General features: G+C 44.8%; 58 protein-coding genes (1 of these 58 running past the window's edge). 55 read left to right on the top strand and 3 right to left on the bottom strand.

Translation table 11 applies throughout. The annotated features are described in order from the left end of the window. The 27 genes from C170_RS09980 to bglB all read left to right on the top strand — a co-directional run. Window positions 1–965: the 3' portion of an ABC transporter permease gene (locus C170_RS09980; RefSeq protein WP_081745908.1), read on the top strand. 79 nt of this gene lie to the left of the window's left edge; only the last 965 of its 1,044 coding nucleotides appear in the window; its start codon lies off the left edge, out of view; it ends in the stop codon at window positions 963–965. Continuing rightward, a complete protein-coding gene (gene yjfF / locus C170_RS09975) occupies window positions 955–1,929 on the top strand; it encodes a galactofuranose ABC transporter, permease protein YjfF (protein ID WP_017689006.1) in 975 nt (324 codons plus the stop codon). The genes C170_RS09980 and yjfF overlap by 11 nt, the downstream gene beginning before the upstream one ends. A 108-nt stretch (window positions 1,930–2,037) precedes the next feature. Beyond that, window positions 2,038–3,090, top strand: coding sequence for an ABC transporter substrate-binding protein (locus tag C170_RS09970; RefSeq protein ID WP_036609093.1), 1,053 nt, complete (start codon window positions 2,038–2,040; stop codon window positions 3,088–3,090). Between the two features lie 220 nt (window positions 3,091–3,310). Then, a complete protein-coding gene (locus tag C170_RS09965) occupies window positions 3,311–4,375 on the top strand; it encodes a polysaccharide deacetylase family protein (protein WP_036609091.1) in 1,065 nt (354 codons plus the stop codon). 190 nt (window positions 4,376–4,565) lie between these two features. Further along, window positions 4,566–5,096 carry an AAA family ATPase gene (locus C170_RS09960; protein ID WP_036609089.1) on the top strand — a complete coding sequence of 177 codons (531 nt, stop codon included), beginning with the start codon at window positions 4,566–4,568 and terminating at the stop codon, window positions 5,094–5,096. Between the two features lie 229 nt (window positions 5,097–5,325). Next, window positions 5,326–5,811, top strand: a complete 486-nt coding sequence (locus tag C170_RS09955) for a GNAT family N-acetyltransferase (protein ID WP_235200751.1) — start codon at window positions 5,326–5,328, stop codon at window positions 5,809–5,811. Window positions 5,812–5,823: 12 nt separating this feature from the next. Further along, window positions 5,824–6,354, top strand: a complete 531-nt coding sequence (locus C170_RS09950) for an AAA family ATPase (protein ID WP_036609085.1) — start codon at window positions 5,824–5,826, stop codon at window positions 6,352–6,354. A 48-nt stretch (window positions 6,355–6,402) separates the two neighbouring features. After that, the gene (locus C170_RS09945; RefSeq protein WP_036609083.1) at window positions 6,403–6,870 is read left to right on the top strand and encodes a DUF2691 family protein; all 468 of its coding nucleotides are present in this window, start codon (window positions 6,403–6,405) and stop codon (window positions 6,868–6,870) included. A gap of 482 nt (window positions 6,871–7,352) precedes the next feature. Then, entirely contained in the window at window positions 7,353–7,850 is a 498-nt protein-coding gene (locus tag C170_RS09940) for a GNAT family N-acetyltransferase (protein WP_036609081.1), read from the top strand. A 2-nt stretch (window positions 7,851–7,852) separates the two neighbouring features. Then, window positions 7,853–8,395 carry a GNAT family N-acetyltransferase gene (locus C170_RS09935; protein WP_036609079.1) on the top strand — a complete coding sequence of 181 codons (543 nt, stop codon included), beginning with the start codon at window positions 7,853–7,855 and terminating at the stop codon, window positions 8,393–8,395. Further along, a complete protein-coding gene (locus C170_RS09930; RefSeq protein WP_036609077.1) occupies window positions 8,392–8,961 on the top strand; it encodes a hypothetical protein in 570 nt (189 codons plus the stop codon). Before C170_RS09935 ends, C170_RS09930 begins: the two co-directional genes overlap by 4 nt. Then, on the top strand, window positions 8,958–9,416 hold the full coding sequence (locus C170_RS09925) for a GNAT family N-acetyltransferase (protein ID WP_036609075.1): 459 nt from the start codon (window positions 8,958–8,960) through the stop codon (window positions 9,414–9,416). The genes C170_RS09930 and C170_RS09925 overlap by 4 nt, the downstream gene beginning before the upstream one ends. Before the next feature lie 155 nt (window positions 9,417–9,571). Beyond that, window positions 9,572–10,039 (top strand): NUDIX domain-containing protein, encoded by a 468-nt coding sequence (locus C170_RS09920; protein ID WP_081745907.1) that lies wholly within the window; start codon window positions 9,572–9,574, stop codon window positions 10,037–10,039. Window positions 10,040–10,212: 173 nt separating this feature from the next. Continuing rightward, window positions 10,213–10,746, top strand: coding sequence for a GNAT family N-acetyltransferase (locus C170_RS09915; RefSeq protein ID WP_036609403.1), 534 nt, complete (start codon window positions 10,213–10,215; stop codon window positions 10,744–10,746). A 262-nt stretch (window positions 10,747–11,008) separates the two neighbouring features. After that, window positions 11,009–11,377 (top strand): hypothetical protein, encoded by a 369-nt coding sequence (locus tag C170_RS31310; protein WP_235200746.1) that lies wholly within the window; start codon window positions 11,009–11,011, stop codon window positions 11,375–11,377. Between the two features lie 51 nt (window positions 11,378–11,428). Then, a complete protein-coding gene (locus C170_RS09905; RefSeq protein ID WP_036609073.1) occupies window positions 11,429–12,457 on the top strand; it encodes an alpha/beta fold hydrolase in 1,029 nt (342 codons plus the stop codon). A 26-nt stretch (window positions 12,458–12,483) separates the two neighbouring features. Continuing rightward, the gene (locus tag C170_RS09900) at window positions 12,484–12,900 is read left to right on the top strand and encodes a hypothetical protein (RefSeq protein WP_051447111.1); all 417 of its coding nucleotides are present in this window, start codon (window positions 12,484–12,486) and stop codon (window positions 12,898–12,900) included. A 208-nt stretch (window positions 12,901–13,108) separates the two neighbouring features. Next, window positions 13,109–14,296, top strand: a complete 1,188-nt coding sequence (locus tag C170_RS09895; RefSeq protein ID WP_036609069.1) for a glycoside hydrolase family 5 protein — start codon at window positions 13,109–13,111, stop codon at window positions 14,294–14,296. Between the two features lie 204 nt (window positions 14,297–14,500). Further along, the gene (locus tag C170_RS09890; protein WP_036609067.1) at window positions 14,501–15,040 is read left to right on the top strand and encodes a GNAT family N-acetyltransferase; all 540 of its coding nucleotides are present in this window, start codon (window positions 14,501–14,503) and stop codon (window positions 15,038–15,040) included. 166 nt (window positions 15,041–15,206) lie between these two features. Further along, a complete protein-coding gene (locus tag C170_RS09885) occupies window positions 15,207–15,482 on the top strand; it encodes a hypothetical protein (RefSeq protein ID WP_036609065.1) in 276 nt (91 codons plus the stop codon). A gap of 17 nt (window positions 15,483–15,499) precedes the next feature. Next, entirely contained in the window at window positions 15,500–16,294 is a 795-nt protein-coding gene (locus tag C170_RS09880; protein ID WP_155985046.1) for a phosphotransferase, read from the top strand. Window positions 16,295–16,529: 235 nt separating this feature from the next. Next, window positions 16,530–17,411, top strand: coding sequence for an AraC family transcriptional regulator (locus tag C170_RS09875; RefSeq protein WP_036609061.1), 882 nt, complete (start codon window positions 16,530–16,532; stop codon window positions 17,409–17,411). A 22-nt stretch (window positions 17,412–17,433) separates the two neighbouring features. Beyond that, window positions 17,434–18,705, top strand: coding sequence for an ABC transporter substrate-binding protein (locus C170_RS09870; protein ID WP_036609059.1), 1,272 nt, complete (start codon window positions 17,434–17,436; stop codon window positions 18,703–18,705). A 91-nt stretch (window positions 18,706–18,796) separates the two neighbouring features. Continuing rightward, window positions 18,797–19,702: a carbohydrate ABC transporter permease gene (locus tag C170_RS09865; RefSeq protein WP_036609058.1), complete on the top strand. Its 906-nt coding sequence runs from the start codon at window positions 18,797–18,799 to the stop codon at window positions 19,700–19,702. Beyond that, window positions 19,702–20,526 (top strand): carbohydrate ABC transporter permease, encoded by an 825-nt coding sequence (locus tag C170_RS09860; RefSeq protein WP_036609056.1) that lies wholly within the window; start codon window positions 19,702–19,704, stop codon window positions 20,524–20,526. Before C170_RS09865 ends, C170_RS09860 begins: the two co-directional genes overlap by 1 nt. Window positions 20,527–20,531: 5 nt before the next feature. Beyond that, a complete protein-coding gene (locus C170_RS09855; RefSeq protein ID WP_036609054.1) occupies window positions 20,532–23,087 on the top strand; it encodes a hypothetical protein in 2,556 nt (851 codons plus the stop codon). A 35-nt stretch (window positions 23,088–23,122) separates the two neighbouring features. Continuing rightward, on the top strand, window positions 23,123–24,193 hold the full coding sequence (gene bglB, locus C170_RS09850) for a beta-galactosidase BglB (protein WP_036609052.1): 1,071 nt from the start codon (window positions 23,123–23,125) through the stop codon (window positions 24,191–24,193). Between the two features lie 59 nt (window positions 24,194–24,252). On the opposite strand, the gene C170_RS09845 is transcribed toward bglB, so the two are convergent. Beyond that, window positions 24,253–26,535, bottom strand: coding sequence for an FAD-dependent oxidoreductase (locus C170_RS09845; RefSeq protein ID WP_327196634.1), 2,283 nt, complete (start codon window positions 26,533–26,535; stop codon window positions 24,253–24,255). Window positions 26,536–26,648: 113 nt separating this feature from the next. Here C170_RS09845 and C170_RS09840 point away from each other — a divergent pair, with 113 nt between their 5' ends. The 14 genes from C170_RS09840 to C170_RS09775 all read left to right on the top strand — a co-directional run bounded on the left by C170_RS09840 (window position 26,649) and on the right by C170_RS09775 (window position 42,726). Further along, entirely contained in the window at window positions 26,649–27,416 is a 768-nt protein-coding gene (locus C170_RS09840; protein WP_036609049.1) for a helix-turn-helix domain-containing protein, read from the top strand. Between the two features lie 362 nt (window positions 27,417–27,778). Further along, window positions 27,779–30,112: an endo-1,4-beta-xylanase gene (locus tag C170_RS09835; RefSeq protein ID WP_051447110.1), complete on the top strand. Its 2,334-nt coding sequence runs from the start codon at window positions 27,779–27,781 to the stop codon at window positions 30,110–30,112. Window positions 30,113–30,310: 198 nt separating this feature from the next. Continuing rightward, window positions 30,311–32,131, top strand: a complete 1,821-nt coding sequence (locus C170_RS09830) for a cache domain-containing sensor histidine kinase (RefSeq protein ID WP_036609047.1) — start codon at window positions 30,311–30,313, stop codon at window positions 32,129–32,131. Between the two features lie 23 nt (window positions 32,132–32,154). Next, window positions 32,155–33,006 (top strand): response regulator transcription factor, encoded by an 852-nt coding sequence (locus C170_RS09825; protein ID WP_036609045.1) that lies wholly within the window; start codon window positions 32,155–32,157, stop codon window positions 33,004–33,006. 168 nt (window positions 33,007–33,174) lie between these two features. Then, window positions 33,175–34,491 carry an ABC transporter substrate-binding protein gene (locus tag C170_RS09820; RefSeq protein WP_036609043.1) on the top strand — a complete coding sequence of 439 codons (1,317 nt, stop codon included), beginning with the start codon at window positions 33,175–33,177 and terminating at the stop codon, window positions 34,489–34,491. Window positions 34,492–34,699: 208 nt separating this feature from the next. Further along, complete coding sequence (locus tag C170_RS09815; RefSeq protein ID WP_036609041.1) at window positions 34,700–35,581, top strand: carbohydrate ABC transporter permease; 882 nt, start codon at window positions 34,700–34,702, stop codon at window positions 35,579–35,581. A gap of 17 nt (window positions 35,582–35,598) precedes the next feature. Beyond that, complete coding sequence (locus tag C170_RS09810) at window positions 35,599–36,495, top strand: carbohydrate ABC transporter permease (RefSeq protein WP_235200745.1); 897 nt, start codon at window positions 35,599–35,601, stop codon at window positions 36,493–36,495. A 173-nt stretch (window positions 36,496–36,668) separates the two neighbouring features. Then, window positions 36,669–37,145, top strand: coding sequence for a hypothetical protein (locus tag C170_RS09805; protein WP_036609039.1), 477 nt, complete (start codon window positions 36,669–36,671; stop codon window positions 37,143–37,145). A gap of 140 nt (window positions 37,146–37,285) precedes the next feature. Continuing rightward, window positions 37,286–37,834 (top strand): glutathione peroxidase, encoded by a 549-nt coding sequence (locus C170_RS09800; protein WP_036609037.1) that lies wholly within the window; start codon window positions 37,286–37,288, stop codon window positions 37,832–37,834. An 80-nt stretch (window positions 37,835–37,914) separates the two neighbouring features. Continuing rightward, window positions 37,915–38,763, top strand: coding sequence for an AraC family transcriptional regulator (locus C170_RS09795; RefSeq protein WP_235200750.1), 849 nt, complete (start codon window positions 37,915–37,917; stop codon window positions 38,761–38,763). A 136-nt stretch (window positions 38,764–38,899) separates the two neighbouring features. Beyond that, window positions 38,900–39,154, top strand: a complete 255-nt coding sequence (locus tag C170_RS09790) for a hypothetical protein (RefSeq protein WP_036609033.1) — start codon at window positions 38,900–38,902, stop codon at window positions 39,152–39,154. Window positions 39,155–39,301: 147 nt separating this feature from the next. Beyond that, entirely contained in the window at window positions 39,302–39,901 is a 600-nt protein-coding gene (locus C170_RS09785; protein ID WP_036609031.1) for a nitroreductase family protein, read from the top strand. A gap of 94 nt (window positions 39,902–39,995) precedes the next feature. Beyond that, entirely contained in the window at window positions 39,996–41,627 is a 1,632-nt protein-coding gene (locus C170_RS09780; RefSeq protein ID WP_235200744.1) for an S-layer homology domain-containing protein, read from the top strand. 181 nt (window positions 41,628–41,808) lie between these two features. Continuing rightward, a complete protein-coding gene (locus tag C170_RS09775; RefSeq protein ID WP_036609028.1) occupies window positions 41,809–42,726 on the top strand; it encodes an NAD(P)/FAD-dependent oxidoreductase in 918 nt (305 codons plus the stop codon). 114 nt (window positions 42,727–42,840) lie between these two features. On the opposite strand, the gene C170_RS09770 is transcribed toward C170_RS09775, so the two are convergent. Then, the gene (locus tag C170_RS09770) at window positions 42,841–43,056 is read right to left on the bottom strand and encodes a hypothetical protein (protein ID WP_036609026.1); all 216 of its coding nucleotides are present in this window, start codon (window positions 43,054–43,056) and stop codon (window positions 42,841–42,843) included. 245 nt (window positions 43,057–43,301) lie between these two features. On the opposite strand from C170_RS09770, the gene C170_RS09765 reads away from it, so the two are divergent. The 5 genes from C170_RS09765 to C170_RS09745 all read left to right on the top strand — a co-directional run bounded on the left by C170_RS09765 (window position 43,302) and on the right by C170_RS09745 (window position 46,621). Beyond that, window positions 43,302–43,655 (top strand): DUF3243 domain-containing protein, encoded by a 354-nt coding sequence (locus tag C170_RS09765; protein ID WP_036609024.1) that lies wholly within the window; start codon window positions 43,302–43,304, stop codon window positions 43,653–43,655. Window positions 43,656–43,901: 246 nt separating this feature from the next. After that, complete coding sequence (locus C170_RS09760) at window positions 43,902–44,468, top strand: hypothetical protein (protein ID WP_036609022.1); 567 nt, start codon at window positions 43,902–43,904, stop codon at window positions 44,466–44,468. 156 nt (window positions 44,469–44,624) lie between these two features. Then, complete coding sequence (cyoE, locus tag C170_RS09755) at window positions 44,625–45,482, top strand: heme o synthase (RefSeq protein ID WP_036609021.1); 858 nt, start codon at window positions 44,625–44,627, stop codon at window positions 45,480–45,482. Between the two features lie 426 nt (window positions 45,483–45,908). Beyond that, window positions 45,909–46,391 (top strand): tetratricopeptide repeat protein, encoded by a 483-nt coding sequence (locus C170_RS09750; RefSeq protein WP_036609020.1) that lies wholly within the window; start codon window positions 45,909–45,911, stop codon window positions 46,389–46,391. Window positions 46,392–46,423: 32 nt separating this feature from the next. Continuing rightward, window positions 46,424–46,621, top strand: a complete 198-nt coding sequence (locus C170_RS09745) for a hypothetical protein (RefSeq protein ID WP_017688956.1) — start codon at window positions 46,424–46,426, stop codon at window positions 46,619–46,621. 42 nt (window positions 46,622–46,663) lie between these two features. On the opposite strand, the gene C170_RS09740 is transcribed toward C170_RS09745, so the two are convergent. After that, window positions 46,664–47,539, bottom strand: a complete 876-nt coding sequence (locus C170_RS09740) for a LysR family transcriptional regulator (RefSeq protein ID WP_036609397.1) — start codon at window positions 47,537–47,539, stop codon at window positions 46,664–46,666. 165 nt (window positions 47,540–47,704) lie between these two features. Between C170_RS09740 and C170_RS09735 the strand changes: the two genes are divergently transcribed. The 9 genes from C170_RS09735 (at window position 47,705) to msrB (ending at window position 57,634) form a co-directional block, all read left to right on the top strand. Next, the gene (locus C170_RS09735; RefSeq protein ID WP_036609019.1) at window positions 47,705–48,652 is read left to right on the top strand and encodes a DMT family transporter; all 948 of its coding nucleotides are present in this window, start codon (window positions 47,705–47,707) and stop codon (window positions 48,650–48,652) included. Window positions 48,653–48,840: 188 nt separating this feature from the next. Continuing rightward, complete coding sequence (locus tag C170_RS09730; protein WP_036609018.1) at window positions 48,841–49,872, top strand: LacI family DNA-binding transcriptional regulator; 1,032 nt, start codon at window positions 48,841–48,843, stop codon at window positions 49,870–49,872. 247 nt (window positions 49,873–50,119) lie between these two features. Next, window positions 50,120–52,669 (top strand): beta-mannosidase, encoded by a 2,550-nt coding sequence (locus tag C170_RS09725; protein ID WP_036609017.1) that lies wholly within the window; start codon window positions 50,120–50,122, stop codon window positions 52,667–52,669. A 165-nt stretch (window positions 52,670–52,834) separates the two neighbouring features. Next, the gene (locus C170_RS09720; protein ID WP_036609016.1) at window positions 52,835–53,350 is read left to right on the top strand and encodes a hypothetical protein; all 516 of its coding nucleotides are present in this window, start codon (window positions 52,835–52,837) and stop codon (window positions 53,348–53,350) included. Window positions 53,351–53,427: 77 nt separating this feature from the next. Beyond that, a complete protein-coding gene (locus tag C170_RS09715; RefSeq protein WP_081745906.1) occupies window positions 53,428–54,132 on the top strand; it encodes a response regulator transcription factor in 705 nt (234 codons plus the stop codon). Next, entirely contained in the window at window positions 54,129–55,169 is a 1,041-nt protein-coding gene (locus C170_RS09710; protein ID WP_017688949.1) for a sensor histidine kinase, read from the top strand. The genes C170_RS09715 and C170_RS09710 overlap by 4 nt, the downstream gene beginning before the upstream one ends. A gap of 34 nt (window positions 55,170–55,203) precedes the next feature. Continuing rightward, the gene (locus tag C170_RS09705) at window positions 55,204–55,929 is read left to right on the top strand and encodes a cytochrome c biogenesis CcdA family protein (RefSeq protein WP_442789456.1); all 726 of its coding nucleotides are present in this window, start codon (window positions 55,204–55,206) and stop codon (window positions 55,927–55,929) included. Between the two features lie 18 nt (window positions 55,930–55,947). Continuing rightward, on the top strand, window positions 55,948–56,529 hold the full coding sequence (locus C170_RS09700; RefSeq protein ID WP_036609013.1) for a redoxin family protein: 582 nt from the start codon (window positions 55,948–55,950) through the stop codon (window positions 56,527–56,529). Window positions 56,530–56,545: 16 nt separating this feature from the next. Next, window positions 56,546–57,634: a peptide-methionine (R)-S-oxide reductase MsrB gene (gene msrB, locus C170_RS09695; protein ID WP_081745905.1), complete on the top strand. Its 1,089-nt coding sequence runs from the start codon at window positions 56,546–56,548 to the stop codon at window positions 57,632–57,634. Window positions 57,635–57,671: the final 37 nt, after the last annotated feature.

Raw genomic sequence — 57,671 nt, 5'->3', positions numbered from 1 at the left:
ACTCTCCGGATTTCTTCTCCCTCGTCATGCGTGAAGGGAATCTGTATGGCAGCTTGATTGATATTCTCAATTTTGGAGCGCCCTTAATTCTGGTATCGATCGGTATGACACTTGTGATTGCGACCGGAGGTATCGATTTGTCCGTGGGCTCCATTGTAGCGATCTCCGGTGCCGTGGCTTGTATGAGCATCAGCAGAGGAGTGGATCAGAATTCGCTCGGGCTTATGTTGGGCGCACTTGGATTATCTATAGGTCTCTCACTGATCTTGGGCATATGGAATGGGGCGCTGGTTTCGGTTGCCCGAATCCAACCCATTATTGCAACGCTTATTCTGATGGTAGCTGGACGTGGGATTGCGCAATTGATTACGAGTGGACAGATTATTACTGTATCCAACGCAAACTATGCCTATATCGGGGCAGGTTCGCTTGCAGCATTGCCTTTTTCCATCTTCATCGTATTAACTGTACTGCTTGTTGCCTCACTGTTGACGAGAAAAACGGCACTGGGACTGTTTATTGAATCGGTTGGAAGTAACGCAAACGCGAGCCAACTGGCAGGTATTCGTTCAAAAACGGTTATTCTCACGGTATATGTCTTCTGTGGTCTGTGTGCCGGCATTGCCGGGCTTATTCTCAGCTCGAATGTATCCAGTGCGGATGGCAATAACGCAGGTCTGTGGTATGAACTTGATGCCATTCTTGCTGTAGTCATCGGGGGTACTTCGCTCAATGGTGGTCGTTTCTATCTAATGGGTACCGTCGTTGGAGCACTCATTATCCAAACCTTAACAACGACGATCTATATGATTGGAGTCCCGCCAGAAGTTACGTTGGTTGTCAAAGCCTTTGTAGTACTGGCCGTATGTTTGATTCAATCCGATTCATTCCGCAATTCCATGGTGATCCGTTGGAAAAAACGGAAGTTTCCAGCCGAACAGGGGGTTAACCGCCATGTTTCTTAATCGTAAGTATCTCCCGGTCTTTGTCACCTTCGGTTTGCTGGCCGTGATGTTTGCCATAGGCTCTTTCCGGTATACGGGGTTCTTTTCCACACAGGTACTGCTTAATCTTCTCATTGATAACGCATTTCTGATTATCACGGCAATTGGCATGACTTTTGTGATTGTATCGGGAGGAATCGACCTGTCGGTAGGATCTGTCATTGCGCTGACGACCATCATTAGCGCAAGTCTGGTCGAGAAGCAAGGATGGTCGCCTGCGATCGTTATACCTATGGTGCTTGTCATGGGTGCGTTGTTTGGCACAGTCATGGGGGCGATCATCCACTATTTTAAAATTCAGCCTTTCATCGTGACACTGGCAGGCATGTTTTTGGCGCGGGGGCTGTGTTATGTCATCAGTCTCGACACCATTACCATTACGAATCCATTTTACACACAGGTTGCGCAGGCGAAGATTTCCCTGCCAGGGGGCAGCTTTGTCTCCATTAATGTGATTATTGCTCTGGTCATTGTACTACTCGCGATCTACCTGGCACATTACACCCGGTTTGGGCGCAACGTTTACGCCATCGGCGGAAGCGAGCAATCCGCGTTGCTCATGGGACTGCCGGTTGCACGTACCAAAATCCTGGTGTACACGTTCAGCGGTTTGTGTTCCGCGCTTGCCGGTGTTGTCTTTACCTTCTATATGTTATCCGGTTATGGATTACACGCCATGGGTCTTGAACTCGATACCATTGCCGCTGTTGTAATAGGAGGCACCTTGTTAACAGGTGGTGTAGGATATGTGGCGGGAACCTTTATTGGTGTATTGATCCAGGGGGCTATCCAAACTATAATTAGCTTCGAAGGTACGCTCAGCTCATGGTGGACCAAGATTGTGATTGGCCTGATGCTGTTTGTTTTTATTTTGTTCCAACGACTTCTTAGCGGGCGGCGAGTATCCTCGAAATCACTGCATTAAGTTGATCGAATTAAATGATATTGAACACGGATACCGAAACAATGATATAACAATATGCGCTCTGCATTGGTGAATGTTGAGCGTAACATGGAGATGGGGGATGCGTGAGTGAGAAGACATGTGAACTGGTTGTGTTTGTTCATTCTACTGCTGCTTGTCGGCTGCACAACCCCTGAGTCTGAATCTGTTCCTCCTCCCATCTCGTCTAACAACTTAGAAACTCTTCCCTCCGTTGAGGAATGGATGGAATCAGCGGTAGCAAGGGATACCTCTACGAAACCGATTGTCTTAGGTTTTTCACAACTGGGCAGAGAGAGTGCCTGGCGTCTGGCAAACTCCACGTCTATTCGCAATGCTGCGGCTGAATCGGGAATCTCCCTTGTAATAAAAAATGCAGAACAGTCTCAGACGAAACAGTTCGAGGCTGTTCGGTCGTTCATCAGGCAAAAGGTGGATGTCATTGCCATTGCACCGGTCGTGGAATCGGGCTGGGATGGTATTCTTCAGGAGGCCAGGGATGCAGGTATACCCGTGATTATCGTAGACCGGTCAGTTGATGTCAAAGACACTTCACTTTTTGTGACAACGATTGGATCGGACTTTTATGAGGAAGGTGTGAAGGCTGGGAAGTACATTCAGGATCGGATGCGAAATCATCCGGGTTTGATACGGATTGCCGAACTGCAAGGCACGAGTGGTTCTACACCCTCTATCCAGCGTGGCGAGGGATTTAGAAGCATTTTCGAAACCAGAGCAGATATCATCTTCTCACAAAGTGCTCCTGCCGATTTTACGGAGGACAATGGGAAACAAGTGATGAAAGAATTCCTTCAGGTCCCGGAAGACGAACGGCCGCAGGTTCTTTTTGCCCATAATGATGAAATGGCTTTTGGCGCTATACAAGCGATAGAAGAAGTTGGGCTGAAGCCGGGAGAGGACATTATCATTGTCTCGGTGGACGGCTCCCGCAAAGCAATTGAAATTCTGGCGAGTGGGAAAATCAACGCTGTGGTGGAATGTAACCCGCTGCTTGGTCCTCAGCTTATGCAGGCTACAAAAGAAATTATTGCAGGGCGTACACTCTCAAAGCGCATGGTGCCCCCGGAGGATATTTTTACACAGGAGAGTGCTGGACGGGAGATGTACAACAGGAGATTCTAGAATATGTGGATAAATAGAACATTTTGGATAAAATTCAATTTACTTTAAATAAACTTATCGTTTATACTGAACTCACCTTGAACTAAAAGCTCTTCTCTATGAGAAAGGACGTAGCGGATTACATACTTTTGAAAGCGCTTTTTTCGAGGGGTGAGAGTTCGATAAAGAGAGGGAGTGTAGAAGGTAGTATGCTGTGAATATATTATGAGGAGGTAATTTTATGTTCAAAGTTAAGCTGGCAAAGGCGGTAATATCTCTCGCACTTTTCGGTACCTTGTTTTCTATTCCGGGGGTGCCTGATGCTCGTGCTGCAGATGCAAGTTGTCCGAATGGTTATGTAGGTCTGACGTTTGATGACGGCCCATCTGGAAATACAACAAACATGCTTAACGCGTTGAAGCAGGCTGGCTTACGGGCAACGATGTTCAATGTTGGACAAAATGCACAAAATAATAAATCTCTGGTTTCTGCACAAGTAGCAGCTGGTATGTGGATTGGCAATCATTCCTATACACATCCAAACATGACTACATTGAACAGTTCTCAGATGTCGTCAGAGATTACTCGGACACAACAGACGATCCAGTCTATTACCGGAAGTTCACCTAAACTGTTCAGACCTCCTTACGGTGCGACAAATGCGACCTTGAAATCCGTTGTGAGCCAAAACGGCCTGAAGGAAGTACTGTGGAACGTAGATTCCCAAGACTGGAATGGCGCCAGCGCAGCCCAGATCGTAGCAGCTGTGAATACGATGAAAAGTGGTGACGTCATACTAATGCATGATCAGTACCAGACGACACTTCAGGCCATTCCGCAGATTGCACAAAATCTGAAGAATCGTGGCCTTTGCTCAGGTATGATCTCATCAACTACCGGTCGGGCAGTCGCACCAGATAATAGCACTACCAATCCCCCGAATAACGGAACAAAAGTGGAAGCTGAGAACATGACCAAAGGTGGACAATACACCGGCAATATCAGTTCTCCTTTCAATGGTGTGGTCCTTTATGCCAACAATGATTTGGTTAAATACACTCAGAATTTTGCAACGAGCACTCATAATTTCTCGCTTCGTGGAGCTTCAAACAATGCCAACATGGCTAGAGTTGATTTGAAGATTGGCGGACAGACGAAGGGAACCTTTTACTTTGGCGGAAGCGCTCCAGCGGTTTATACCCTGAATAATATCAGCCATGGGACGGGAAATCAGGTCATTGAGTTGGTTGTAACAGCCGATGATGGGACATGGGATATTTATATCGATTACTTGGAAATACATTAACAAGCTAAGGTTGATTGAAAAATAATGCACTATAATGAAATCCCGTTGGGTTGACCCAATGGGATTTCATTATGTTTTTTGCCATTTTGTAACACAAAAGTGGAAGGGAAACATTTATAATGGATGAAATTGTATATGAGAAGAATTGTTTCTATTGAAAAATTTCATTGAATGGGAGTGAAAGGATCAAATGATTATCATGATTAACGGAGCGTTTGGTTCGGGAAAAACTTCTGCAGCTGAAGCACTTCAGCCCTTAATTGCAAACAGCATGATCTACGATCCTGAAGAAATAGGATATATGCTGAGAAAACTTCTTCCGGAGAATTGTAGAGAGGAAAGGGAACGTACGGATGATTTTCAAGATATCGATTTATGGAAAATTCTAACCGTAAAGACGGCTAAAGAAGTAAAGCAGAAATACAACAAACACTTAATTATCCCCATGACCATCTATAAAGAGGAAAACTTTCATTACATCTATAACGGGTTAAAAGAGATCGATCAGGACATTCATCATTTTTGCCTTACGGCTACAGAAGAGACGATTTATCATCGTTTGGCTAAACGTGGAGATGAGTATGGAGGCTGGCAGTATCAACAAGCACCAAAGTGTGTTGAAGCTTTCAAGGATGAAAAATTTCAAACTCGCATTATTACCGATCATCTGGAGACTAGTGAAATCATAGAACTCATATTGAGGAAGGTCCTATCCAAATAATTATCATTTTTTATTAAGGAGGATTTTAGGATGATGATTGTACATGTACTCTTAAGAAAAGAGTGGGAAGCCGCGTTGATTAATGGAATTCTAAAATAAAGTCAGAAGATATATGGGAAGATCTGTATAATGAAGGCAGGGAATATCCTCATATTTACGGTGAATTAAATCTAGACGCTGGTTTCGTTGAAGAAATTGAACAGAAGAGGATGGAACCTAATTGACGACTGTGACTTTTGAAGAGGTAACCGAACAGCACCTCCCTGAAATTAGAGAGATTTATAACTATTATGTAATGAATACAACAATTTCGTTTCATACGGAGGAATTAGATCTTGATCAGATTAAATCCTCTGTCATGAACAAGGATACACGGTATAAAACTTATGTAATTCTTGAAACCGATCAAATGATGGGCTATGTTCTGATCACCCAATATAAGAGTAAACAGGCATATGACATTTGTGGTGAAGTCACCATATATTTGAAGCCCGATATTTTGGGAAAAGGCTTGGGGAATCAAGCATTACGTTTTATTGAGAAGATTGCAAAAGAACAAAGATTCCATACCTTAATTGCGACGATTTGCATGGAGAATACAAGAAGTAAATCATTATTTGAGAGAAATGGTTATGAACAATGTGCTCTGTTTAAAGAGATTGGATATAAATTCGATAGAAAACTGGATATTGGAAGTTTCCAAAAGATATTGTAAGGAGAATACGAAATGAGTAGAAACCTATATATTATATCTGGACCCCCTGGAGTAGGGAAATCTACAACTTCCAAGCTGCTGGTTCAGACTTTAGATAAAAGTGCCTACATTTCTGGAGATGCGGTTAGTCACTTTCCGGTCAAAGGGAGAGGTAAACCCTGGCTTGATAAGGATACAAACGACTTAACTTGGAAAAATATATCTAGCCTAGTGAAAAACTTGTTGGATTATAAATACGATGTAGTGCTGGACTATGTGGCCTTTCCGGAAGACATTGATGGGTTAATGACAGAATTGGCAGACTATCATGTTCGCATAATCTATGTTGTATTAATGGTTGATCGTCAAACCATTATTCGTAGAGACCGTCTAAGAGCAGAAGAATATCAAATGAAAGAAAGAAGTATAATTCTGCTGGATGAGTTTGAAAATCATCCTGATCTGAGAGTAGATAACAAGCTGTATACTAATCATTTTACAGAAGCACAATTACCTGGAATAGTAAGTGAGATTATAAATAATGAGAAATATCGAGTGAAATAACTGCACTGTTATTATGCTTCGAATTGAAAATGATAAGAGGGTGAGCAGATGAACAGAGGAATACGTTTTGAAATACCAAATGCCTATGGTCATTTTCTTGGGGAGATTTTAAAACCAATGGAAGTATCTAATTTCGATTGGTTTATTGGTGAGGAGGAGTCCTACTTCGTTGTTGATGATACGTTAGGGGATGATCTTTTTCCGGATATGATTATGGGCATGAATGGAGAAGAATTACAGAAGATTATTGATAACAACGAGTATTATTTAATATTTGCGAATTTAAAAGCATTTCCAAAAGGCACACAAATAACAGATATTATCACCTATGAAGATTATATGTTGAGTGACTGTCAGATGGTTCTTCTTGTGATCGATAGTACCTACGTCACGGTTTATTGTAAGGATTTAGAGAAAGTCGAGGAATTGTATAATCATATAAATAGACAGGGATTTGAATCTCTCGAATATTTAACAGATGAGAATGATGCTAGGACAAAACTATCGGTCTGGTGATAAAGAAGCATGGGATTAACTGCTAAGGTTTGATAGAACTTCCCATGCTTTCGTTGTTATGCATTAGCATAGCGTTGAGTTTAGGTGTTAGGTGTTAACGCTAACGAACCTGACACATCTTATTCGGGAATTTGAAACGCCCTCCGAAATCTAAGAAATCTGAGACACGCTATACCAGAAAAAATAGACTTTTGTAGCATTTTTGTCAGATGATTTTGAGAAATAAGATATCTCATGTTCCCTACAATTTTAAAAGAGGACCTGAAGGCCGAATAAGATGTCCTGTGTTCCTTAGAAAATCGCATGGCCATTCGCCAGCATCAGCCACCCTGAACTTTAGGGATTTTCGGACGGTAAGCTGGCACCCATCATCGTTTACTTGCCTGAGTTTGAAGACACACTCTAGTCCGTTTCCCCCATGATATTTGAATGTGTATGAATACGATTACATCTTTATGAATGAAGAAGGAGTTGAGAGAAAAATGGAGACAGAACGACTTATATTTCGGAAATATACTAAAAATGATTTCGATTTACTTTTTGAGATGACACGTGAGCCAAATATGATGAAATTTATTAGACATGGAGGACCCTGGACGAAGGAAGAAACCATGCAAAGCCTGGAAAAGTTCATCAACTGGAATAAAGATGATAAAGGGCTGTTCCTCGCATTTAATAAAGAGGATAACAAGTTAATTGGAACCTCCGGACTGATTCCTCAAAGCATTGAAGGCACTCATGAGCTTGAAGTTGGTTACTGGGTTATAGAGCAATACTGGGGAATGGGTTACGGATATGAACAAGCAAAAGCGTGGAAAGAATATGGCATGGATCACTTGAAACAGAAAAGATTAATATCTTTAATTCAACATGGCAATGTGGGTTCTATGAAAGTCGCGCAAAAGAATGGCATGAAACACGAGAAGGACGTAGACATAATAGGGAAAAATGTAGCGGTATACTCGATTGAGGTGAAGTGAATATGACTCCTTTTCCTGAACTTGAAACCAAAGGACTGCTGTTAAGAGAGATTAAACAGAGTGATTCCCAAGACATATTTCAATATTTTTCGTCAGATGAAGTTACAAGATTCTACGATGTAGAAAGTTTCACAAATTTAAAACAAGCAGAAGAACTTATACAAAGGTGGAAAGAACGATTTGAGAATGGTCAGGTCATCCGCTGGGGAATTGCTTTGAAATCGGACAACAGAATTATTGGAACATGCGGATTTCATGGTTGGATGAAACAACATCATAAAGCTGTGTTGGGATATGAGTTAGCACCAGAGTTCTGGCGGCAGGGTTACATGACCGAGGTAACTCAGAAAATCGTTGAATATGGATTCAAGAACCTTGAATTAAACAGAATTGAAGCATTTGTAGAGCCAGAGAACGCGGGATCAAGAAAGTTGCTTGAGAAAATTGGGTTCAGTGAAGAAGGCATATTTAAAGAACATTATTATTGGAAAAATCGATTTGTTGATAATGTCATCTATGCATTTTTGAAGAAAGAATATGTATGAGAATACGAATTATTGGATCTTGCGGTAGTGGGAAATCAACATTAGCCAAAGAATTGTCGGATAAATACGGTATTCCTTCCTATGAATTAGACAATCTCATATGGGACAGAAGCGCCGAAAATCTGAGATATCCTGAAAGTGTTAGGGATGAATTGATCCAATCTATTGTCAGTTCAGAGGCTTGGATCATAGAAGGAGTGCAGTGCAAAGATTGGACCATTAAGTCCATCCAGGAAGCGGATTTGATTTTTGTATTAGCTCCAAATGTTTTCATTAGAGATTATCGGATTATAAAGAGGTTTGTATTGTCCAGAATGGGTTTGCAACCGTCGAATTACAATCAGTCATTCAAGAACCTATGCAAGATGATTGTGAAATGGAACCATCAATATAATATAGAAGAAGTTATATGTACAATTAACACAAACCATAAGAACGCAATAATCACGAAGAATAAAAAACAAGTGATACAGTTGATTGAACATCATTTGGAAGTGGTTGTAAGTGAAATTGAAAAGAACTTTAGAATCAAACAAGGATTGTCGAAAGAGGAGATGCAGTGGTGATTATAAGAATACAACCAGTCACCCGAGAGAATTGGGAAGAGGCGCTGAAGATCTCTTTGTATGAACACCAATTGTCATTAGTTCCATCTGTTATTGAGGGGATCGCTTACGCCTATATAAAACCGTGGGATGAAGCATTTGATCCTTACGTACTTGAGATTGATGGTAAGGTATTTGGTTTCTTTTATCTGAGTTATACGCCAGATAGTACAGATAATTACTGGATTGGTGGTTTTCAAATCGATCAATCCTATCAAGGCAAAGGAATGGGAAAGAGCGCTATAAGAGCCATTCTAGATTACATTACAAAACAGCATCCGTTGTGCAAGGTTATTTCATTAACGGTTGAACGTGATAACGAAATAGCACAGCATTTGTATAAGAGCATGTCCTTCATTAGTGAGAACAGAACCAATTCAGATGATGAAGTGATCTACAGGTTGGCAATAAAATGATAGACTCAATATTTCAGAGGGCAATATAACTTTGTTAACCAAAAGCGAGGATTGATTGCGGTATTCACAACGATTATATCCGATGATAGCTTGTTACCACTTCAATGGTTTAACAATTATATATTGAAAGAATAGTTGTTTATGGGAGAGATAACATGAGCCACTGGTTTGATCTAGATGAACTTGATCCGGAGTTAATCAAATTTGCAGTTGTGATCGCTAAATACAATAATAAATTCATCATTATAAAAAATAGGAAAAGAGGAGGTTGGGAGATCCCAGGAGGCAACAAAGAAATAGGGGAAACCATTTTACACACGGCAAGTCGAGAACTCTATGAAGAGACAGGGGCAGTACGCTTCGAATTAACACCTTATGGAGTATATGAATGGAATGGGAGCTTTGGTATGGTTTCTTATGCTGAGGTTAAATTGCTGGAGAGCTTACCGGAGTCTGAAATCGATGAAATAAAGCTTGTGGATGTATTACCTGAAGGGATGAACTTCGGAGATATGTTTTATCGTTTCTCAGACAGATGGGATGGACTTGAGAACTATAAGCTTAAGAAATACACTATCGAAATAAATCATTTGAATGAGTTACCTGAAATTAAAATAAGCTGATTTAAGTATCACGAACGAACAATAGCCGTTCCAATGGATATGTCAAAACTAATTGAAGAGAACAAGGAATACACTATTTTGTACGATAAAAGAGTATTTGATAAATACAGACTTCAATCTATAAAGCCATAGGATCTTAGAAATAACATGGGGAAGGAGAGATGGCAACAATCATGATAACGTATAGAACGATGACCCTTGATGATGTGAATCAGCTGCAGGAAATAGATCGCTCGGAACATATTGATCTCATTTATGAAATGAGAGAGAACCGATTGGTTGAACTTGAACAAAATCATGAATGCTCAAACTGGGATGAGATGCTTTTGAAAGAGATTCAAAATCGATATGTGTACGAATTAGAACAAGGTGGCATGGCATATGGTGCGTTTGCTGGCGATCAATTCATCGGATTTGGAGTACTGGCACATCAATATAGAGGAAAAGAACGAAATCAATTACAAGTTGACTTGATGTATGTCTCACGCGGGTACAGAAGACAAGGTATTGGAAAACGTATTCTAAACGAGTTAGGTGAAGAGGCTAAGAAACGTGGTGCACAGTATCTGTATATCTCCTCCACAGAGACGAAATCAGCGGTATCCTTTTATAAAAGTCAGGGCAGTCAGATTGCAAGTGAGATTGATCAAGAACTCTATGACAAAGAGCCGAAAGATATACACATGATAAAGGAGCTGGGCACATGAAAACGGTTGGGATACTCGGAACCATTCATAATCCAGAACTCAGAGAGCGATATCATTGTTCTCTTTCTCTTTACAAGAATGTGATAACTGAGTTTAAACCAGATCTCATTTGTGGTGAAGTTCATCCGTAGAGTTGGTTGAGGTATCTGAAGGACAAACATGATAGAGGATACTGGGGAGAACCAGCCAGTGAGTATTGGGAATTGGTCTTCCCTTTATGCGAGGAGCATAACATCCCATTTGTCCCTATTGCTGGTTTGAATTGGATGTGTGGAATGCTTTTGATCTATTCAACGGTTATTCGGACGTGGAACGTAAAGAACTTGAACAACGGGATGATCATTGGTTTGCAGAGCAAATGGAGACGTATCAGTTTGGCGAGATTCCTTTTAATTCAAAGGAGTTCGATCGTGTAACCAGACAAAAATATGAATGGTTGCATCAGGTAAACGCGAAGGCACAGAACTTTCGCTGGGTGGTCCGTAATCAGATTATGATTCAAAGAGTCAAAAATACAATTGAAGCTCATCCAGGAAAACGAATCCTCTGTATCGTTGGAGCCGATCACAATTACATCTTCCAAGAAGAGCTGAAGATAGAACCCGTTGAATTGTTGTATCCGTTACGATAAAGGAACCGTTGGTAGAATTACAAATGAAACTTATTATTTAAGGAGCATTACATGCGCAAAAAAATACGTAAAACACTCAAGTACAGCATATTCAGTATTATTTTAATAGTTATAGTAGCTCTGATATTTCCCACATGGACACCCAAAATTAAAGGTGAAAACAGCATCAGCATGTTAGAACAGGTCGAAATTAACGGTACAGGACATGAAGTCATGATCAGGGGTGTTGATCGGACTAACCCTATCCTGATTTTTGTGCATGGTGGGCCAGGATGCTCGGAGATTCCATACGTAAGGAAGTATCAGAAAGAGCTTGAGCAACACTTCACGGTGGTGCATTACGATCAACGTGGGAGTGGAAAGTCCTATCACTTTTTTGAAGATTACTCGAATCTCACAACAGATGTATTAGTAGATGATTTGTTAGCGTTAAGGGATTATGTATCTAAGGAGTTAGGTCAAGAGAAGGTTATATTAATCGGTCATTCATTTGGTACATACATCGGGATGAAAGCTGCGGCTAAAGCACCTACTCAGTTTCACGCTTATATAGGGATTGGACAGATGGCTAATACACTTCAGAGCGAACTGGAAAGTTTGGAGTACACGTACGAGCAAGCGAAACAAGCCGGTAATGAAGATGATGTTAAAAAACTGGAGCTAATCCGCAGCTCGATCGAGCAAGGAAAGGAACTTACGCCTAGAATTTTGTTGCAAAAGTACGGTGGTGCAGCCAGACTCATCAACGAGAATAGAGATTATATTTCAGGATTCCTTTTAAATCCCGAATATAATGGGCTGGATATGATTCGCTTTTATTCAGGGATGTTCAGTTCACAAGACATCTTACTGAGGGAAGCATTTGATCAAAATTTACCTGATATTGTTGATCATCTGGAGATTCCTACCTATTTTGTAACGGGTAAATATGATTATATGACCACTGCAAATGCAGCACGTGATTATTTTGACGTATTGGATGCACCGATCAAAGACTTCATTGTATTCAACGAGTCGGCGCATTACCCACAGCTTGAAGAGAAAGAAAAATTCGTAAAGTGGTTAAATGAGCTATTTTAATATGCATTGAGAGGAGCAAGATCATATTGTTAAATGAATTCATTGAGCTTGAAGAAGAGAGTGATGAGAGTTACCGGTGTTACACTCTGCAAAATACTGTGCAAATATTTAAACATTGCATACAGGATGAGGATTTAAATGACGTTCGAATATATGTGTCTACTAATATACCGTTAGATTCAGTTGTTCATAATATAGAAGACTACATTAAGTGGTTTTCAACGTGTGAGACTGTCTTTCGAGAATATTATGAGAATGAACTTCATGAAAAGGTACATCAGAATTGGTTTAATGAGATTGAAGTCTATCGTGTGGATATCACATTTAACAGTGTAACCGACTACGGCGCAACAATATCTTGCGGAGATCATATTTTGCGCGATCACATTATGATTATTGATTTTGATAGAGAACAAATCCAAGCAATCCACTTAAACGGATAGATGGATTATTTTGTAGTAAATAGTCACAAAAAACAATAAAGATATCGCTTTATTTTCCATAAATGTGTTATTATGTTGTTGTTGGACGAAGAATTCATTTGTTTGATCGATTAGAGAGAGGAGGCACGTATTCTCGAATCATTCAATCTGTATGCATAGATTAACTGCACTGCTTGTTAAAAATAATAGAATAAGCGGAGGTATGGTTATGTTCAAAAAATGGAAGAAATTTGGCATCAGCAGCTTGGCACTGGTATTAGTGGCTGCGGTAGCCTTTACGGGATGGAGCGCTAAAGCATCAGCAGCGGACGCTTCGCAAATAGTGTCTGAGATGGGTGCAGGATGGAATCTTGGCAATCAGCTGGAAGCAGCGGTGAACGGTACACCGAATGAGACAGCTTGGGGCAATCCTACGGTAACTCCAGAGTTAATCAAAAAGGTAAAAGCGGCAGGCTTCAAATCCATTCGTATTCCCGTTTCCTATTTGAGTAACATTGGAAGCGCTCCCAATTATACAATCAATGCGGCATGGCTGAATCGAATTCAGCAAGTCGTGGATTATGCGTACAATGAAGGTCTGTATGTGATCATCAATATTCATGGTGATGGGTTTAATTCCGTACAGGGTGGATGGCTACTCGTGAATGGTGGTAATCAGACTGCCATTAAGGAAAAATATAAGAAAGTGTGGCAGCAGATTGCCACCAAGTTTAGCAACTACAATGACCGCCTTATTTTTGAATCCATGAACGAAGTATTCGATGGTAACTATGGCAATCCAAACTCGGCGTATTACGCCAATCTGAACGCATACAATCAAATCTTCGTGGATACGGTTCGTCAGACTGGAGGTAACAACAATGCCAGATGGTTGCTGATTCCAGGATGGAATACCAATATTGACTACACTGTTGGTAATTATGGCTTTGCTCTTCCAACAGATAATTACAGATCCTCAGCTATTCCTAGTTCGCAGAAGAGAATCATGATCTCAGCACACTATTACTCTCCGTGGGATTTTGCAGGTGAGGAAAACGGCAATATCACACAGTGGGGTGCAACTTCTACGAACCCTGCCAAAAAGTCTACTTGGGGCCAAGAGGATTATCTTGAATCGCAGTTTAAGTCCATGTACGACAAATTTGTAACTCAGGGCTATCCTGTAGTGATTGGTGAGTTCGGTTCTATTGATAAAACGTCCTACGATTCCAGCAACAATGTCTATCGTGCTGCATACGCCAAAGCAGTTACCGCAAAAGCTAAAAAATACAAAATGGTTCCTGTTTATTGGGATAACGGGCATAACGGTCAACATGGATTCGCATTGTTTAACCGTTCAAACAAAACCGTGACGCAGCAAAATATCATTAATGCCATCATGCAAGGTATGCAATAAATTACTGTCTGGCTGTATCCGTGTAAACGGCGTGTTCCTGTAAAAGGGACATGCCGTTTTTTTGTGCTACTGGAGATGAAGATGAACAACATTTACCAATGCATTTTACATAAGCCACATACAGAATTCATTAAATCCCACAATAGCTTTTATATACTTAATTTGCTTGATATAGCGAACTAAAAGGACTAGGTGGTAGACAGAATGTTAAAAAAACGTGATTTGCAGGAATGCCTTTCACTGTACAGCTTAATAATGGACCCCGCAGTTTCTCCTTACGTTCGTTATCAATGCCAATCGTATGAAGAATATCTATTCCTGACCAAACAATTGATGGTCGAAGAAGAGCAAAAGACAGTGATTTCCCGAACGATTTTGAATGAAACAGGGCAGCCTATTGGAACCATTGATCTATATCATATTGAGCATCAAAGCGGTTTTTTAGCCACTTGGATTGGTTCACCGTTTTTTGGAAATGGGTATAGCCAAAGAGCCAAATCAGCCTTTTTTGTTGAATTGTTTCTGGAACATGGGATTGAAACGGTATTTATGAAGATACGCAAGCAGAATATAAGATCCAGAAAAGCAGTACAAAAACTGCCTTATGTGAAGTTAGCCAATGATGTGTATCCAGATGTATATCAACGGATTAATTTGAATGAACAGATGTATGATCTGTATTATGTTGAACGGTCAGCCTTTTTCGAAAATAGTATGGATCTGCACCAAGTGGTAGCTACGTAACTTATTCAGAGAGCGTCAACAGCGGCGTCAGTGATGACGCCGCTATTTGATATAATGATATAGGAACGGACCGTTAATATAACATGCAGGAATATAGACTAGAGAATCGAAAGACATTAAGTAGATAACCTCATAAAAAGTGGACGGTTAATCAAGGAGGCATGAAATGAATAATATTAACAAGATTTTGGGTGTAGTCCTCATGCTTGGCAGTGTGTTTATCTCAACGATGGAGAGAATTTCAATCCGAGTCTCTGTCGCTATAGTAGAAGCAGGATATGCGTCAGGAGGGACGAACGTACCCCAGTTTGCTCAGATGAACGAGCATCCAACAGGTTTACTCGTATACTTCATGTTTTTTGTTGGATTCATACTATTGGTGGCGGGATTCCCGGGGAGTTATAAGAAAAATCGTAATCATGGGTATAACAAGGAAGTTTAGCTTGAGGAGGGATGAAAGTGGCCCAACAGGAGGAAGTGTTATCAGGAGGTAATGTGAATCAGGTTGTCCGAATAGGTGAGACGGTTCGCCGGCATGCGAAACCAAATCCATATGTGCATGAATTGCTATTACATCTCGAAAAAGTTGGTTATGATCATGCCCCTCGATTTCTGGGAATAGATGAACAGGGGCGAGAAATCCTTTCTTACCTCGAAGGCATCGTTCCAGGCAATGATTATCCTGATTTAGAAGCATATATGTGGTCAGACGAATCATTGATTGAAGTCGCTAAACTGTTGAGAAGTTACCATGATGCGACCGTTGGATTTACAACAACATCAGTTTCAACGAACAGATATCCAGGCATAACAGAAGATGAAGTTGTATGTCATAACGATTTTGCGCCGTATAATGTGGTGTTCAAGGATGGCCGTCCTCAAGGCATTATTGATTTTGATATGGCGGGTCCGGGTCCGCGAATGTGGGATATCGCCTATGTCTTGTATACATCCGTTCCACTCGCAGATTTCTCACCAGAGGTGGATGGAACAGGTGTAATGCCATACACCAGTCAGGCGCACGGAACTATTCGAAAAGAACGGATTGCCTTATTCATGGCAACGTACGGGCTGAGTGTTCCAGCAGATTTGAAGTATTGGGTCATATCCCGTATCCGTTTCATGTGTAAAACACTGACTGATCGTGCGGCTGATGGAGATGTCGCTTTTATGAAGATGGTCGAAGAGGGTCATCTGGCCCACTATGAGAAAGAAGTCATTTTTCTTGAAAACCATTGGGGTGAATGGGTTTGAAAGGTAATGCTAATGGACCGCGTGATAGCCTACGGGCTGGACAGCGGTTTTTTTTGTGTCATCTTCGAATCCCTATAAATTCCTTTCTAATCATTTTCAACAATTGTGATCAACAATACAGCAATATAGTTCAGATTAGATCGAAATAACTGTGATACAATTCATTGTAAAGCGCTATCATTGTAAATTATTAAACTATATTGCTTTTTATATTCTGGGAAGGGAGATCTTACTGATGCTAACCATACACACCCCGACGAATATTGCTTTGCAGGAAAATGAAGTTTATGTGCGATCAGAAGCAGATAATTTTCAGGATGAATGGCCTGTTCATACGCATAATGGGTATGAGATACATTATTTTATTCAAGGAGATGCAACCTTTTTAATCGGTGACCGAATATATAAGCCGCTGCCTGGAGATATGTTTATATTCAGAGGTGGTGTGCCCCACCGAATCAATCCTTCAAGAGAAATGGTGTACAAGCGAAGTTTTGTCAATTTCACGGAATTATTGCTTTTGGACATGCTTGCTGTCAGTCAGTTAGAGAATCTGATGTCCATATTCCGTCATCCCAATGGGTTATTGGTGCATTGGCCTCCGGAGGAGCGTGAGTATATCACAGCTATATTTAAGGGAATCAAGGAGGAGATGGGGGCAGGAAATACAGGGTACAAAACAATGGTCAAATTGAGTCTTACCCAATTGCTACTGCGGATTTACCGGAAAACAACCAGTGAGCAATCCGCCAATCCTATCTTATGTTCTTCCCAGAAGCAGACAAGCGTAAGCCGGGTTCTTCATTATTTAAACCAGAACTATACGGAGAATGTTTCATTGGATGAACTGTCCAAAACACTCCATTTGAATAAATACTACATTTGTCATTCTTTCAAAGAGACGACGGGATATACCATAAGCAACTATGTTATACGGAAAAGAGTTGCAGAGGCCAAAAAATTGTTGCTGTCTACGGATGCACCGATTTTGTCCATATCTGAGACGCTAGGTTTTAACACACCTGTATATTTTAGCAGGGCCTTTAAACAATATGTGGGTGTATCACCACAGTTATTCCGTAAAAGTGAATTGCTCAACGAAGCCAAAATTCATTAGAACCTTCCAAGGAGATGTTGATATGACAAGAAGAACAACGTTTAAGCTCATCACTAGCATGGTATTGGTCATGTTATTCATCGTATTGACTGCTTGCGGAAATTCAGGTACCAATGCTAATCCAAAACAAACAACCCTGGATTTCCTGTGGTTCTCTGACGGAAAAGAAGGAGAAGTCATCAAGGAAATCATTAAAGAGTATGAGCAGACCAATACCAAGGTTAAAATCAACCTGATTGAAGTTGGCTTCAAGGATATCCAAACCAAATTAAAAACAATGTTATCCGGTGGAAAGCCACCTGCCCTGAGCCGGGTCACGGATACCGGATCATTTGCTAATCAGGCGGTTGATCTGACACCTTACGTGGACAATGCGGACCAATTCGAGGATCAATTTATTGACTCACTTAAACCTTATTATGTTATTAATGACAAGCTGGTAGCGGCGCCTATGGATGTTACAGCGAATGGGCTTATTTATAACAAAACCTTATTTGATAAAGCTGGCGTCAAAGTACCGACCTCTCCTGACCAGGTATGGACGTGGGATGAATACACAGCTGCGTTAAAAGAGGTTATGGACAAAGGCGGAGCACGTTATGGCATGGTATGGGATGTCACACCGCATAGATGGTCCACTCTTTTGTATCAGAATGGCGGAAGCATCTTAACAGAGGATGGCACTGCGGCAGCGATTAACAATGAAGCCGGAATCCGTAGCATGGAGCAGTTCAAGCAGCTTCATCAAGAAGGGATCATGCCCGAATCCGTATGGCTCGGAGGGGAAAATCCGAACAACCTGTTCCGTTCCGGGACGGTGGCTACCCACTGGGCTGGCAACTGGATGATCAGCAATTACAAGGATATCACTGATTTTGAATGGGGAGTCACCTATATGCCAAAAGGAACACAACGTTCTTCAGTGCCAGGCGGGAAGTTTCTGATGGCTTTCAAAGGCAGCGGATATGAGCAAGAAGCAGCAGAATTTATTGAATACTTAACGTCCAAAGAAGTGAATTCAAAATATAACCAGGAGTCATTGTTTATGAGTCCGCGGAAGGACAGCTCTGTATTGAATTATGAATTCGGCAAGGAGATGTTTGAAATTTTCGCAGATGAACTGAAGAACAGTTCGCCTCTTGCAGCTAATGACTGGTCCAGACAGACGATTATATCCAAAATTTCAACCGACCTGAAAAATAATATTGTTGAGGTTTTATCCGATAAGGCAACTCCGCAGGAGGCATTGGATCGAACAGCCAAGCTGATTAACGAGGCTATTGGCAGTCAATAAACGTAAAGCCATGTGGTTAATTCGTATACGGGGGCTTAGCGATTCCTGTAAAGCCTCCCTTTCGAATAACGCATAAGGAAGGGGCAAGCAGATGAGTGAAGGACAACGATTAAACAAAAATACGCTGGCAAAACAGAACAGGAAGCTCGTTATTGCTCCTTATCTGTTTATACTACCCAACCTCCTGATCTTTGGAACTTTTATCGTATTTCCTTCTTTATTGGGCCTCTATTATTCCTTCCATGTCTATGATGGATTGAACCCAATGAAGTTCAACGGGCTGGATAATTATATCAAAATTATAGGGGATCGGGAATTTTGGTCGACCATCGGACGAACGGGGATTTATGCAGCAATTGTTGTCCCGCTAATATATGCAGCAGCGTTAGGCATTGCTTTGCTGCTTGCGCGCGAGATTAGAATGCGCGGGTTCTTCAGGGCCGTATTTTACTGGCCGACCATGATTTCTTACATTATCGTAGGATTGACCTGGAAGTGGATTTTCGGAGATTCATTTGGCATTTTGAATCATCTGTTAACCGTGGTTGGTGTGGAACCTGTCGGCTTTTTAACCTCTTCCTTTTGGGCAAATACGGCTGTAATCATCGCGACAGTATGGTCACGTGCAGGCTTTTTCATGGTTATTTTTATCGCGGGTTTGCAGGCTATACCTACGGATTATTATGAGGCTGCCCGCTTGGATGGGGCAACGGGAATGAAGGTGTTCCGCTATATCACGCTCCCGCTTTTGAAGCCCACAAGCTTGCTTGTTGTTATGCTGACTCTGATTGACGCGTTCAAAGCATTTCCACTTATGTTTGCGCTTACAGGTGGTGGTCCGGGCAAAGATACTACCTATATTGTTCAATATATTTATGAGATTGGCTTTAACAGACAGGAGCTCGGTCTGGCCAGTGCCATGTCGGTGATACTGTTTATCCTTATTGGTGGATTCTCGGCTCTGCAATTCCGTCTATCGAAAGGAGGGGCTACGTAATGGTAATGAAGCCTATGGTCAAAATCTTCATCTACAGTCTGTTAAGTGTTGCCGCAGTGGTGTGGCTCCTGCCTGTCCTGTGGGTCGTGATTTCTTCTCTAAAAACGAATAGCGATCTGTACAGCTTCCCTCCCAAGTTATGGCCGCAGCCAATCACCTTCGAGCATTTCAAGGAGGCATTCAGTAAAGGCGATTTTGGCTTGTATTTTATGAATAGTACGATCGTAACTGTAAGCTCAACGTTGCTACTGTTATTGATTAACTCCATGGCAGGTTTTGCATTGGCGAAATATCGCTTCCGCGGAAGCGCGATCATATTAATCGCTTTTGTCTCAACACTCATGATTCCGATTGAGGTAATTATGATCCCCATATTTAAGGTGCTGAGCGCACTGGGGCTGTATAATAGCCTACTCGCGATTATTATCCCGCCAGCAGCAACCCCGACAGGTGTGTTCCTTATGCGGCAGTATTTGTTGTCCGTACCGGACGAGTTGTTGGAAGCTGCCCGGATGGATGGAGCGGGCGAATGGAAAATTTACTGGAGCATTATTCTTCCGATAGCGAAGCCGATTCTTGCGGTGCTCGCAATCTTCTCCTTCATGTGGAGATGGGATGATTTTGTATGGCCGTTAATTGCGATTAGTGATCCATCGAAATATACGATTCAGCTTGCACTCTCTAATTTTATTGGAGAATACAACGTGGATTGGGGAAGTTTGCTTGCGATGTCCGTCATCACGATGCTTCCAGTACTCATTGTTTTTATGGTTTTCCAGCGATATTTTGTCAGCGGTATGATTACTTCAGGAATGAAAGGATGAGTTGAATGTCAGATACCACCCGGAGTGGGATGGATACCTTGAATTATAAACCTATGAAATTAGGTCACAATCAGGTCATTAATCATTGGATGATCAGCGGCATATATACAAAGCCTGTTGCCTTTGTTCCAACAACGATGGAGGGAGATATTAATGATTGGCTTATTGATGGTTTTGCCATTCATGAGAATCCATGCAGAAAGGAATTTGTAGAACATAGGAGAACGCAGCCTGTGAACCGATTTTTTGATCAATGGAGCGAGTTTCCTAGCCCGGGAGACGACTTCGTTGGAGAAGAGAACGGAATGCCTTGGACACTGTATTCACCTTGGAATAATCCACGGGTGGAGCAATCAGGATTTTGGTTTGTACCGACACATCTGCGCAGTTACGCGGCGACAAGACTCATTTCTACAACTGCTCATACCGCCTCTTTGCGGATTAAGACCTATGGCAGTCTGACGTTGTGGGTGAATGGGGAAATGGTAACGGATTTTGCGCCACTCATGCGTAACAAAGAGCAGGAAATCGTTATTAAAGCTGAACTTGTAGCTGGAATCAATGAGATCTATGCCTGCTGGGAGGATCTGGCTGAGCGGGATACGATGTATGCTTTTGCGGTGGAATACCTGGGAGACGAGGAATTAGTGATTTCCCTGCCTATTGCTCCTCATTTGGCGGAGTCTGTAAAATCCGCAGAGCAAGCCCTCGAACAGGCTTATTTTCCTTCGGATCTCTTCAGAGGTGAGCAGATTAAGCTCAAGCTGCCGCTTCCCTTGCCGGACATCGTTAGAGAGATTGATATTCAGTATGGCAATTTTTTTGACGGTACCGAAAACAAGACGATACACATCGCCGAAAAGGAAACGGACTTGGTCCTGGCACATACGAATCAACTCGGTCATCATTACGTATATTTCACGCTGGCTATTTCAGTTTCAAATGTTGTACTAACCAAGAAGTTTGGCTGCCAATCCTATGATACGAGCTATGATGAGGCTGCTCAGCAAGCTGCGGATATTGAAGCCCGCAAATCCCTGGCTCTGCAATGCATTGCTGAGAAGGGCAGTCCCAATATTCATAAGGCCATCGCCATGCTTAAAACAGGAGGCAATCTGCGAGAAGCGGAGAACATTTTGCTTGAGGGTGTGGAAGGGATTGAGCAACGGAAGGATTGCAGTGACTTCTATCTGGTGGGACTGTTCCGTCTTTGGAGAGATGAGCGAAATAGCGGTCTGTTCAGTGAATCGTTCTGGGATCGGGTGAAAGCAAGTATTCTGGGCTATCGGTATTGGATTGATGAACCTGGCGATGATGTGATGTGGTTCTTCAGTGAGAACCATGCCTTGTTGTTCCATACCAATGAACTGTTAGCCGGACAGCTGTTTGGAGATGAAACGTTCAGCAACAGTGGTGAATCCGGTGAAGTACACCTTCAAAAAGCAGAGCAGAGGCTTGCATTATGGTTTGAGCGCTTTTTGGATGAAGGATTGGCAGAATGGAATTCAAGTGCATACATTCCGATTGATGCGGTTGGGTTGTTGCATATCTATGAATTTGCCCATAATGAACAGCTCAGACAGCAAGCCAAAAAGGCAATGGACCTATTATTCTATTATATTACCGTTCAGATGCATCAAGGAGTCTTGTCCACAACGTTTGGGCGCAGCTATGAGAAGGAACTGCTGGGTGGTTATGCAGCGGGAACCACTTCAATGTGCTGGATCGCTTATGGCGTTGGCAATGTAAACAATTATTCAATAAGCAATGTTGCCTTGAGTTTATCCGATTACAGTCCTCCAGCAGAATATCAGGAGCATCTGTTGCTCGGGGACAATCAGCAGTTAGTGTTCGCCAATCAGCAGGGCAAGGGAGGTTACGCCAAGCTCTATCACTGTCGGACCAAGGAATACTCCTTATCCTCAATCATTCGCTTTCGTCCAGGCAAGCCAGGTTATCAGGAGCATGTCCAGCATTTATCTCTGTCACCTGAGGCGCTGATCTGGGTGAATCATCCGGCAGAAATATACAAGCATGGGGATGGTCGACCTTGCTTCTGGGCTGGGAATGGGATATTGCCCGATGTTGTTCAGCATGAGGGGATCGCTTTGATGATGTTTGATATTCCTGCGGATCACAACTCTGACTGGACACATGCTTATTTTCCTACTCACTCCTTCACGGAATGGGTAAGGCATGAGAACTGGCACTTTGCTCGTTTGGATAAGGGTTATGCAGCTATATATGCGGCCAACGGGACGAGTATGGAGAGCAGCGGGGTGACAAGAGAACGTGAGCTTATTTCACCTGGCTTGCGTAACGCCTGGATTATAAGAGCAGGAAGCGAACAGCAATTCGGGTCATTTGACGCTTTTATCAACCAAGTTTGTTCTGCAAGCCCGCAATTCGATAATCAAGCTTTAACTCTCACTCTAACAGACCCGGTATATGGTCCAATTCAATGGGGAATGAACAAGCCTTTTCTTATTAAAGAAGAGGAAATTATACACGAAGGTTATGGAGTGAAGGGACAACTGAAGTTACTGGACATGGAGCGCTGAATCGTGTGTAAGAAACCAAGGGAGTGATAACCAACATGCTGAATCAAATGGTGCTACAGGAGAGAATAAGCAAGGTATCCCAAGCGATGGAGTCTATGAAAAACACAAGCATCAATGAACAGTTTCCCATCGGACTAATCGACATACATCTATGGGAATGGCCACAAGGTGTCGGTCTGTATGGCTTGCTTCAGCTCCATGAGGCAACGAAAGATCCCAAAGTGCTAGAATTTCTGGAATCATGGTATAATGCAAGGCTGATGGAAGGGTTACCGGAAAAAAATGTGAACACCTGCGCTCCGCTCCTTACTTTGATCTCATTATGCGAGCTGACCGGAAACAAGGAGTACGAACAGGTCTGTGAGGAGTGGAGCAGTTGGATCATGGATGGACTGCTGCGAACCGGAGATGGTGCGTTTCAACATATGATCACGGGAGATGCCAATGATGGTCAAATTCTGATTGATACCCTGTTTATGACGGTGCTATTTTTGGCCAAGGCAGGGGTATACTTCAAGAAACCCGACATGGTGGAAGAAGCCAAACGACAGTTCCTTGTGCATATCAAATATCTATATAACAAGAAAACCGGATTGTTCTATCATGGCTGGGATTTCAATGAAAATCATAACTATGGTGCTGTTCATTGGGGAAGAGGCAATGCATGGTATACGGCGGGAGTTATGGATTTCCTGAATATCATTCCGATCGAAGACGGGCTAAAGGCCTATCTGTTGGATACAGCAACCGCTCAAGTCAGAGCACTGAGCAAGCTTCAAGGTGAGGATGGCATGTGGCACACTGTGCTGGATGATCCAACCTCTTACAAAGAAACCTCGGCAACGGCAGCGATTGGATACGGCATTCTTAAGGGAATACGGTATGGATACCTGGATGAATCCTATCGCCAGAATGGTTTGAGAGCGCTTGAAGCGGTGTTAAAACAAATTGATGATCACGGCGTTGTACAGCAGGTCTCCTATGGTACACCTGTGGGGCAGGATGCTCAGTTTTATAAAGATATAGCGATCAGTCCGATGGGTTATGGACAAGCACTTACGTTGTTTATCCTGATTGAGGGCTTACGGGCTCCAACCGCCGAATAGAATAAGGCAGACTTGTACGGAGGATAGGGGATACAGTTTCCTGTATCCTCCTTTTTGTTTTAGTAAGCTCGAATCTCGATTAATTCGGCATATCTGCTGCCATTTGTGGCATCAATTATGATTCTCAGAGCCTGAGCTGATACAGGGATATCCAGGGAATGAATAACTTTTCTTTTGTGATTTTCTTGCACACTTGCGACTTGTGTCCATTCTCCAGCCGAAGTCAGTATATCTACGCGATAATCACGCACCAGCTCAGGCATCACACGGAATGTTGTGTGATGGTGATGTAGATTAACCAGATCCTCGTTCACATCATCATTAAACGTCAAGTGCAACTCAGCCAAGGTTTGTGGCTCTTCCCATGTCAGTTGTACCCATTCAGGATTGCCAGACTGCATCGGCTGCGACATCCACTGTTGCGGCCCACCGTAAGGGCGATGATAACCGTTAATCGTGTTGTCCGCTGAATATGCCGAAGTCTCAGAGAGGGTACGACAGCAGAATGGCTGACGCGCCAACCCCTGCATGGACCATAATACGACAGGCTGATCCGTGGCATGATCCTCCAGATTTTTGGACACGTGGTTTTCTTCTGTTTTGAAGAAGATCAGCACCCCGCTGTGTGCTTCTGTCGAATGGTAGAGTGAGACGGCTTTATTGGAGCGGATGATTATAAAAGCATTCTGTGGTTCTTCCGGTCGCCATTCGATTGGCAGCTTCACCCACTGCGCATTTCCTGTTGTAATGTTAACAGTCGCCGTAACTTGTAACGAATGCGGGACGTAGTTCTCCTTACGCCCCGTATCCCACAGCTCTACCGTCAGCGCGGTATCGCTGGATGCATCCAGCAGCAGCTCCAGGCCGCTGAGCACTGGATGCACAGGCAGCAGCAGGGCAACATCCGTACCCAGTGGGTACCTCTTGCCAGGCTGCTCAAGAGCGATGCCCGTCAGCGTGCTGGAGGCTGTAACCTGGGCACGCCGGGCCAGATCCAGCTCATCGTGGCTGCGCACCCCGATGATGGAAGCGTCCTGCCGCAGCAACGTCTGCTGCAGCACCGCCAGATGCCTCGCGTGCAGCTCGCGCGGCGATATCCCCATGGACGCGCAGAGCGCCGCGCCCGTACCCGCGGCTTCGCCGATGACCGCGCATGTTGCCATGACGCGCGTTGTGCCGAAGGCGACATGTGATGCACTGATGTCGCGCCCGGCCATGAGCATATTCCGCACATTCGCGGAATACAGCGAGCGGAACGGCACGTGATATACGCCATCGGCATGCATATGCTTCGAGCCACTTGCTTCGGCGTACATGCCCTGCGGAGGATGCAGGTCAATGGACCAGCCGCCAAAGGCAACGGCATCCGGGAACTCCCGCTGGCTGATAATATCGTTCTGGGTGAGCACATAGTCACCCGTGAAGCGGCGGTACTCCCTTTTGCCAGGCAGAGAACCAATCCACTCCAGCGTCATATTGTCGGCATCAAACTTGCCGGAATTCTTGATATAGTCCCAGATCCCGTAGATCACGGACCACAGTTCATCACGGATCAGCTCATTGTCATGAACGGTGTCATGTTCACCGCCCCATTCAATCCACCAATAATGACAACCGGAATCCCCGCTGCGAATGACCCGGCGAATCGGAATGCTGGTCTGTGTAATATCCTTGGCAAAAGAAGGCGGGATATAACGGACAGGCGCACCAGCATCCTTGGTATAAAAGAGAAGTGTACTGCCCAGCGTGATCTGATCAGCCACCTCTGGTGCCCACTCTTCGCCATACTCGCTGCGGGCTTCCCGGCCGAGTGCAAACTTGGCTCCAGCCAGAAAGCCTACCAATCCATCACCCGTACAGTCCAGATAGATCTGACTTTCGAATCGGATTTTGCGCTCAGAACCCATCATCCAGCCAGTGACAGAGGTGATCTTTCGTTCATCCCCATCGCCAGTAGCCTCGACTTCATGTACATCCGTGTTCAGGTACAGGCTGATGTTGGATTCAGCTCGAACGGCTTCCAGAATGATCAAGTCCCAGAGATAAGGATTGCCCTCTGGATTACGATACTGATTCTCTACAAATAGTTCCCCCATAATACCCGTTTCCCGGGCATAACGGTTAATCCCGTGGGCGGTGGCACCGCACACCCAGACCCGAACCTCGCTGCTGGAATTGCCGCCAAGCACGGGGCGGTTCTGCACCAGCGCCACCTGCTGCCCCATGCGGGCAGCGGCTATCGCGGCGCATACACCAGCAAGTCCTCCGCCGATGACGGTGATGTCGTTTTGTACATGCTCTTGTTTCATATCTGTGACCTCCTTAACTGAAGTTAGATCCACCTTCACTCCAACTACATATCTATAATTTCATCTTAGATTTATATATTCACTTTTTAAATGCACTATACTATCATCAAACATATACTTTATTTCACAGAAAGGGTGGTCAAGTCATGGAGCTGCTTAACCACATCTACTGGAAGCAAAAAGGGGAATTTGCTCTTACGGAAGATATCTATACGACTTGGGTGGCTTTTGCCGTCGAAGAGGGAATATTCCATTATGAGATTGGGGGTCAGATCGGAGAAGCGAGTTTTGGCGATCTGGTGCTGTGCCCCCCGGCGGTTCCTTTTCGGCGGACAGTCATTACCCCGCTGACATTTCACTATTTACAGTTTAGCAGTAGCCTGGAGGAGGAGGAGGAGTTTCTGCCACCAGCCGGAAAATCGCTGATTAATGACACGAAGCGGTTAGCCTCGACGTACGCTTATTTACGCCAGGACAGTGAGGAGAATAAGGGGGAAGTTGCCCGTTGGAAGACACATTTTATGATGGATTTGTGGCAGTTGTATCAGGTGGAACGCAGACAGAATCGCTTAAAGGAGCGGAGATTTACCGAAGACGCACGAATGGCTGAAGCGGCAGCGCTGCTGGAGGAGCGGGCGGAAGAGGAGATCAGCCTTCAGGAATTGGCACAGCGACTGGCATTGAGTCCGGTGCAGTTGACAAGGCGTTTCCGGGAAGCTTTTCAGGAGACGCCATCAGGCTATCTCAAACGGGTCCGTCTGAAAAAAGCGCAGAACCTCTTGGCTGACAGCAGCCTGACACTTAACCAAATTGCCGAGCGATGCGGATATGAGAACGGTTTTTATCTGAGTAGAGTGTTCTCCAAAACGTTGGGCATAAGTCCATCTGAGTATCGCAGGAGACACAGGGTCTAAGCTGAAAGAAGTGAGCAGAAAGCTTTGAAGACAACTTTAAAGACAACTTTTGAAGCCAGCGGAGCACCAGGTATACACCTTCGTTACGGGTTGTCAGATTATGGAGGAGCTGGTGTGAATGAGTGCAGAAGCAACGGATACTGCATTTCTAACCGAAATTAGAGGGGGAAGTACATTTCAGTTGTAGATCATAGACAATTTATACTATAATTTACCATATGGAGTCCTTATACGAACGTATGCCCCCCGTATCCGTTTGAATGAGGACTCTGATTTTATAACTAAAACCAAGGAGGTGGATATGGCCTTAGCCTTTGGAATAAGGAATTTATCCTAATATTCGATAAAGGAGAATGGAAGCGATGAGAAAAATGATATTTTTGAAAGCGCTTAAATTTGTTTTGATGATAACTTTGTTAGTTCCTTTGTATTGGGCGGCTCCATCTGTCCATGCGGCAGAAGGGGAAAATACCTTGATTCTGAGTCATGATTTTGAAGATGGCACGGTCCAGAGCTGGAGCGGACGCGGTGAAGTAGAAACGCTTCATGCAAGCGCCGTTGCAGCGCGTACCGGAGATTATGGACTGGAAGTGAGCGGGCGTGCTATGACATGGCATGGGCCAGCGCTGGATGTGACAGAACTTTTGGAGGTGGGACAGACGTATGTGTTCACTGGCTGGGTGAAGCTTCCGGCGGGAGCGTCCAGCACAAACCTCAATATGTCTTTACAGCGTACCCTGCCAGATACAACACATTATGAAAATTTAACATTCGGTACCGCATCCGCAGGCGGATGGACCAAGCTTACTGCACAGTTTAAAATGCTGGAACCAGCGAATCAGTTATCGGTTTATTTTGAAGTGCCAGACCGTGCCACAGCTTCTTTTTATATGGATGATTTCCGATTGGAGAAGCTGCCAGATCTCGGACCCATTGTGATCGAAGAAGACATTCCTTCCCTACAGGATGCTTTTGCGGGCAAGTTTCGAATTGGGACGGCCTTCACGAACAATGAACTGCTGACCGAACCGGACAAGCAGCTGCTTACGAAGCATTTTGATAGTCTGACACCAGGCAATGTTCTGAAATGGGACAGTACCGAGCCGCAAGAGGGTATGTATAATTTCAGCGGGTCGGATGCCGCAGTTGCTTTTGCAGCAGCGAACGGACAAGAAATACGCGGGCATACCCTCGTTTGGCATACACAAACTCCGGATTGGGTATTTCACGATGCCAACGGCAATCTGGTGAGCAAAACGGTGCTGTATGAACGGATGCAGCAGCATATTGAGACGGTAATGGAGCGTTATCAAGGACAGATCTACGCTTGGGACGTTGTGAATGAAGTCATTGATGCCTCCGAGCCGGATGGCCTGCGGCGCAGTCTGTGGTACCAGATTGCCGGGGAAGAATATATTGAGAAAGCATTTGAATTCGCCCATGCAGCCGACCCGGATGCCAAGTTGTTTATTAATGACTACAATACCCATGAGCCGGCCAAAAGTCAGGCCCTTTACAATCTGATCACTCGCCTTCAAGCCAAGGGTGTGCCTATTGACGGAGTCGGCCATCAAACACACATCAGCCTCTTTTATCCAACCCTTTCGGAAATTGAGAGTTCCATTGTCAAATTTAAGGCGCTGGGCCTCGAAACACATATTACTGAGCTTGATGTAAGTGTATATTCCAATGATTCGCAATCTTATGATATCTTCCCGGAAGAACTGAAGACACAGCAGGCGGCGCTGTACAAGTCCCTGTTCCAGATCTTCCTGAGGCATACGGACACAGTCAAAAATGTTACCTTGTGGGGCAAGGATGATGCCAATACCTGGCTACGAACCTTCCCGGTCGCCCGCAACAACTGGCCGCTGCTTTTCGACGAGCGACTCCAGTCCAAGCCAGCCTATTGGTCCGTATTAGAGACGGTCCAGGTCGAGGCAGTACCAGCCGCACCGCAGAATCTGACCGCCACTGCGGTTAGCGACAACAGCATCAATCTAAGCTGGAGTGCATCTGCAAGTGCGACCTCCTATACGGTAAACAGGTCGCTGACAGCAGCCGGACCGTATACATCTGTGGCCGCTGTATCGGGAACAAGCTATATGGATATGGCGGTATCTGCTGGAACCACCTACTACTATGTGGTGAATGCGGTTAACAGCGTTGGGAAGAGTGTGAACTCCGTTCAAGCTTCCGCAAAGGTCCAGGGTGGAGGGCCGCCAGAGCCTGCTGGTAATCTGATTCTAGCCTATCGTGCAGGGGATACAAATCTGCTCGATAACCAAATGAAACCGCAGTTTGTTATTTACAATAACGGTACCTCCACAGTTAGCCTGAATGAACTGACAATTCGTTACTGGTATACAGTGGACGGGGAGAAACCACAATCCTTTTTTTGTGATTATGCACAGCTTGGAGGCAGTCAGATCAGCGGCAGCATAGTGAAACTGCCTGCACCTGTTCCTGGAGCGGACCATTATCTGGAACTGAAGTTCGGTACCGGAGCAGGCGTGATCCCGGTCGGAGGAACCTCTGGGGAGATACATACCCGGTTGCACAAAGCAGACTGGTCCAATTACAGCGAAGGGGATGATTATTCCTTTAACCCGCTACAGACTTCTTTTGCCGATTGGACCAAGGTAACTCTTTACCGGAACGGCGAGCTTGTCTGGGGAGTGGAGCCTATATCCTAATTTGCTAAGTCGTTATACCCAGCCTAGCCGGAGATCCCAGATCTCCGGTTTTCTTAATACAATAGAACAAATCTGTGTATCCCTATCCCGTCCCTGGCAACTGGTATCACATATCCATGCGAATGAGCCCGGCCCCGGCCGAAGCGGGGGAACTGATGTTATAATGATCTCAATAATTGCAGGGGGAGCGCTGAGGGGATGACAAAGCCCGACTGGAAGACCTTTTTGCCGCATAAGCTCAGGTATCGGCTGTTTGGTGCGTTTGTGGTGTTGATTCTGCTGCCATTCAGCGTACTTAATGTCTACAACTATGGACAGATCGAATCTCTGGTTGAGCAAAAAATCAGCGAACAGAGCCACGAGCAACTGGTGCAGATGTATGGTTCTCTGGAGGACCAGATGAGTATTGCATTCAAAACCCTGATTTTTCTGGAACAGGATTCAGCCGTAAGAAACGCCCTGACTTCTCCAGACAATCGTTCTCCGCTTGAGAATAAGTCGTTGGTGGAAGAGAAGTTCAAGATGATCAACAACAGTTTTTTTCTATATAATCCTTCCGTGTACTTCACGCTGTTAGATTTTCATGATAACGTTTACACTTCGTATTTGCCCAAAAAAGCTCTGGCCTATGGCCCTTATCGGGAACAATTTCGCAAGCATCTTGGAGAAATGACCTTTATCAAGGGCAACACTGATTCAAACTCGTTTCCATCAGAAGAGTTACTCTACCGCTGGGATGCCCGGGATACCAACCATGTCCTGCGGGAGTTATCCTCCAGCCCGTATCTGTTGTCCCTCTATGCGTATATGAAGGACAGTGGCGGCAAAAGGTACGGAATGGCACGGATCAGCATCGATTATTCGTACTGGTTTCAGTCTATGCTGAAGGATTCGCAGAGCAATCAGGAGTATTTCCTGATTACTGGCAATGGGGAAACAATTGCCCGCTCGTCCGAAAAAGCGGTACTTTCCCCAGACGTGACCCGGGAAATTGCACTTCATCCGGCAGAGGCCTATCTGACGGATAATGATTCAGATACGCTGATTAACTACGTATACATCGAGTCACTGGACTGGTACATGGTAAATCGTATTCCACTAGCTGTGTTGTTTACGGAGATATCGGGGCTTAAGCAGCGCTATTTTTTAACGTTTTTTGGCTTCACAGCAGCATTTGTGCTCATGGCCTTTATGATCTCGGCGACGTTCACTCGGCCTTTATCACATCTGCAGAACCAGATGAAGGAGGTTGTACGCAAAAACCTCAAGGTCCGTATCCCTGAAGGCCGCAGCCGCGGAGAAGTGCTGGAACTGACCCGTACGTTCAATACGATGCTGGATGATGCCAATCAGATGATCAACAGACTCAAGGCGGAGGAACGCCAGAAGGAAGCGGTACATTTTCATATGCTCCTGGCCCAGATGAATCCGCACTTTCTCCTGAATACATTGAATACAATGAAATGGAGTGCGATCCGCAGCGGGAATGAAGAGATCTCCGAGATGTGTGTTTCCTTGGGCAAATTACTGGAGGTCAGCCTGAATTCACAGGTCGAATTGGTATACCTGAAGGACGAGATTGAGTTGGTTCAAGCCTACCTTCATATCCAGCGGATTCGTTACCGTGATAGCTTTGAGGTGACTTGTGAATTTGACGAAAAACTTGAGTATGCGCTCGTGCCCAAGCTGAGCTTGCAGCCACTGGTGGAGAATGCCATTCACCACGGTGTCGGGCCACTGGAGCAGCTTGGTCAGATCCGCATCGGAATTTACAGGCAAGACACAGGAAAGCTGATGCTGGAGGTGGCAGACAACGGAATTGGAATGGAGGAATCCCGGCGTCAGCAGATGACCCGCACACGTCCGGGGATCGGCCTGTCTAACCTTAAGGAACGATTGCGATTATTGTTCAAAGGCCAAAGTGAACTTGAAGTGATTGATACCAAGCCGGGGACATTAGTGAGGTTCAGCATTCCTTTTTTATTGTCGACGCCGTACGTACAGAAGCGATCTCACTAGACGACTGGAGAGGGGAATCTGGCATGTGGAAGGTATTACTTGTGGAAGATGAAGTATTTGTACGTGAGTCGGTGCGAGAGATTATTTCCTGGGAAGAGCTGGGCTTTACGGTCATCGGAGAGTCTGGTAACGGTACCGAAGCGCTGGCGATGATTATACAGGATACACCGGACCTGGTACTGACCGATATTGTCATGCCAGGTATGGATGGTCTGGAATTACTCAAACAGACCCGTCAGGCCGGGTTAAAAACCAAATTTGTCATGCTCACCTGTATGGGGGAGTTCGAATATGTACGCCGTGCAATGGAATACGGGGCTTCCAATTATATTCTGAAACTGTCCATGAGTGTGAATTCACTGCGTGATACACTCCGTAAAGTAAGTGCAGAACTGGGAGCTTCGACTGAAGCCCGGACGGAGACAGATCATCATGAAGTGCCACCTTCCACACCGGTTCTCACATCAACGCCTGATTTGCCTAATTCTCTTACGGTCTCTTCTACGTCCTCGCCTGAAACTGATCTTCCATTTACACCTGTTCGTGAGCCGATTGTGAAGCACCCGGAGATTAGCAAAATAATTGAGTATATCGGACAGCATTACGACCAGGACATTACCGTCAAATCCATGTCACGATATGTGATGATGGGCGAGAATTATGTGAGTGCTTTGTTCAAAAAGAAAACCGGCCATACCCTGATTCATTACTTGCATGGGGTACGGATGGAGAAAGCGGCTGAATACTTGCGCGAGACGGACCTTCCTGTACAGGAGATTGGTTACCGGGTAGGGTTCGGAAGTGATAATTATTTCATTAAAATATTCAAGCGTTGGACCGGTTGCACGCCCAGCCAGTATCGCCATCGTTCGTGACTCACAGGATGAGTAGAAGGAATATGTGTACCGAGTGCTCAGGCAAGCACAAGTAAATCCGTATTTTTGTTCAATCCGAATCATGGATATGTATCTTATGAACCCAGCAAGGTCCCTGCTACGATGTAACGGAAGGTACACTTCAATTCAGGGAGGTCATGTGACCAGATGAGAATCAAAAAAGGATTAACGGGATTAATCGTAGGTGCGCTGATGCTGGGCTTGCTTGCCGGCTGTGTAGGTAAAAATGACACGAATGGTGGAGATAACGGAGGTGGAGCGGCAGGGGGAAAAGTGAAGCTCACCATGTGGGGCGCGGTGCCGCCCGAGAATGGTCCACAGGAAGTGGTGGATACCTGGAATGCGGAGCATCCTGATATTCAGGTGGAATATGTGCGGTTTGTGAATGACGATGATGGCAACCTGAAGCTGGATACGGCGCTGTCCACCGGGCAGAACGTTGACCTGTATGTCAACTATACCCTCACAAATCTGGATAAACGCATCAAGGGTGGGACAGCACTGGATCTGGGCGAGTTCACCGACTACAACATTGATGAGAAAATGGGTGAAGATGCGGCTTCCTGGAAAGTGGACGGCAAATATTACGGGATGCCAACCAAGAAAAACGCTGCCTTCTTCGCTTTAAATATGAAAGCGCTTGATCAGGCCGGACTGAGTGTACCTACAGCCTGGACATGGGATGAAGCTCGTGAATATGCACTCAAACTGAAGGCTGCTGGCTTCAAGTACGGATTGGTGCAGCATACCGCTTCCTATGTAGATCCGCTCGATTCCGTTCTGGTGAAGAACGGCTATGTTAAGGCAGACGGTACGTCCAACCTCGATGATCCACTCGTTACCAAATGGCTGGAGACGTTGAACGGAATGATGAAGGAGGATGCAACCACCCCTCCGCTCGGAGAGCAGCTGACTTCTAAAATGCCGGTGGAAAACATGTTCCTTGGCGGTGAGTCTGCCATGATCAACATCGGCGAATGGCTGATCCGCACATCGAACAACATGACCGAGTTCCCTCGGGATTGGAAAATCGCCTTTGCCCCTGTACCAAGACTGGCTGCACAAGAAGCAGATATGGTGAAAAGTGGAGGACTTGGTGACTTTATTGCGATCAATTCCAAGTCGAAAAATAAAGAAGCCGCATGGGAGTTCCTGAAATGGTACGCCGATGGGGGAATGATGCCGATGGCTGCGGGTGGGCGTCTACCTTCCTCGAGTGCGGTCGATCAACAGACTGCGATCGATCATCTGCTGGGTGATTATGCCGATTCTTATGACAAAGAGTCACTGGAATTTGTGTTGTACGGTGACGAGACACCTACGTTTGTCCGCAGCATTGCGCAGGAAGTGGTCGATCTGCGTGCACAGGAGTATGAAAAGTTCTTCCTCGGTAACCAGACTGCCGAAGTTACGGTACAGAACATGGTCAAACGCCATAATGACTGGCTGAAGCAGAATCAATAGATTGCAAAAGCAATGAGTCCAAAGGCCGTCCCAATGGGGCGGTTTTTTCTATATAAGCAATAGAACAATTCCATGTTGTTTCCCTCCCGAAAGGCACTGCCGAAATACATATATCTGTGATATCAGGTACAGGGTTATGTTCCTTAAATGTTAGAGGACATCTTGTTATGCTTAATTCCAGAACAGATGTTAAGGAGTGGGGGAGCATATGCATAAATCCTGGATGAAACGGCAGAGCAGACTCGGGTATCTGTTTATTGGACCCAATATGATTGGCGTGCTGTTGTTTTTTATTATACCGGCTGTCTATTCGTTCTATCTCATGTTCACTGATTACAAATTCATGAGCCCGGAGACGAATTTCGTCGGGCTGGACAATATCCGCCGGATGTTGAATGATGATCTGTTTGGCGTGGCGCTGCGAAATACATTTGTATTTCTGTTAGCGGTTCCGGTATCGATGGGGTTGGCTTTTATCGTGGCGGTGGCGCTGAACAAGTCGGTGTATTGGCAAAAAACGCTGCGTGCTCTCTATTTCATGCCCTATATCACCAGCGGTGTTGCCATCGCTTTTGTCTGGATGCTGCTGTTCCAGCCAACATCGGGGCCAATTAATGGTTTCTTGCGCGGAATCGGTATTACGAACCCTCCCGGCTGGTTATCAACAACCGAATGGTCCATGTATGCGATTGATATCATCTGGATCTGGTTCATGCTGGGTTACAACATGATTATTTATCTAGCCGCTTTGCAGGAAATCCCGGAGGAATTGATTGAGGCTGCACGGATAGATGGAGCCCGTCCTTGGCAGACGATACGCCAAGTGATCTGGCCGCTTGTGAGCCCAACGACCTTTTTGCTACTGATTACCGGGCTGATTATGACCATCAAAAACTTTGGCATTATCCAGGCAATTACTCAAGGTGGACCGGGGAACAGTACAACCGTGCTGTCACTTTTTATCTACCAGAATGCCTTCCGATATTACGAGATGGGATACGCTGCCGCCATAAGCTGGGCACTCTTTGCCATCATCATGATATTCACTGTTTTGCAGTGGCTCGGTCAGAAACGTTGGGTTCACTATTAAGGAGGGGAGGGATCGTTATGGAGAAACAAATTGCCGCGAATGCGAAGCCCACAGCTCCACATTCACCTAAAGTTAAAGTCCGCATGGAGTCCTTGAGCCAGATTCGAAAAATCATACTGACAATTCTGATGTCCGGGTTTGCCCTGCTGATGATTATGCCGTTCATCTGGATGATCAGCACATCATTCAAATCTCCTGCGGACGTATTCACCTATCCCATCCAGTGGATACCCTCCAGCCTGAACTGGGAGCATCATATTAAGGTCTGGAGCGGAGCGGATACCTTTGCCACATATTATCTGAACTCGTTGAAAATATCGCTAATTAGCACGATCGGAGCTGTATTTCTCTCGGCTTTTGCAGCCTATGGCTTCGCACGGATTCAATTCAAAGGTCGGGAGACATTGTTCCTGATCTATCTCTCGATGATGATGGTGCCTCCGCAGGTGCTCTTTGTACCGAAGTTTCTGATGTTTGAGTGGGTCGGCATATATAATACACATTGGGCATTGATCCTGCCTGGGATGTTCACAATCTTTGGGGTGTTTATGCTGCGGCAATTCTTCCTCTCGGTGCCTTCGGAAATCTCGGAAGCGGCGTTCATCGACGGTGCTGGACACTTGCGTATATTCTTCAGGCTGATTCTGCCCTTGGCGAAGCCAGCGCTGGCTACACTGGCCATTATTGATTTCTCATGGCATTGGAATGACTATGAAAATGCGCTAGTGTTCCTAATCGACAAAGACTTGTACACCGTTCCGCTCGGACTGCAGAACTTTATTCTGGAGAACAATGTAGATTACAACGGCATGATGGCCGCTGCCACGGCAGGCATTATTCCGATGATCATCGTTTTCCTCGTGGGTCAGCATTATATCATTCAGGGCGTGGCCGGAAGTGCCGTGAAGGGCTGAAGCTGCTGTCACTGTGATCCCATATAATAACCCTTTTGCTGAACGAAGAGATTTTCGCGGCAGAAGGGTTTTCTGTTGAAAGGGAGAATTAATCCATGATCTGAGTTTATCCATTGGAGGCGATTCTTTATCGGGATTCATGGGACACATTTAATTGAAGGAAGAGGATGTTCTTGAAGCTGAGTATAATCATATTTATTGTTTTTATATTGTTTTTTGTGTCTTCGTTCTTTCCAACCTTTTTTCCTAGTTGGATCTTTTTAAATTTGATTGGAGCAGCCATGGCAGTATTCTTACTTGGTATGGGGTTGTTTCATGGGATGAAGCAGATAAAAAACATCGTAAAACGAATATCTTTCAAGTGCTGTTGCATCATTTTTGGTATCGGATTGTTATTATTTTTTGGTCCTAAGACAGTGTCGGGTATCCAGGATATAGGTCCTTATCTCTCCCAAGATTACGAAACAGTAACAGGTAAACCGAGCTACATAGGATCCATGGGCAGGAAATGGAGGGAACAAACCATCGAAATAAATCAAATGGAATTGATTAACACCCGGGATATCGCCTGGGAAAATCGAGATAAAACGCTGGAAATAAAGTATCTGCCCAGAACCAAATATGTTATGAGTATTAGAGCAGTTGAGTAATCGATATAATTTCAAATATCTCTGAGTCTAATCTGAACGATCAATATCTTCTCCGATACAATAGTTCAAACTTCGTATATAATTAACAATGACATATGATGCTGTATGACTACATAACTATCGCGAGGTGCACTAGACTTATGCCAACCATCTACGACTTTACCGTAACCAGAACCAGTGGAGAGCGTTTCCCACTCTATCAATATGAAGGAAAACCTGTGCTCATCGTAAACACGGCAAGTAAATGTAAATATACGCACCAGTTTGATGACATGCAGAAGCTGTATGACCAGTACAAGGATCAAGGACTTCAGATTATTGGTTTCCCGTGTAACCAGTTTGCAGAGCAAGAGCCTGGAAGCAGTTCGGAAGCGGAGTCCTTTTGCCAGATTAACTATGGGGTGAAATTTCCGATGTTCTCCAAACTGGATGTGAATGGAGAAGCGGCGCACCCGCTCTACGACTTTTTGAAAAGATCAGGGCCTTTTGCAGGCTTTGATGAAACAGATATACAGGCAAAATTATTGAAATTAATGGTGGCTGAGAAGGCACCAGAATGGTTACACGGCGATGCAATCAAATGGAATTTCACAAAATTCCTGATTGATGCAGAGGGTCGTGTGGTCAGACGCTTCGAACCTGTCGACTCCATCGACGAGATTCAAGAGAGTATTAAACAGCTTCTATAATTTCACTTTCATATATCCTACAGGGGCATGATACAAATCGTTTCCCTCTTCCGAACAGGAGGTGCATGAATGTGCCGAGCATGATGCAATTTAGCGCTTCACTGGAGTATAGTTACCGATCCACCAGCACGTTTAACCCAGGCAAGTCAGATGGATTCCATTCACATCCACATTATGAGATTTATTATTTTCATGATGGAGAATGTACCTATATCATAGGAGACCGGGTATATAACCTGGAGCCGGGTGATCTGGTGTTAATGCATGGCCTGACTCTTCATCGACCACATCCGAAGCCAGGCAGTGCTTATGAGCGAAGCACACTGCATTTTGATCCGTCTGCAATCCGCAGCAGCCTGCATCCGGACCGTATGGCTGAGGTCCTGAGACCATTTGAAGAACTCAGAAATTGCCGGGTCAATCTGAAGGGAGATAACCGCTCTGAATTCGAAGCTCTATTGCATGATCTTCATCGTCTGTCTCAAAGTCAGAGCAATTTCAGGCAAGAGCGAATGAATGTCAGACTGTGTGATCTGTTGTATTTTGTAGCAGAGATCTGCCAGGGTGATGTCCAGGAACAACTTCCCTCATCGGAGAGGGAGCGGCATGTCCAACACATTATTCGTTATGTGGATACCCATTATATGAAGGACATTGGTCTGGATGATCTGGCATTGGAATTACATCTGTCCAAGCCATATCTGGCAGGCATGTTTAAGGAAATGACAGGTTTGACGATATTTAAATACCTGTATGACCGCCGTATCAATCAGGCGAAGCTTTTGTTTCAGTTTCAGCCTGAGATCACCGTGACAGAAGCAAGTCGATTGTCCGGTTTCAAGCGCCTTTCTCATTTTAGTCGGATGTTCAAACAAAGTGTGGGATGTTCGCCTGATCTGTACCGTACCCAATTGCATCGCCAATCATAGAAGTCGTCTTTGAGCTGACCAGCTTGTCTGGTTGGCTTTTTTTGTTGGTTTTTGTTTGAGGAATGCATCCCACTGTGTTTAGAGGACACGCAGAACAGGTAAAGAAAGGTAATGAACCCAGAGGAGGCGAATATGAATGAAACAGCGCACACCGGATCAGAATAACAACGATACCCAACAGGAACAATCCCGTGACAATCCTGAACAATATAAGACAGAGCACGAAAGTCTGCTTGACCGACATGAAGAAGAACAGACCGTAGATCCAATTCCGATGGAAGATCTGAATATGGAAGCTCAGGAAGAGAAGAATAAAGATCAGACAAAAAGTAACTCGTCTACTGAAGAGAAATACCGGGCGGATTATCGCAAAAAGACGGGCGAAGGATAATTCCAATTGCTGTATTGGGCAAACTTGTTGAATTATTTTCGGTGAATGTATATTTAGTGAAAATAAATTAGTTTGTTGACTAATGTAGGTTACTATATTATAGTTACTATGTTGGCAATTGAAAAAAAATTTTGGAGGCGAATAAGAATGACAACTTTTTTTGATGCATTGAAAAACAGAAGATCTTATTATGGAATCAGCAAAGAATCTACAATTTCGGATGCCAAAATCCAGGAAATCGTAGAAGAAGCGGTGAAATATACACCAACTTCCTTTAACTCACAAACATCCCGTGCCGTTGTATTGCTCGGTGAACAACATGATAAATTGTGGAATCACACAGAAGAAATTTTGCGTGAAGTGGTAGGCAATGAAGAAGCTTTCAAATCCACAGCAGAGAAAATGACTGGATTCCGCAGCGGATATGGTACGGTTCTCTTCTTCGAAGATAACAATGCGATCGCACAGCTTCAACAAAATTTTGCAGCTTATGCAGATAACTTCCCAATCTGGGCTAACCAATCCAACGGTATGTTGCAACTGGTAATCTGGATTGCTCTGGAACAAGAAGGTCTGGGTGCATCTTTGCAGCACTACAACCCGTTGATTGACGAGAAAGTGAAGCAAGAATGGAGCATTCCTGAGAACTGGAGATTGATCGCTCAAATGCCATTTGGTAAACCAACGGCAGCACCGGGTGAGAAAGAATTCCAACCAATTGAAGAGCGCGTAAAAGTACACAAGTAAGCTTCGCATTTCCCAACATTTAACCACATACGGCCTCGCTTCAATTTGATACGATGATAGTTGATCGTAATCCAATGAAGCGAGGCTTTTTGATGTGAATAATAGATTAAAAGACATAACGAACCAACGGATATGGAAAATGGCTTTATGCGGGTTATTAACACTTGGATCGGCGGCTGGATACGGCTCTACCGTTCAGGCTGCAACCGTGCAGCAACAGTTTCAGGATACGCACACCAGTTACGCCAAGGATGCCATTACACATCTGGTGGCCAGAGGTATTGCTGCCGGTACGTCAGAGACTACGTTTGAACCGAAGAAAGCCGTTACTCGTGCAGAATTTGCGACATTTGCGGTGAGATTACTAGGTTTGAAGCCCGTTAAAAATAATATAAATCCCTACCAGGATATAAGCATGAATGCTTGGTATTACGGCAACGTTGCCGCCATGACGAATCTTTTTATTTTGGAAGGAAAGGGTCAGGGAACGTTCCAGCCTAATGCTTCTATTACGCGCGAAGAAGCGGCTGCCCTTCTTGTTCGAATGTTAAAACAACAACCCGTAGAGACATCACTCTTATCTTCAACGTATTTTGACGCAGCGGATATCTCGGACTGGGCACGTCCTTATGTTCAGACGGTATATCAACTTGGACTAATGCGGGGAAGCGGAGGCGTGTTTCGACCACATGACCAGGTAACGCGAGAAGAAGCAGCCGTAATGCTCGATGCCATTTTACAAAAGAAAACATGGTCTGAGCAGTTACAACGTGGGGATGAACTTGGCGTTCAGCTGGGCTGGCAATATAACTCCACTACAACTGAATTCAAGAAACAAGTGGAACAGTCTGAGGTCAACACACTTGTCCCACGCTGGTTTTTCCTGAACAGCAGTATGAAAGTAACAGATCACGCGGACCCTGCATTGATCTCCTGGGCATCAGCCACCGACAGGCAGCTATGGCCATTACTTGGGAATCGTTCCGATTCGGCACTTACCCATCAGATGTTATCCAGCTCAGCCAACCGAGCGGCAGTGATCTCACAGGTAGCCGCTTATGTCAAAACCTATAAATTGGACGGCATTAATGTGGACTTCGAGAATGTTGATCCTGCGGATCGTGAAGGGTTGACGGCATTTGTGACCTCTTTGACGGCTACGTTGCACGCACTCGGTGCTGTGGTGTCCGTGGACGTTTCGCCCGACCTGGGTACTGATTGGACCGATGCATTTGATTATGCCAAACTGGGCGCTGTATCGGATTATATGGTGCTGATGGGATACGAGGAACACTGGAACGGTGATCCGAAAGCAGGATCAGTGGCGTCTCTTCCATGGGTGGAAAAGGCTTTGGATACCATGCTCTCCGAGGTGGTACGTGCCAAAACAATTTTGGCCCTTCCATTGTATACACGAGACTGGTCTTCCGTGAATCCAGCAACCAGCTCTTGGGACATTACACTTTCAGATCAGGGAATGCGTGCGCATGCTACGGGATCTGTAAGACGATGGGAAGCAAGTCTGGTTCAATATATTATCGGGTACAACAGTAATGGTAAGCCAAGATATATATGGGCAGAGGACAGTCGTTCGTTATCAGCCAAAGTGTTAATGAGTGAGCAACGGCAAATTGCTGGACTGGCATACTGGTATATGGGCGGCGAAACAGCCGATGTATGGAATGCTATATCGAATGCATCGCGATTTGAATCGTATAACTTCTAAGAAATCATAAATCTTATAGACCCAAACTCACCGTGATTCCGACGGATGGTTTGGGTCTGTTTATTTTGGTATAAGATAAGCAATATGAGGAATCGTTTAAGCTTGGCTGAACGGTTTAATGTATATAAGGACAAACTGTTTAATTAAATTAGATAAATGGAAGTTCAGGAGGAGAAGGAGCATGCGAGAGGTTGATTGCATAATTGTAGGTGGAGGGCTCGCAGGGCTTCAGGCAGCCATTCAGCTTGGACGTTATTCAGCTCATCAGGTGTTGGTAATCGACGCGGGAGAAGGCAGATCGACGTTATGCCGGACTTATCATAATATCCTCGGTTTCCCCGATGGGGTATCCGGTGAAGAGCTTAGAGAACGAGGCAGGATGCAGGCAGAGCGGACCGGAGTATCTTTTGAGAAAGACCGTATCATTAAAGCGGAACGTAAGGGAGAACATATTCAATTATTCGGTACTTCCGGATCTGAATATAGGAGCAAAACCGTGTTATTGGCAACGGGGCTCACGGATAGAGTTCCGGACATTCCGGGACTAACCCCTACGCTGGGCCGAACGGTGTATGTCTGCCCTGATTGCGATGGTTATGAGATTCAGGATCAACGTACGGTACTATTGGGATCTGGCGAACCAGGTGCCAATATGGCGATGATTTTAATTCAGCGTACGAATGATCTGTTATATATCAATCATGAGCAGGCTCCCATATCTGCAGAGCTGCATCGGAGCATGAAAGAGGCGGGAGTTCGTTATCTGGAAGCGGCTGTTCAGGAAGTACAACAGATTGAGGATGGCCATATCACCGGTGTTCTGACCGAAGATGGACAGATTTTTGAGTCGGAGCGTGGATTTATCGCATTTGGAGGCAACCGGGTACACTATGAACTGGCGGAGCAGCTTGGAGCTGTAATCGCAGATAATAAACATGTGGAAGCCGATCCGCGCAGCTTGCAGGCAGCGAATAATGTATGGATAGCCGGGGATCTGGGCCTGCACGCAGAACAAGCAACCGTTGCGATGGGTGAAGGTTCCATTGCCGCGATCTGGATTCATAAGGCGTTACAGCAGATGACCAAGGATTCACATTGAATTTCACATCCAGATACGAGGTTGATTATTCAATTATTCATTACCAAAAAGTCCTCCCAAGCCAGACATGTGGCAGGAGGACTTTTTGAGCTATCTTTTGCTAGGAGAAAAGGATTATGCTTGTTTGTCTGATGAATCCGTTGACTTGGAAGAAGACGTCTTGTCCTTTGAGTCATGGGAGAAATCTTTGCGAATGTTGTCCACGATATCACCAACCACGCCTTCGATCATATCGGTTGGTCCGGGATTGTTTTTGTCTGGATGGATAACGGTATTCACTCCTGGTTCAAGTTCATCGTTTGTCTTCTCATGTTTGGTTTTATCACGCATGGGAAATCCCTCCTGGTTCGATATTGTATAAGGTGTTCATTAACATATCCAAACACCGTTACGTATATGTAAACGATTAACCGCTGTAGTTCTTTTGAAACGTGTACTTGCTCATATATAGAAGATATATACAGAATTGAACGTACTGATTAAACTTCAGCAATACGTTTATATTATAGATAACCAATGAGTATTAAGTTTAAAGCTTGAACCAATAAACAACTATTATGCAGGAGGTTATTCAAATGAATGAAGAAAATCATGTAATCCATAAAGATGGTCAAGTTTCAACTGACAAGGTGGACAATGCAATTGAGAAGATTGCGCCGGAAGAAAGAGAACAGATTCTACAGAACTTTGATGCGTTCAAAGAATACCTGGGTAAGCGAATTGCCATGGGAGAATCGATTGGACTAAGTGAGGAGCAGATGGCCAAAATTGCCGAGAAAGTAGCGGATTATCTGGCAGCTCGGGAGGAACCCCGTAATCGTGAAGAAAAACTGCTTCAGGAGCTGTGGAATGTCGGCAAGGAAGATGAACGCCACATGTTGGCTCATATGCTCGTTCGTTTGGCGCAAAGCTCCACACCCAATCATTAAGATTAGTAAGTTAATAACCTCTGAATGGCGATGCCTTCAGGGGTTATTGCTGTTTGACGGAGACTACAGACAGGAGTGATGACGCACATTGTAACTATTTTTAATCTGGCTGATACTTTTATAATCCCTGTTCGAAGTATGATAGGAAAAGAAAGAACGTTGGAATCGATAGTTCACATGAGCGTTTGAGAAGCAAGACTTCCGGTTAAGGAATAGTAACGTTCATATTAAGGAGAGATGTTACCTATGAAGAACGCGACAAAACAATGGAAACTAGGAATGATCGGTGCAGTTGTTGCTTTACTTGGCATGATTGTGCTGACTACATATTTACTTACCCCTGCGAATGCTCAAGGTAGTACGGACGCTCAACAACCTTCTGCGAAAGAAGCTCAAGTTGCAAACTCCGAGATGTTTACAGCCTATGTTGAAGGTATGCATATAGAAGACGGAAAATTGTTTATGACAGTGGACAAGATTGGCTGGTATCAGGGTGAAGAAGCCGATGCGATTTTTGCACAGCGTAATCCGGAAGCTGGTATAGACGGTGCTCCAGATGGTTACTACATTGTCAATGACAGCAAAGAGCAGGAGCAGGTTGAGGTTAGTGCCAATGCTGAAGTATTGATGCAGTTGTACGATCGGGATGGTACGATGCAGGGCGCAGACATTCAGTGGAATGAACCTGTGACATTATCCAAGTTCGAATCGTTGTATGAGAATACCCGTATTCTTGATCTGTCCGTATTCCCATATCATCTGACGGTGCAGGACGGAAAAGTTACTAAAATTGTGCAACAATACATTCCATAAAATAAGATGAAATTCATCATCAAGCATTCCTCCTGTTCATTGGAACGGTGAGGGATGCTTTTTGGTTATGACAAATTCATGAAAGCGATTGTAATTAATGGTAGGTACATGTATCATTATTGGAATGGCGTTTTTACATAGTTCAGGAGGAGCCTCATGCTTAAAGACATGATTGCATTAACTAAGCCCGGACTTCTAAGGTTAAATGTGTTTGCGGTGGCGGTAGGATTCTGGGTAGCTTCAAAATGGGATATCAACTGGTTATCTCTGCTCATGGTCGTGATTGGATCAACTTTGGTTATTGCTTCAGCTTGTGTTATCAACAATTATTGGGATCGTGAATTGGACCAAAAGATGGAGCGCACCAAAAAAAGGATGGATTATATTAACCATCTGAAGCCAGGGTTTGTACTTGGCTATGGCATTATCCTTGGTGTTGTGGGACTAGCAGTACTATTTTTCCTGGTGAATCCGTTATCAGGGTGGATGGCGCTGCTTGGGTGGTTCGCTTACATCGTGATTTACACGATGTGGTTGAAACGCAGTTCAACGTGGAGCACGTCGCTGGGTGGTATTGCGGGAGCGATGCCGCCTGTCATCGGTTATGCGTCTGTAACCAATGAGATTGATGCAGGTGCCTGGTTGCTTTTTGCTCTATTATTCTTGTGGCAACCACCACACTTCTGGTCATTGGGCATTCGCCGGGTAGAGGAGTATCGTGCTGCGGGCTTCCCGTTGTTGCCAGTGGTTAAAGGGGTGAAACGCACCAAGTTTCAGATGATTCCTTATGTTTTTCTGCTGCTTCCTGCCGTATTCCTGTTGTATTATTACAACTACGTAGGTCTGGTATTTCTGATTGTATCTTTGGTCGGTGGACTGATCTGGTTCGTGCATACACTTAGCGGACTGAAGACACAGGATGATGAGAAGTGGGCAAAAGTAAACTTTCTGATCTCGGTTAATTATCTCATGCTCGTATTTATTGTCATGGTAGCGAATACGGTATGGTCATAATTAGACGATGAACAGATCGTTTTGAGAGAGATTTTAGCTTAAGCTATATAAATTGAACTAAACATTTACACAAAACGGAGAGGACAGAAAGAAGCTGAAGAAGCGAAAGCGTTCGCCTAAAAGCTTTCTGAAAGAAAGCTGCATCGAAAGCATACGCTTATCCCCGGATTTTCACCTTTGTTAAAATGATTCGAAAAATCCGGGGATAACAGCGATCGGAAGGTTGTTCTGTCATCGAAGTGTCCAGTGGAAATATGCTTTAGTCCATTTTTTATAACAAGCTGCATCGAATGAAAAAGCACACTATGGAATAGCGTTTGGACAACCTTGAGTTGTTACAACATATTCTCTAGAGTGCTTTTTTGGTATAATAAAACAATTGAATTATATATGTGGAAATTATAATGCAAGATGGGAAGTGACAGCATGAGTAATTTGGAACAGGCCGTGCGATGGAGACAAGAAGGCAAGGTGCAGGAAGCGATTGAACTTTTGCAAGAGATTACAGTCCAAGAACCCGAGAATGCCAATGTCTGGTATCAGCTGGCTTGGGCACATGATTCGCTTGGATTGGAGCGGGAAGCTGTTCCGCATTATGAGAAGGCACTAAGTCTTGGTCTTTCTGATGAGGACAGAGCAGGGGCGATACTCGGGTTGGGCAGCACATATCGAACGCTTGGACAGTATGAGCAGGCAAAGGTTTGGTTTGAAAAAGGGATGAAAGAATTCCCGGCGTACCGGGAATTTGAAGTTTTCTATGCCATGGTGCTCTATAATCTGGGTGAACATGCAGAAGCGATGCAACGACTGCTCGTGCAACTTGCGGACACATCAAGTGACAAGAGAATCAATGACTATAACAGAGCAATCCGTTACTACGCAGATCAGCTCGATCGGGTGTGGGAATAGATCGAATACACAGAAAAGGGAGAGATGGATGAATGAACTCCAATCAAGATCTGAAACAGGTAAATGAAAGGTTGGATCAAATTGAGCAGAAGCTGGATAGCCTGGGACATAACCAGCAGAACAAACGCTCACCTGGCATGCGCTTCCTAATTGGTTTTGGCATCACGATTGCTGTTATATTTGTACTGTTGCTGACCCTCGCAGTTATCCAATTTGTGAGTAACGGATAGGAGAAATCGATCTTAACGACAGAGGAAGTGAGTTCTCCAAATTTACAGAGCCGAGCCAAGCGACTGTTGCACCTCTTCAATGAAACGCCGCGTAGCGGGCGATAGATTGCCCAAAGATGGGCAGGCCATGCCAATCGTACGATAAGGATTTCCAGAGAGTGGTACGAGCGCGAGTGAATCGGTATGATTTTGAAGAACCATTTCCGGAAGCAGGCTGATGCCGAGGCCATTACGGACCATCGCCATAATGGCTTGATCTTCGGCTACTTCATAGACGACATTAAGCTTGGCCGCATGCTGCCGGATCAGTCGTTCAATCTCGTTATCTCCACCCCACTTGGGCAGAATAAAGGGTTGTTCCAGTAAAACATCAAACGAAACAGACTCCTCTGAGGCGAGAGGATGATCCAGAGGCAGGATGCACATCATCCTGTCTTTTTGTAATGGGATCGTCTCAAAAGGTGAAGAATCGCCGAGAGACAGAAATCCGAGATCGATGGCGCCTCCAGCCAACCAGCCCTCAATCTCAGCATAATCGCCCTCCCACAGCTTAATCTCAATTCCGGGATGACGCAGGCGAAATTGTTTCAGGATGCCCGGCAACCATTGTGTGGAGACACTTGCGAAGGTACCAATACGCACCGTACCAATCTCCGCGCCGCGAATGAGGGAGATTTCCTGGTTCATCAGTTCCGTCCAGCGCAGAATCTCACGTGTGTATCCCAGAATGCGTTCCCCTTCAGCGGTAACCCGCACACCCGAGCGGCTACGATGGAGCAGGGAAAAACCACATTCTGTCTCCAAACTGGCGATGGCATGGCTGACTGCGGATTGGGTGATGTTCAACGCTTCTGCCGCTTTGGTGAGACTGCCATATTCCACAACGGTATTCAATATTTCGTATTTGATCAGTGACATGAATGGTTCCGTTCCTTCCCATTTTTGATGCATGAATTTATTTCATATAATCCATTATAAATATTCATTTTTATAATGCAAAGAGATCGTTTATACTTGCCAAGGCGAGTTAGTTTGACGCACGATCACACAGCTCAGAATACATAGAATGAAGGTTGAAGCAAGATGAATGGTGTACAGGTTAATCAAGGTCAGGCAACAAGAAGAGCGGACATACAGATGCTGCTCGCAACGGTTATATGGGGATCTTCCTATCTGTTTATGAAATCGGGCCTGGAGTCCATGCAAGAATTGAATCTGGTCGCATTTCGTTTTGGAATTGCCTTTATTGCGGCAGGACTTCTTTTTCATCGGCGGTTGTTTAACATGGATCGCAGAACACTTGTGGCAGGCGCTATTATGGGGACAGCTTTATTCGCTGCATTTGTATTTATCACCTATGGTGTGCAACGAACCACGACATCCCAAGCGGGATTCTTGATAAGTTTGGCCGTTATTTTTGTACCGATCCTGACGACGATCCAGCATCGTCGTATGCCGGATAAACGATTGACACTCAGCATCCTGGTTGCAGTTACCGGTCTTGGCTTGCTGACGCTTCAGCATCAGCTTAGTCTGCACACGGGAGATATTCTCTGCATACTAGCAGCACTTGTGTATGCCATCTATATAATGATTGCAGGCAAGTTCACACCGAAGCATGATCCACTAACATTGGGAACAGTTCAATTGGGTGTTGCAGCGATGTGGGGAATTGCAGCTACATTTATGCTGGAAACGCCACGTATGCCCGATACGGCTGAATCCTGGGCAGCCATTCTTGGCTTAGGTGTTTTGTGTAGCGGCTTGGGGTATATTCTGCAGACACTCGCGCAGCGTCATGCCTCTCCCACAAGAACAAGTCTGATTTTTTCACTCGAACCACTGTTTGCAGCAGCCTTTGCATTTACCTTTCAAGGGGAATCGCTAACGTTGCAAGGGTATGCGGGAGCAGCTTTGATGTTGGTTGGTGTTCTGATCACAGAGATCAAACTTCCACAGCCTATCTTCTGGCGCAGAAAACGCCCGGTTTTACAGTCGGAACTTGGCGATCAGGGAGCACCAGGCATATAATTTGGGGATAAAAGGTCCTTCGTCATCTTCTATGGAAGGTGGGGAGAGGGCCTTTTTTGGTTATGTCGTACACCTTGTGAAATAGATAAACAACTACCTAACAAAAACAGAATAACATAACCTTGTTTTGTTGAATTTTGTTTTTTATGCTACACTGAATGGAAAATTAGGAAAAACGGGTGAGTAGGATGGCCAAAAGAGTAACGATGCAGCAAATTGCGGATGCTGCGGGGGTGTCCAAATTCGCAGTCTCCCGTGCGCTGACAGGCAAGCCTGGTGTGAGTGAGCATACACGCGAGATGATTGTCAGAACAGCGGGGCAGCTTGGGTATTTCAGAACTGAGCCTAAGCGTTATCCGGGGGAGACACTGATATCAACGGAGATGAAGCCAGAAGCGGAGCGACAAGGCACGATATTGATTTTGTTTCCTAACGTTCGTTCTCAGAATCGATCTTCCTTATACTGGGGGCCAGTATTTGATGGCATTTCTGAGAGGTTGAATGAGAAGGGAATGGATATTTTAACGCTGACAGAACCCTCTTCAGATCGGATGTTCTCGGTCCTTAATCCCGAAGCGATCAGCGGAGTCATAACCGTGGGCACCATCTCGACATCGGTATTGCTGGAGATTTACAGACTGCGTATTCCGCTTGTCATGGTGGATCATGAAGACCCTGCCATATACGCAGACTCGGTTTTTACGGACAATATGAAATGTATGAAAGAACTGGTTCTCATGCTCGTTGGTAAAGGGTATAGAAGGTTCCAGTTTGCCGGACAACTGCCCGATGCAGCAAGTTTTAGAGAACGCTGGCTTGGATATCGTATGCTGCTGGAAGAGAAACAGTTGGAGGGGGAACAGCAAGACGGCTTGCTGGGACCAGAGTATGATCAGATCCGGAGATCCATTGCTGAAATGGAGCTGGAGGATATCCCTGAAGTTATCGTGTGTGCAAATGACCATACAGCTGTCATTGTCATTCAGGCACTCCAAAGTCGAGGCATTCAGGTGCCCGAACGTTGTGCCGTAACCGGATTTGACAATACGCAGACGGATGAACCCATTCTTGCTTCGGTACATATTAACAAAGAGAATCTGGGAACGAGAGCAGTAGACCAGCTATTGTGGCGGATCAAACACGTGGATGAACCTTATGAACGCAAGCTGATCTATTCGGAATTAATTATTCGTGATGAATATAACGCCAGTATACTGTAATGGGATATGAATTTACGGGCTCATTTTAACAATGATGATACGGGTAAATGAAATCAGGTGAAAGACATGGAGAGGTTAGAGCTTCATGTCTTTTTGTTATGCAGAGATTGTTTAACAAATTAAATTACAAAACAGATTGACTATAAGAAGCATATCGTGTTAATTTTGTTTTGTAAGTTATTTGTTTTTATAATAACAAAACCTAACAAAATAATGTTTACCAACTCTAACAACAATGGAGGCTGTCATGAGCACAATACAATCACATGTTTTTCAGAATTGGACGTTCAAGGCTTGCGAAGATCAAGAGTGGATGCCGGCTCAGGTGCCCGGCTGTGTGCATACAGATTTGCTGAAGCTGGGCAAGATTCCAGATCCTTTTTATGGAACAAACGAGAAGGAAGTACAATGGATTGATAAGATAGATTGGGAATATCAGACGGAATTTGACGTTGCCGAAGGGTTGTTCTCCCAAGAACATCTGGAGCTGGTGTTTGATGGTCTGGATACATATGCGGATGTGTATGTGAATGATGTGCATGTGTTATCAGCAGATAATATGTTCCGGATATGGAAGGCAGATGTAAAGTCTGTATTGAAGGGGAACGGCAACATTCTCCGAATACGTTTTCGGTCACCAATTCAGGAAGATCTGCCGAAGCTGGAGAAGCTCGGATATGCATTACCTGCATCGAATGATCAGTCCGATGTTGGTGGACTTGGCGACAAGAGAGTAAGTATTTTTGCACGTAAAGCCCCGTATCACTATGGTTGGGACTGGGGTCCGCGTTTTGTAACCAGTGGGATCTGGCGTGAAGCACGTCTTGAAGGTTGGACACAGGTACGAATCAATGATGTGTATATCCAGCAAAATGAAGTAAGCGCTACCTCAGCTTCATTAACTGCTGTTGTGGAAGTCGAGACATCACAAGCGGTAGATACGACTATTCGTATCGGCGCAGATGGACAGAGATGGGAAAGATCCGTATCGCTACAACCCGGAACTCAGACGGTGGAGATTCCAATCTCTATTGATGAACCGAAACTGTGGTGGAGCCGTGGGCTTGGTGATCCGCATATGTACACCTTCCTTACCGAAGTGCTTCAAGGTGAGCGAGCTGTGGCTGAATCTACAGTGAAGACTGGGCTTCGTTCCATTCGGCTGGTACGTGACAAAGATGAAGCAGGAGCATCCTTTTACTTTGAACTAAATGGTGTTGCGGTCTTTGCCAAAGGGGCCAATCACATTCCAAATGATAGCTTCATCACTGAAATTACTCGTGAACGTTATCGTCATGAGATCGTATCCGCAGCCGAGTCCAATATGAATATGCTGCGTGTGTGGGGTGGCGGAATCTATGAGCAGGATGTGTTCTACGAACTGTGTGATGAATACGGAATCCTGGTATGGCAAGACTTCATGTTTGCATGCAGCATGTATCCAGGAGACGAAGCGTTCCTGAACAGTGTGAGACATGAGGCGATTGATAATGTGAAACGTCTGCGCAACCATCCAAGTATTGCACTCTGGTGTGGGAATAACGAGATTGATTCGGCTTGGGCTCACTATGTTGAGAATGGTGGCTGGGGTTGGAAAAAGGAATTTACTGCCGAGCAGCGTGAAAGCATCTGGGCCGATTACGAAGCCATCTTCCATGATTTGCTGCCAGAAGTCGTTGAAGCGTATGCGCCAGGTGTGGATTACTGGCCTTCCTCACCACTGGTATCACTGACAGGGGATGAGACGCAGCATGCGCACCCATCCACAGCTGAAGGGGATATCCACTACTGGGGCGTGTGGCACAATGTAGAACCATTCGAGAACTACAACGTGCATGTGGGTCGTTTCATGAGTGAATACGGATTCCAGTCTTTCCCGGAGTACAAGTCAGTACGCACTTACGCGGAAGAAGAAGATCTGGCTCTGGAGTCGGAAGTCATGCTGGCTCATCAAAAGAATGGGGCAGGTAATCGTCTGATCAAACAGTACATGGATATGTACATGCATGAATCGAAGGACTTCCCATCGTTCCTTTATATGAGCCAGGTGCTTCAGGCGGAAGCAATGAAGACAGCCATTGAAGCGCACCGTCGCCGCAAACCATTCTGCATGGGCACACTTTACTGGCAAATGAATGACTGCTGGCCAGTGGCTTCATGGGCAGGTATGGACTACCTTGGTCGTTGGAAAGCATTGCAATATTATGCGAAACGCAGCTTCAGCGATGTGTTGGTATCGGTAGATGGAACAAAAGAAGATACAACAGATATATATATCATCTCGGATCAATTACAACCTGTAAAAGGGCAGTTACAGATTCGTTTGCTCGGGTTCGATGGAACGGTGCATCGTGATGAAACACATGACGTGACCTTGGCACCTAATACAGGTGATCGAGTGCTGTCATTACGTAACGCGGAATGGCTTGAAGGTCATGATACAGCTAACACGCTGCTGCGCCTGGATCTGAAACAGGAAGGTGCTGCGAATATCGTACAGGAACACTATTTTGTACCGTCCAAAGACCTTGCTCTGCAGCCTGCAAACATCAATGTAAGCGGAGGAGCGGATGAGAACGGCGTTCATCTGGTACTGGAAAGTGACGTGCTTGCTAAACAGGTATGGCTATCTTCGGATGTGGAGGGTGTCTTCTCAGATAACTTCTTCGACTTGATTCCTGGCATTCCGGTGAAGGTGCAGTTCACTTCCAGAGAGGGATTGCAGTCTAATGATGTGATATCAAATCCGGGACCGATCGAGGTTCGATCCATGATTGATTTTATTCGTTTGACCTAGAAGAAACGGTTGGAGTCTCTCGGAAGAGAGATTCAACCGTTTTTTTATTGAAACCTGACCCCATTTATATATCGTAATGGTTTCGTAATACTTCGCTTAGAGAATCGTAAGCTGTCTTGCTTATTGTAATCCATGTAAGTAATAAACGAATGGAGAGTGATAAGAATGATGAAAACAAATAAGAGCAAAAAAGTGATGGTAGCAGCGGTATTGATGATGTCCATGGCCTTTTCTGGATTGGCAAGTGCTGCAGATATGAAAACGATTAAAAAGGATGGCATGGAACTTGTTCAATTGAGACAGGCGGCGAAAATGTATGATTACAGCATTATGTGGGACAGCAAGGATAGATCTGTAACTTTGATGTATATGGGCAAAATGGACGACAAGATGATGAAAGACGACAACATGATGGAAGATGACATGATGATGAAAGACGACATGAAGATGAAAGACGACATGAAGATGAAAGACGACAAGATGATGAAAGACGACATGATGATGGAAGAAACGATGATGCCTGCGGGAAAAACGATTAAATTGTGGATTGGATCGAAAAAAATCATGGTAGACGGTATGCAAGTTAACTTGAAATCGATGCCTGTCATCCATGAAGGGAATTCGTATGCGGCTGAGTCTTTAATTAAACAGTACATGATGCCAGCCATGGAAATGAAGTAATTTAAGGGCTAAGCATCGCCATCACCATATGATATGATTGGCTCAAATGTATTTTCTGGAATATGGGGTGGGTTCGTTTGAATGAATGTGTACTTGTTGCTGATGATGATACAAATATTACGGACGTTTGTCGCAGGTATCTGGAACGGGAAGGTTATCTTGTCGTGACGGCTAAGGACGGTTTGGAGGCTATTGAGCTGTGGCGCAGCCAAACGCCAAGCTTGATTGTGCTCGACCTGATGATGCCACATAAGAATGGTTGGGAAGTTTGCAACGAGATTCGGCAAACTGAGGATGTGCCCATTGTAATGCTGACGGCCCGGGGGGAGGAGCAGGACCGTCTGATGGGACTGACGATGGGGGCAGATGATTATCTGACCAAACCATTCAGTCCGAGAGAACTTGTTTTACGTGTGAAGGCAATCCTGCGGAGAATGCGAATTGCGCAGGCATCACCTGTTACAACATCTGAATATACGATCAATTATGAAGGGCTTACCATTGATTTTACCAAGCGTGAAGTGCATATCAGCGGGCAGGTAATTGAATTGACCGTTACAGAGTTTGAGATGTTGTATTTGCTGGCAAGTCACCCGGGTCAGGTGTTCTCCCGTAACCAGATGTTAAGCAAGATTTGGGATTTTAGCTATGAGGGAGATACAACAACGGTGACTGTACATGTTCGGAGATTACGAGAGAAGATCGAAGAGAATCCTTCTGATCCAAAATATATTAAAACAGTTTGGGGCATAGGCTACAAGTTTGCGGGTGGTAGTTCATGAAACTTCGCACATACTTGGTGTTGTCCAGTCTCACGGGCATTGGCGTATTATTAATTTGTTTGTTCATCAGTTATTCCAAAATGCTGCTTACGATCGAACAATTGTATTGGTTATCGGCTATAACGGCAGGGGTAGGCTTACTTTCGTTTATTCTTCAATATTTGCTGACTAAGCCATTGGAGAAATCAATTGCGCGAATTACACAGCAGACAATACGAATTGCCGAAGGGGATTTCCATACGGAAGTCCCTCTCATCGGTACGCAGGAATTTAAGCTCCTGGCACAGCAATTTAATGAAATGAGTTCCAAGCTGAAGGAAAGCTTTGATCATCTGCATCACTCAGAAACCGCGAGACGAGAGTTGATCGCCAATGTATCCCATGATTTACGGACTCCCTTGGCATCCATTCAGTCATTCGTAGAAGCGTTGGAGGATGATGTCATTAAGGATAAAGAAACCTTTCAACGTTACCTGAACACGATACGACTTGAGACGAAGCGTTTGGGAGGGCTTATTCAAGATTTGTTTGAATTATCCAGCTTGGAAGCGCAAGGGGAGGTATTTGACCCTCAGCCTTGTCACGTCGATGAGTTGCTGCTCAGTACGTTGGAGAGTTTTTCGTTTCATCTCGCCGAGAAAACGCTGAACGTTGAAATAGATTTGCCCGATAAATTACCAGCCGCGGTCATGATGCCTGCACAAATGAAGCGGGTCCTTTCCAATTTGCTGCAAAATGCCATTCAATACTCTCCTATTGAAGGAAAAATCATTCTGGCTGCCGAAGAAAAGGGGCCGTTTATACGAATTTCAGTTACGGATGAAGGGGAAGGCATTGAAGCGGAGGAAACTTCGCGTATATTTGAACGTTTTTATCGAATTGACAAATCACGCAGCAAGAGTAATGGGGGGGCCGGGCTTGGCCTTGCCATCGCTCAATCAATTGTGGAACTCCATGGTGGCGAGATCGGGGTTCAGAGTACAAAAGGAGAAGGAAGTTGCTTCTGGTTCACGCTTCCGATCTACGTCAGTCGTTAACCTTGGTTAATCAAACGCAGTATTTATTCAGGTGGTGAATGACTTGACCAGTGATTTGGTTTTCCTTTTCGGCGTTTTTGGTGCAGGATTGTTATCGTTTTTTGCGCCATGTATTCTGCCGCTGATCCCGGTATACGTGTCTTATCTATCCGGAAGCATGGTCAACGGTACGAATCAGCAGCAGCCTGACACCCATTCGGTTCGGTTGCGGTCCACACTTGTTTTTCGGACATTTTTATTTGTTCTTGGGCTGTCCCTGGTATTTGTTTTACTCGGTTTTGGTTCCGGCATGGTTGGTAATTTGATCTCAAGTCCTGTGTTTATTGCGATCTGCGGAGCCATCGTGGTGCTTTTTGGGATTTATCAAACCGGGTTGATCCGGCTATCCTGGCTGGAACGGGAGAGGAAGCTGTCAAGCAATCAAGCCAAACGGGGAGGGTATGTCGGAGCGTTCCTGTTGGGTCTAACGTTTAGTTTTGGCTGGACGCCTTGTATCGGGCCTGTGCTGGCGGCCATTCTTGGTATCGCCGCAGGAGAAGGCTCTCCACTGTATGGCGGGTTTCTCATGTTCCTGTATACCCTTGGATTGGCGATTCCTTTCCTGATTCTGTCCGTTTTTTCGGAATATGTTATGAAGCGGATACGTCGTTTATACAAGTACATGGGCGTCATCAAAATAACTTCCGGCTGTATTCTTATTGTCATGGGACTATTGTTAATGACAGACCGACTAAACAGCTTGGTGACCTGGTTTCAATAATCATTGGAGGAATTTGGTATGAAGACGGCACGGAAATGGATGGTATCTGTAATCGTATTCGCTGGAGCCCTGTTGATCTTGAGCGCATGTGGATCACAGCAAACTGAATCAAAACAAACGGGGTCATCATCAGCCCCAGCATCAACATCCGATATGAGTTCGTCAACCATGATGAACAAGGGAGAGACGGCTCCTGAATTTTCATTGCGTGATCTGAAAGGAAACACGGTTGGACTTTCTGATGTTCAAGGCAAGAAAGTGTATGTGAAATACTGGGCTTCCTGGTGTTCCATCTGCCTTGCGGGTTTGGAAGACCTGAACAATCTGGCTGGTCAAAACAATGATTTTCAAGTCATTACGATTGTGACGCCGGACTACAAAGGAGAGAAATCCTCCCAAGCGTTTACCGAATGGTTTGACCAACAGCCATATGATAACATAACTGTTCTTTTGGATGAGAAAGGTGTATGGGCCAAGAAATTTGGCGTAAGAGCATATCCTAGTTCCTTTTATATTGGCTCTGATGGTATTTTAACGAAATCGCAGCCAGGGCATGCATCCAATGAACAGATCATGGAGTCATTACAAGAGATTTTGTGAGAAAGGAGGAAGTGTCATGAAAAGGACGCTGCTGTGCCTGTGCCTCCTTGTTATAGCGATAGTTGTGTCTGCTTGTGGAAACAGGGCTGAGAGCCATTCAGCTTCATCTTCGATATCCACTAAACCTGTCAAGGCTTCGAGTGTCTCTGAGGAAAACCTGAGTAACCTGTACTTGGCAGGAGGCTGCTTCTGGGGTGTGGAGGCATATATGGCTCGTATTCCAGGGGTTCAGGATGTGACTTCCGGTTATGCCAACGGTGAAGGAAAGAATCCAACATATGAGGATGTTATTCGCGGGGACCAGGGGTTTGCGGAGACTGTTCATGTAAAATATGATCCGCAGCAAGTATCTTTGCAGAAATTGCTTGAATCTTATTTTCGAGTTATTGATCCTACCAGCTTGAATAAGCAGGGCAATGATCGTGGAGTTCAGTATCGGACTGGCATATATTATACGTTGCCTGAAGATGCCAAAATCATCGAGCAGGCTGTAGAGGCAGAGCAAGAAAAATATGACCAACCCATTGTAACGGAAGTAATGCCTCTGCAGAATTATTATTTGGCGGAGGAGTACCATCAGGATTATTTGGAAAAAAATCCGAACGGATATTGTCACATTGATATGACTGTTTTGGATGACCTGGAGATTGGAATTGATCCCGCTCAATATCCACGTCCAACAGATGAACAATTAAAGGAACGTTTAACAGACGAACAGTATGCGGTCACGGTAAACAATGATACGGAGCATGCGTTCAGTAACGAATACTGGGATAATGAGGAGCCCGGTCTGTATGTGGATATTGCAACGGGAGAGCCGTTATTCACCAGTCGAGATAAGTATGATTCCGGTTGCGGGTGGCCGAGTTTTACAAAACCGATTGTACCTGAGGTTGTTACCTATACAACGGATACGAGCTTTGGTATGGACCGCACGGAGGTACGAAGCCGGGCAGGTGACATCCACCTCGGGCATGTGTTCGATGATGGTCCCGAAGATCGTGGTGGCAAACGTTACTGCATTAACAGTGCATCGATCCGCTTTATTCCGCTAGACAAGATGGAGGAAGAACGATACGGATATTTACTGTCTTTTGTCGAGTAGAGAAGGGCAACTGACTTTATCAAAACATAATAAGGCC

The sequence above is a fragment of the Paenibacillus sp. FSL H7-689 genome, assembly GCF_000517905.1.
GTDB lineage: Bacteria > Bacillota > Bacilli > Paenibacillales > Paenibacillaceae > Paenibacillus > Paenibacillus amylolyticus.
The sequence above is the reverse complement of the archived record's forward strand: the minus strand, read 5'-3'. Positions and strand labels throughout refer to the sequence as shown.

What these genes read in the sequence shown, in the direction of transcription:
- C170_RS09950 (WP_036609085.1), top strand. Translation starts at nt 5,824, where the DNA reads ATGAGTAGAAACCTATATATTATATCTGGACCCCCTGGAGTAGGGAAA.
- C170_RS09935 (WP_036609079.1), top strand. Translation starts at nt 7,853, where the DNA reads ATGACTCCTTTTCCTGAACTTGAAACCAAAGGACTGCTGTTAAGAGAG.
- C170_RS09825 (WP_036609045.1), top strand. Translation starts at nt 32,155, where the DNA reads ATGTGGAAGGTATTACTTGTGGAAGATGAAGTATTTGTACGTGAGTCG.
- C170_RS09775 (WP_036609028.1), top strand. Translation starts at nt 41,809, where the DNA reads ATGCGAGAGGTTGATTGCATAATTGTAGGTGGAGGGCTCGCAGGGCTT.
- C170_RS09895 (WP_036609069.1), top strand. Translation starts at nt 13,109, where the DNA reads ATGTTCAAAAAATGGAAGAAATTTGGCATCAGCAGCTTGGCACTGGTA.
- C170_RS09915 (WP_036609403.1), top strand. Translation starts at nt 10,213, where the DNA reads ATGATAACGTATAGAACGATGACCCTTGATGATGTGAATCAGCTGCAG.
- C170_RS09840 (WP_036609049.1), top strand. Translation starts at nt 26,649, where the DNA reads ATGGAGCTGCTTAACCACATCTACTGGAAGCAAAAAGGGGAATTTGCT.
- C170_RS09785 (WP_036609031.1), top strand. Translation starts at nt 39,302, where the DNA reads ATGACAACTTTTTTTGATGCATTGAAAAACAGAAGATCTTATTATGGA.
- C170_RS09835 (WP_051447110.1), top strand. Translation starts at nt 27,779, where the DNA reads ATGAGAAAAATGATATTTTTGAAAGCGCTTAAATTTGTTTTGATGATA.
- C170_RS09735 (WP_036609019.1), top strand. Translation starts at nt 47,705, where the DNA reads ATGAATGGTGTACAGGTTAATCAAGGTCAGGCAACAAGAAGAGCGGAC.
- C170_RS09930 (WP_036609077.1), top strand. Translation starts at nt 8,392, where the DNA reads ATGAGAATACGAATTATTGGATCTTGCGGTAGTGGGAAATCAACATTA.
- C170_RS09740 (WP_036609397.1), bottom strand. Translation starts at nt 47,539, where the DNA reads ATGTCACTGATCAAATACGAAATATTGAATACCGTTGTGGAATATGGC.
- C170_RS09920 (WP_081745907.1), top strand. Translation starts at nt 9,572, where the DNA reads ATGAGCCACTGGTTTGATCTAGATGAACTTGATCCGGAGTTAATCAAA.
- C170_RS09815 (WP_036609041.1), top strand. Translation starts at nt 34,700, where the DNA reads ATGCATAAATCCTGGATGAAACGGCAGAGCAGACTCGGGTATCTGTTT.
- C170_RS09795 (WP_235200750.1), top strand. Translation starts at nt 37,915, where the DNA reads ATGATGCAATTTAGCGCTTCACTGGAGTATAGTTACCGATCCACCAGC.
- C170_RS09860 (WP_036609056.1), top strand. Translation starts at nt 19,702, where the DNA reads ATGGTAATGAAGCCTATGGTCAAAATCTTCATCTACAGTCTGTTAAGT.
- cyoE (WP_036609021.1), top strand. Translation starts at nt 44,625, where the DNA reads ATGCTTAAAGACATGATTGCATTAACTAAGCCCGGACTTCTAAGGTTA.
- yjfF (WP_017689006.1), top strand. Translation starts at nt 955, where the DNA reads ATGTTTCTTAATCGTAAGTATCTCCCGGTCTTTGTCACCTTCGGTTTG.
- C170_RS09885 (WP_036609065.1), top strand. Translation starts at nt 15,207, where the DNA reads ATGAATAATATTAACAAGATTTTGGGTGTAGTCCTCATGCTTGGCAGT.
- C170_RS09700 (WP_036609013.1), top strand. Translation starts at nt 55,948, where the DNA reads ATGAAGACGGCACGGAAATGGATGGTATCTGTAATCGTATTCGCTGGA.
- C170_RS09720 (WP_036609016.1), top strand. Translation starts at nt 52,835, where the DNA reads ATGATGAAAACAAATAAGAGCAAAAAAGTGATGGTAGCAGCGGTATTG.
- C170_RS09810 (WP_235200745.1), top strand. Translation starts at nt 35,599, where the DNA reads ATGGAGAAACAAATTGCCGCGAATGCGAAGCCCACAGCTCCACATTCA.
- C170_RS09790 (WP_036609033.1), top strand. Translation starts at nt 38,900, where the DNA reads ATGAAACAGCGCACACCGGATCAGAATAACAACGATACCCAACAGGAA.
- C170_RS09745 (WP_017688956.1), top strand. Translation starts at nt 46,424, where the DNA reads ATGAACTCCAATCAAGATCTGAAACAGGTAAATGAAAGGTTGGATCAA.
- C170_RS09855 (WP_036609054.1), top strand. Translation starts at nt 20,532, where the DNA reads ATGTCAGATACCACCCGGAGTGGGATGGATACCTTGAATTATAAACCT.
- bglB (WP_036609052.1), top strand. Translation starts at nt 23,123, where the DNA reads ATGCTGAATCAAATGGTGCTACAGGAGAGAATAAGCAAGGTATCCCAA.
- C170_RS09820 (WP_036609043.1), top strand. Translation starts at nt 33,175, where the DNA reads ATGAGAATCAAAAAAGGATTAACGGGATTAATCGTAGGTGCGCTGATG.
- C170_RS09905 (WP_036609073.1), top strand. Translation starts at nt 11,429, where the DNA reads ATGCGCAAAAAAATACGTAAAACACTCAAGTACAGCATATTCAGTATT.
- C170_RS09725 (WP_036609017.1), top strand. Translation starts at nt 50,120, where the DNA reads ATGAGCACAATACAATCACATGTTTTTCAGAATTGGACGTTCAAGGCT.
- C170_RS09890 (WP_036609067.1), top strand. Translation starts at nt 14,501, where the DNA reads ATGTTAAAAAAACGTGATTTGCAGGAATGCCTTTCACTGTACAGCTTA.
- C170_RS09770 (WP_036609026.1), bottom strand. Translation starts at nt 43,056, where the DNA reads ATGCGTGATAAAACCAAACATGAGAAGACAAACGATGAACTTGAACCA.
- C170_RS09800 (WP_036609037.1), top strand. Translation starts at nt 37,286, where the DNA reads ATGCCAACCATCTACGACTTTACCGTAACCAGAACCAGTGGAGAGCGT.
- msrB (WP_081745905.1), top strand. Translation starts at nt 56,546, where the DNA reads ATGAAAAGGACGCTGCTGTGCCTGTGCCTCCTTGTTATAGCGATAGTT.
- C170_RS09945 (WP_036609083.1), top strand. Translation starts at nt 6,403, where the DNA reads ATGAACAGAGGAATACGTTTTGAAATACCAAATGCCTATGGTCATTTT.
- C170_RS09750 (WP_036609020.1), top strand. Translation starts at nt 45,909, where the DNA reads ATGAGTAATTTGGAACAGGCCGTGCGATGGAGACAAGAAGGCAAGGTG.
- C170_RS09730 (WP_036609018.1), top strand. Translation starts at nt 48,841, where the DNA reads ATGGCCAAAAGAGTAACGATGCAGCAAATTGCGGATGCTGCGGGGGTG.
- C170_RS09710 (WP_017688949.1), top strand. Translation starts at nt 54,129, where the DNA reads ATGAAACTTCGCACATACTTGGTGTTGTCCAGTCTCACGGGCATTGGC.
- C170_RS09965 (WP_036609091.1), top strand. Translation starts at nt 3,311, where the DNA reads ATGTTCAAAGTTAAGCTGGCAAAGGCGGTAATATCTCTCGCACTTTTC.
- C170_RS09765 (WP_036609024.1), top strand. Translation starts at nt 43,302, where the DNA reads ATGAATGAAGAAAATCATGTAATCCATAAAGATGGTCAAGTTTCAACT.
- C170_RS09865 (WP_036609058.1), top strand. Translation starts at nt 18,797, where the DNA reads ATGAGTGAAGGACAACGATTAAACAAAAATACGCTGGCAAAACAGAAC.
- C170_RS09940 (WP_036609081.1), top strand. Translation starts at nt 7,353, where the DNA reads ATGGAGACAGAACGACTTATATTTCGGAAATATACTAAAAATGATTTC.
- C170_RS09830 (WP_036609047.1), top strand. Translation starts at nt 30,311, where the DNA reads ATGACAAAGCCCGACTGGAAGACCTTTTTGCCGCATAAGCTCAGGTAT.
- C170_RS09870 (WP_036609059.1), top strand. Translation starts at nt 17,434, where the DNA reads ATGACAAGAAGAACAACGTTTAAGCTCATCACTAGCATGGTATTGGTC.
- C170_RS09960 (WP_036609089.1), top strand. Translation starts at nt 4,566, where the DNA reads ATGATTATCATGATTAACGGAGCGTTTGGTTCGGGAAAAACTTCTGCA.
- C170_RS09760 (WP_036609022.1), top strand. Translation starts at nt 43,902, where the DNA reads ATGAAGAACGCGACAAAACAATGGAAACTAGGAATGATCGGTGCAGTT.
- C170_RS09875 (WP_036609061.1), top strand. Translation starts at nt 16,530, where the DNA reads ATGCTAACCATACACACCCCGACGAATATTGCTTTGCAGGAAAATGAA.